Here is a 56,739-nt window from a genome sequence, read left to right on the forward strand (position 1 = left end):
GGCGGCTAACAGTACATTGCTGATAACTCCAAGGCCAAAGAAGTAGCTCATGGTGGCGATGCCTGGCAGGGTTGCTGCAATTACCCAGCGCATTAAGCTTGCCGTTGGTGGCACCGCGGTTGCCGTCATGGCATCTTTAACGCCTGAGGCGTGCATCATGCTCATGGCGACTCCTCGCTAGACTGCTGTTCGCGCGCCTGGGCAAGCTGCAACTCGGCTGCTTTCAAGTTCTCCTGGGCGGTGGCAAGCTGCATTTCTAAGTCATCCAGGGATTGTTTAGGGTCTTCCTGAGCGACGCGCGCCAGGTTTTTTTCAGCCTTTTTGACCGATGCTTTGGCGGCGGCATGGGCGATGCGCAGACCGCGTAAGTCGATCTTTTCGCTGTTGGTTGCGGCAGTGTTAGAAGGGCGCCGCTGTTGCGCCTGGCGGGCTTGCTTGCGTGCCTGTTTCTCAGCCTCCTCCCGAGCAAGCCGCGCTTGGCGAAACTCAAAACGGTGCTTGGCGTGCTCCGCTTTTGCTGTCTCAATTCGCTGCAGGCGTAACCGGCTTTTAGCTTCCCGGTAATCCACCACGAGCGGAATATGGCTGGGGCAGACGTAGCTACAGGCGCCGCACTCAATGCAGTCAAACAGATGATAGCGTTCCAGCTTGGCATCATCCTGAGCGCGGGCGTACCAGTGCAGCTGTTGCGGCAGCAGTGCTACCGGGCAAACGCTTTCGCACTCACCGCAGCGAATGCAGGGCGATTCTGCTGGGGGCGGCGGTAACTCTTCAAGCGTGGCCGCGATTAAACAGTTGGTAAGTTTGGAGACTGGCGTATCGAGCGTTAGCAGTGGTGTGCCCATCATGGGGCCACCTTGAATCACTTGGTGTAACTCTGGGGTATTTAACCCTGCCTGCTCCAGCAGCTCTCTAACCGATGTGCCCAGACGCACCCAGCGATTGCCGGGCCGGGTGATGGCCTCTCCAGTCAGCGTGACCACCCTGGAAACCAGCGGCTGACCATCGCGCACTGCGTGTAGTATCGCCAGTAGCGTGCCTGGGTTGTGGCACAGTACGCCAACATCAGCAGGCAGCCCGCCACTGGGGACGTTGAGGTCTAGCAGTTTTTTAATCAGCTGTCGTTCGCCGCCGCTGGGGTAGCGGGTGGCGATCACGGCCAGCTCGACGGGGACTGGCTGACTATTGGTTAGGGCTTGCTTCAGCGCGTCAATGGCCTCGGGTTTGTTATCCTCGATGCCAATAACGATATGCTGCGCGCCACACAGTTTGGCGATTATCTGTGCGCCTTCAAGCACCTCGTTAGCGTAGTGGCGCAGGGTAAGATCATCGGCGGTGATATAGGGCTCGCACTCGGCGGCGTTAATCACCAGGGTGTGAATCGTATGTTGTTCGACCACCCGCGCTTTAATATGGGTGGGAAACCCGGCGCCACCTAAGCCGACGATGCCGCTCTCGTTTAAACGCTCAAGCAGCGCGTGGGGTTCGACATTTTGCCACACCAATGGTGGCAGTCTAAGCCACTCATCTTGCCCGTCACCCTCAATGCTGATTTGGGTAGTGCTAACCTCGCTCACCGTACCGCTAATACTGGCGTGCAGGGCACTAGAGACCATACCTTCACGTTTGGCAATCACGCTGCCCACTTTTACCGCATTTCCTTGCGCCACACAGGACTTCGCTGGCTGACCGCTGTGCTGCTGTAGGGGGAGAGTGACCCGGCGGGGCAGTGGCGCTTCAATCAGCGCGGATTGGTTTGAACGCTGTTTGCGTTCGGGGGGGTAAATCCCTCCCGGGAAGTCAAAGGCGTTCGACATCAAGACACCCCTGAAGCGGGTTGGCGGTCGCTGGCAATCATGTTTGATGAGTGCGCCACTACCGGCCGCCACTGGGTGAGCGGGGCTGAGCGTGGCAGCATATCGATACAGTCCACGGGGCAGGGGTCAAGGCAGAGATCGCAGCCGGTGCACTCGTCTTCAATCACGGTATGCATTAATTTAGCCGCGCCGATAATCGCATCGACCGGGCAGGCCTGGATGCACTTGGTGCAGCCAATGCACTCCGCTTCGCGAATAAATGCCACCTTGGCTTCGCTTTGCGCTTCGCCATCCAGGGGCTCGGGGTCGCGCCCGAGAAGATCGGCAAGGGCGTGAATCGTCGCTTCGCCACCCGGAGGGCATTTATTCAGCGCATCACCCTGGTTAATGGCTTCAGCGTAAGGGCGGCAGCCTGGGTAGCCGCACTGGCCGCACTGGGTTTGCGGCAGTAGCGCATCAATTTGCTCAACTAGCGGGTTATCTTCGCGCTTAAAGCGCTCGCTCACCAAGCCCAGCAGGGCGCCAAAACCGATACCCAAGCCGGTTAATACCGCGACGGCGCTGAGGATTCCAATGATATCAATGGTGCTATTCATTGCGCGCTGCCTTCATCCCTGCACCAACCCTGAAAACCCTAAAAATGCTAACGACATAAGGCTGGCGGTGACCATAGCAATCGCGGCGCCTTGGAAGGGTTTGGGAATATCCGCCCCCGCTAAACGTTCGCGCATCGCGGCAAACAGCACCAAAATAAGCGAGAAGCCCAGTGCTGCGCCCAATCCATAAAGGGTGGTGTGGAAAAAGCTTAATTCACGGTTTAACGACAGCAGGGCTACACCCAATACCGCGCAGTTGGTGGTGATCAGCGGCAGGAAAATGCCCAGCACCTGGTGCAGCAGCGGACTCAGTTGGCGCACCATGATTTCGGTAAACTGCACCACGGCGGCGATCACCACAATAAAACTAATGGTACGCAGGTAGGTTACATCCAGCGGCACAAGCAGGCCGTGATAAACCACGAAGCTAGCGGCCGATGCCAGGGTCAGCACAAAGGTAGTGGCCAGGGACATGCCCATGGCCGACTCCAGTTTATTGGAGACGCCCATAAACGGGCATAGGCCCAAGAACTGAACCAGTACGAAATTGTTGACCAGGGCAGTGCTGATCAAAATGATAAATAACTCACTCATGGCAGCGTATTGTGCGAAGAAAAGGCGGCGCTGGCTAGTGGGAGGCAAGGAAGTTTGATGTGTGAAAAACCTATGCAGGAGGAAGTTTGAATAAAATTGCCGCTGTAATAAAAATGCAAAGGGCAGAGCGCTTTTGAGTCTCTGCCCTTTAACCTGCTTACCGCTTATGCGACGGGTTAGGTTACCCGCTGACCCGGCTCGGCACCTGCATCGGGAGAGAGCAGGTAGATGCCGTCTTCATTGGCAGAGGCTAACACCATGCCTTCCGATACGCCAAAGCGCATTTTGCGCGGTGCCAAATTAGCGACCATGACCGTTAAGCGGCCTTCCAGGGCTTCCGGGGCGTAGGCGGAGCGAATGCCGGAGAAGACGTTGCGGGTTTCGCCACCCAGGTCGAGGGTCAATTGCAGCAGTTTGTCGGCGCCTTCTACGTATTCGGCTTTGGCAATACGCGCAATGCGCAGGTCGACTTTAGCAAAGGCGGCAAAGTCGATTTCCTCGGCGATAGGCTCTTCCGCCAGCGGGCCTTTGGGCGCTTCTTTCAATTTTTGCTCTTCCACGAGATCTTCCTTCGACGCTTCAATCATGGCATCGATTTTATCGCGTTCAACGCGTGTCATCAGCGGTTTGAATTTATTGATTGGGTGATCAGTGAGTACGCTTTGACGAGTGTGCCAGTCCAGCGACTCAACGTTAAGAAAAACACGGGCCTCTTCAGCCATGGCGGGTACCACAGGAGCCAAATAAACCATCAACTGGCGGAACAGATTAATGCCTACCGAGCATATCTCAAGCACCTCTGTGTCACGGCCATCCTGCTTGGCCAGCGCCCAGGGTTCTTTATCAGCAATATAGGTGTTGGCTTCATCCGCCAGTTCCATAATTTTGCGCATTGCCCGGCTAAATTCCCGGGCTTCAAAGTCTTCGGCAATATCATCACCGGCGGCAATAAAGCGGGCGACCATCTGTGGCTCAGCGCAGTGGCTTGAGAGGCTGCCACTGCCGAGCTTTTTAACAAAACCGGCGCAGCGGCTGGCAATGTTGACCACCTTGCCGACTAAATCTGAATTTACCCGCGCGGCAAAATCGTCCAAATTCAGATCCAGGTCATCAACTTTGGAAGTAAGCTTGGCGGCAAAGTAGTAGCGCAGGTATTCCGGGTTGAGATGGTCGGCGTAGGTGGCGGCTTTAATAAAGGTGCCGCGGGATTTCGACATCTTGGCGCCGTCTACCGTCAGGAAACCGTGGCAGTTGACGGCGGTGGGGGTGCGCAGATCCGCGCCATGCAGCATGGCGGGCCAGAAGAGCGCGTGGAAGTAGACGATATCTTTGCCGATAAAGTGATATACCTCGGCATCAGAGCCTTTGTTCCAGTAGCTGTCGAAGTCGATACCTTCGCGGTCACACAAGTTCTTGAAGCTGGCCAAATAGCCAATTGGCGCATCCAGCCAGACATAAAAGTATTTGCCCGGGGCATCGGGAATTTCGAAGCCGAAGTAGGGCGCATCCCGGGAAATATCCCACTCGTTAAAGCCAGACTCAAACCACTCCATCAGCTTATTGCGGATTTGCGGCTGCACATGGCCGTCGTCAATCCAGCCCTGCAGGAAGTCGGCAAAGTCAGGCAGTTTAAAGAAGTAGTGGGTCGATGTACGTACTTCGGGCGTTGCGCCTGAAATGGCTGAAACGGGGTTGATCAAGTCGGCGGGAGTATAGGTAGCGCCGCACTTTTCGCAGTTATCGCCATACTGGTCTTCAGCGCCACATTTAGGGCAGGTGCCTTTAATAAAACGGTCAGCCAGAAACAGGCCTTTCTGGGGGTCAAACATCTGCTCGATATCACGGGTGGCAATATGGCCTTTATCCCGTAAGCGCTTATAAATCATTTCGCTGAAGTGGCGGTTTTCAGCGGAGTGGGTCGAGTGGTAATTGTCGAACCCAACGCCAAAACGGGCAAAGTCTGTTTGGTGATCGTTGGAAACCCGCTTAATCAGGGCTTCAGAGGTAATACCTTCCTGCTCGGCACGCAGCATAATGGCGGTGCCATGGGCGTCATCGGCACATACGTAGTAGCACTGCTGGCCACGGCTTTTCTGGAAACGTACCCAGATATCAGTCTGGATATACTCAAGTAAGTGACCGAGGTGAATGGCTCCGTTGGCGTAAGGGAGCGCGCTAGTCACCAAAATGTTGCGCGTGGCGGTAGTAGACATGGTGAAGGTTAATTCCGAGTGAATAAGGGTGCCGGTCAGGCGATAGTAAAAAAGACGGCGAAGTCGCTAAACGCTTCGCCGATACCGTTACGTCCTAGCAACGATTAATAAAGCGCTTGCTCTTCTTGAACGACTTCACGCAGCAGTTCTAAAAAGAGCTTATCAGCCTCAGAGTGTTCAGCCGGATCTTCCGGTATATGCACGCTGGTGGTATCGGAAATTTCGTTGGCAATCCGCGCCATCACCGCAGGGCTATTGCCTTCGGTCAGCTGTTCTCTGGCAATCGCCAGTGATTGCTCAAGGATCTTTGGATCTTGCAGCAGCTTACGAATAAAGCCACGTAGCTCGTTGATGATACGTGTTTTCTGAATTTCTGAACCGGACATGGGGGTCTCCTTAGGATCGCAATTGACGACAGCGCCATGCGAAACCAATCAATGCATCGACCATAGCATTTTTTCCGCCAACGGGCATGAATTGCCCGTTATTAAAATGGCAGCTTAAAACGCTGATTTAGAGCGTCAGTCGCCCTGCCTTGTGTTTAACAGGGTTCGCGTACTGGGCAAGCCAGTAGGGGCGCAGAGGCTCCGGCACTTCGGCAAGCCGGGCATTAAAGCGTTCACGGTCTTGTCGAGTGATGGCTTTGCGTGCCACCAGCTCCGGTGCTTCGCCCAGCGCCTCTAAAGCCAAATAGTGACTGGGGAACAGTCGATAGCCACCAATCACCTGGCGGTCAATCTCAGCAGCGACTTCGTCGGGCGTGGCCATATCAGAACCTACCGGTGTGCCAAAGTGCAGCCGTACACGCCCTTTGGAGCCGGTAATGCCGGCTACAATGGAGCGAATATCTTCAAACTCACTTTTAGCGTAGCTACCCAGTGTGTCGATATCGTGCAGCTCCTGGGCTTTTTGGACATCGCAGGGGTCGTATTCATAGCTAATCGATACCGGCACCAGCTTTAACTCAGCAATTGCCTCGCCAAATACCATGTCTCGTTCTGCGGCTCGCCTGGCCATGATCAACATTTTGATAATGGCGGGTTCAGTGTGATCGATGCCGTTCTTGGCCCGCCCTTCCCGCTGTGCCATCCAGATTGAGTGCTGGTCTTCGGTAATGGTATGGCGAATATAAGCGGAAAGTTGCTGGTATGCTGCCAGCATAGCCCGCTTACCTCGGGCGCTGCGTGGCACGATAAAGCTTTTATTAAGCCGCATTAGATCTGTGACATAGGGCTTTTTAAGCAGATTGTCACCGATCGCGATACGCACGGTGTCGCGGTTTGCTTGATACAGCGCATAGTTGACGAACGCGGGATCCAGCGAGATATCGCGGTGGTTACCTATGAACAGGTAAGCGCCGTTGGCGTCGAGTTTGTCGAGGCCGGTAACTTCAAAGGCATCCGTGGTGGTGCGAATCATGCGCTCCATGTAATGGGCAATACGCATTTGAAACTCATAAACCGTCGTTACGTCTTTGACTTCACGACGTACGGCACGGCTGGCAAAAACACGCGCCAGGGATGGTGCCCAGCGCGCCATGCGCGGCAGCCGAAAGCGGGTCAGTGCATCCAGCAGCTCGTTGTCCCGTGAGAGTCTGGCCAGCACATCGGCCACTTCATGATCCATAAAGGGCCGAATATCGGCCCACGGGTCTGTCTCGGTAGAGGCGTTGGTAGCGTTGTTGTGATGAGTCATGCGAACCGTTGGATGATAAATAGTAAATATCGATTAATAACATCGAGGCGAAAAGACGACTTCGGATAACAGTCTTGAATGACTATAGAGCCCTTACTGCGTCGCGGGTTCCCGCTGTGTCTCGCCGCCAAGCCACTCTATCAAGCGTGGAATATCGGTAGATAGCGCCTGCGCCATTAGAATAAAGTCTGTTTCCAGACGGGCAAGCGCGTCGTCTCCGTCGTCAGCGTGATCGGCTTCTTCAATCAAGGCATCGCCAAAGCGCAACGATTTCAGCGCCAAATCATCGTGTAACACACAACTTAGCCGTCCTTCCAGGCTAATCGCGAGTTTACTGGCTTGGCGGCCGGTCTCAAGCAGTTGCTGAATTTCATCGCTGTCTAAATCGACCTGACGAGCGCGCAGTACACCGTCATCACCTTTAGCTTTGAGTTCAACCTGGTCACCAAGCTGAAGATCGGCCGGGCGACTGGCCGCGTCACCTAGCCAAGTGGTCATGGCGCGAATAGGCAGCGTCTGTGAACTCAGTGGGGTGACTTTTAGGCTGCCCAGGGTTTCGCGAAGCAAATCCAGAATATCTTCGGCGCGGGTGCGTGAACTGGCATTGATGCCTATCATCTGGCCGCGAATGTCCCACCAAAGATCAATTTTCTGACTACGCACAAAAGCGCGGGGCAATAAATTCTCGGTTACCTGCTCTTTTAACGCGGTCTTCTCTTTGCGGGTCACTTTGCGGCCTTCGCTGGCCTCAATATCCGCCACCTGCTCATCGACTTCCTCTTTTACAACAGAGGCGGGCAGTAGGCGCTCTTGACGCAGCGCTGAAAGCAGCCGATGTGATTGAATTTCGTGAACAAGCTGCCCTGCGCCCAAACGTCCAGCAGGTGCAGTCCAGCCCAGGCGGCGTGCGTCGGCGTTGCCGAGTGGTTTGGCGGCATGCTCTTGTAAAGCGCTAGCGAGCTCATCGCTGGATAATTCGGGCGCGTCGTGCAGGCGGTATAAATGCAAGTGCTTAAACCACATGGAGCCAATCCTGTTTAAAAGGTGGCACATTATGGCGAAAGCGGGGCATTCCTACCAGCGGCTGTCACCAATCGTCTCTGTTGCACGTGTTTCAAACTTGTGTTTGATTGAATCGTTGCCAATCACTATAGAGGAGTCGATATGAGTGCATCGCTGTCGCGAGTTCATTTACGCGTTAGAGGCTATCATCTGGATGGCTATGGGCATGTCAATAACGCTCGCTATCTTGAGTTTATGGAAGAAGGGCGCTGGGACTTCTTTGATCAACACCCAGAGATGATCAAAGAGCTCCATCAGGCCGGGCGGGCATTCGTCGTCGTCAATTTGAACATTGATTATCTGGCCGCTGCCCGCCAAGGGGATGATTTGGAAGTGATGACCGGGATCATCGACGTTGGTGAGCGCAGCGGGCTTTGCCACCATCGTATTGTTCGTAAAAACGGTGGGCGTAAGGATGGCACCGTCATCGCCCGTGCGGATTTAACCTTCGTGCTACTCGATATGCGCGCCAATAAGGCCGCTGCAATCGAGGGCGAGGTGCGTGAAGCGTTGGCTGCATTAACCTTGGGGAAAGAGGCATTTAGCGTCTAAACGGCTTTGGTGAGCTCCCTGGCTGCCCTTGCTGCTTTTGCGGTGGTATGATGTCGCAGTATTTGCGCGCCGCTCTATGGTAATTTCAGAGCGGTGTTTACCAGCGCTTTCAACTCTCGCAGTGCCAATGCAGTGCAAAGGATCTGACTTTCATGGGTGACATCGCCAGAGAAATCTTGCCCGTCAATATTGAAGACGAGCTTAAACAGTCGTATCTCGACTATGCGATGAGCGTCATTATCGGCCGCGCGCTTCCAGATGTGCGGGATGGCCTTAAACCGGTTCACCGGCGTGTGCTGTTTGCCATGCATGAACTGGGTAATGATTGGAATAAACCGTACAAGAAGTCGGCGCGTGTCGTCGGCGATGTCATCGGTAAATACCATCCGCACGGTGATAGCGCGGTATACGACACTATCGTACGTATGGCGCAGCACTTCTCGATGCGCCATGTCCTGGTCGACGGTCAGGGCAACTTCGGTTCTATTGATGGGGATAACGCGGCCGCCATGCGTTATACCGAGGTGCGTATGTCGCGCCTTGCCCACGAACTGCTTGCTGACCTTGAGAAAGATACCGTCGATTGGGTGGATAACTACGACGGTACCGAGCGTATCCCCGCCGTATTACCCACCAAGGTACCCAACCTGCTAATCAACGGCTCGTCGGGTATCGCGGTAGGTATGGCAACCAATATTCCACCGCACAACATGCGTGAAGTGATTGACGGCTGTTTGGCCCTCATCGACGACTACACGCTGTCGGTGGATGACTTGATGGAGTATATCCCCGGGCCTGACTTCCCCACCGGTGCCATTATCAATGGCCGCGCGGGCATTTTGTCGGCGTATCGTACAGGCCGTGGACGTATTTATGTGCGCGCTTGCCACACCATTGAGCACCACGACAAAACCGGTCGCGATCACATCATCATCACCGAACTGCCTTATCAGGTGAATAAGGCGCGGTTGATCGAGAAGATCGCCGAGCTGGTGAAAGAGAAGAAGATTGAAGGCATCGCCGAACTGCGCGATGAGTCGGATAAAGATGGTCTGCGCGTGGTGATTGAAATCAAGCGCGGTGAGTCCGGCGAAGTAGTGGTCAATAACCTGTTTGCTCAAACGCAGCTGCAAAACGTGTTCGGGATTAACATGGTGGCGCTGGAAAATGGCCAGCCACGCACGCTCAATCTTAAAGAGATGCTGGAAGCCTTTATTCGTCACCGGCGCGAAGTGGTTACCCGGCGCACACTGTATGAGCTGAAAAAAGCCCGTGAGCGTGGGCATCTGTTGGAAGGCTTGGCCGTCGCTATCTCGAATATCGATGAAGTGATTGAGCTGATCAAAGCCTCACCCAACGCGGCTGAAGCGCGTGAAAAGCTGCTCGCCAAGACTTGGCAGCCCGGTCAGGTGACTGCCATGTTAGAGCGGGCCGGGGCTACTTCTTGCAAGCCAGAAGAGCTGGAAGAGGGTTTTGGTTTAAATACCGCGGCCACCTCTTATCGGCTTTCTCCTGCCCAGGCGCAGGCGATTCTTGAGCTACGCCTGCATCGCTTGACGGGACTTGAGACTGAGAAGCTGCTTGATGAATACCTCAGCATTCTTGAGAAAATTGCCGAGCTAACCGAGATTTTGGCCTCTGCTGACCGCTTGATGGAAGTGATTCGCGAAGAGCTGCGGGCGGTGCGTGATCAGTTTGGCGATGACCGTCGTACTGAAATTCAGGCTAGTCACCTCGATTTGTCGATGGAGGACTTAATCGCCGAAGAGGACATGGTGGTAACCGTGTCGCGTTCAGGCTATGCCAAGACGCAGCCGCTGTCGGATTATCAGGCTCAGCGCCGTGGTGGCCGCGGTAAGTCCGCAACGGCCATGAAAGACGAAGACGTGATTGAACATCTGCTGGTGGCCTCTACTCATGACACCGTGCTGCTGTTCTCAAATCGCGGCAAAGTGTACTGGCTGAAGGTGTACGAAATGCCCAACGCCAGCCGTGGATCGCGGGGTAAACCGCTGGTGAATATGCTGCCGCTTGAAGAAGGTGAAGCGGTCAACGCCATCTTGCCGGTGCGCGACTACAACCCTGATAACTACATCTTCTTTGCTACAGCCAAAGGCACCGTTAAGCGGACTAGCCTTGAGCAGTTCTCGCGCCCACGCAGCGTTGGCCTGATTGCCATTGACCTGGAAGAGGGTGACCGCTTAGTTGGTGCGGCGATTACCACGGGTAATGACCATGCCATGCTGCTGTCGTCTAACGGCAAGGCGATTCGCTTTGAAGAGGGCAAAGCCCGCGCCATGGGGCGTACTGCCCGCGGGGTGCGTGGTATGCGCCTAGCCGGCGACGCGGAAGTCATTAGCCTGATTATTCCTAAAAGCCAGCAGATCGACGCCGAGGCGGATGCCGAAGGGGAAACGCAAGACGGTGCCCAAGAGAGCACTGTAGCCGAGACCGCCGTTGGTCAGATCTACATTATGACCGCCAGTGAGAATGGTTACGGCAAGCGCACGCGCCTGGAAGAATTCCCGCTGCGTGGTCGTGGTGGCCAGGGTGTCATCGCCATGCAAACCAGCGAGCGTAACGGTTCGCTCGTGGCGGCGATGCAGGTCTATGACAGCGATGAAATGATGCTGATCACCGACCGCGGCACGCTAGTGCGTACCCGTGTGGAAGAGGTCTCGACCACATCACGGAATACCCAGGGCGTGATGCTGATTCGTCTTGGCAAAGAGGAGAAGCTGGTCAAGACGGTGCGCGTTGATGAACCGGAAGAGAGCGACGAGCTAAGCGCTCTTGAAGGAGCGGGTGATCCTGAAGAAAGCAGCCTTGAAGACGCACAGGCGAATAAAACATCCGATGATGCACAGGAAACGGGGACTGATGACACGTCACTATAATTTCTGCGCAGGGCCAGCGGCCCTGCCAGTGGCCGTGCTGGAGCGCGCCCGGGAAGAGTTGCTGGACTACCAGGGGCGCGGCCTTTCAGTAATGGAAATGAGCCACCGCAGCGATGAATTTATTGCCATTGCCGAGCGCGCCGAAGCCGACTTTCGTCATCTGTTGGGCGTGCCGGATAACTACCGCGTGCTGTTTCTACAGGGCGGGGCCAGCTTGCAGTTTGCCATGCTGCCGATGAACCTGTTGGGTCAAGGCGGTAGAGGCAATTTTATTCAGACCGGCATCTGGGGCAAGAAGGCGCTCAATGAGGCCAAGCACCTTGGTTTTGATTGCCATGTGGTTGCCAGCAGTGAGTCCAACGGTCATAAGGCGGTACCCGCACAAGACGAACTGCGGGTGAGCGCAGATGCTGCCTATTTGCACTACACCTCTAACGAGACAATTGGTGGCTTGGAATTTGATTATACGCCGCATATTCAGCGTGCCGATGGTGCTCACGTGCCGCTGGTCTGCGATATGTCGTCGAACATTCTGTCTGGGCCCATCGACGTTAGCGAATTTGGCGTTATCTACGCTGGGGCACAGAAAAATATTGGCCCCGCCGGGTTAACGCTGGTGGTGGTGCGTGACGACCTGCTAGGTAAAGCTAGGGCCAATATACCTTCGCTATTTGATTATCAAATGCTGGCGGACGCTGGTTCGATGGTCAATACGCCCCCCACTTACGCTTGGTATTTAGCCGGGCTGGTGTTTCAGTGGCTGAAGGACGATATTGGCGGATTGGCGGCGATGGACGCTATCAATCAGCGTAAGGCAGATAAACTTTACGCAGCGATTGATGCCAGTGAGCTTTATAGCAATCCAATTGCTAAAGCCAACCGTTCGCGCATGAACGTGCCCTTTGTACTGGCCGATTCGGCACTGGATAAAGCGTTTTTACAGCAGGCCGATGCGGCGGGGCTGCTTAATTTGAAAGGTCATCGCAGCGTGGGCGGTATGCGTGCCAGCCTTTACAACGCGGTGCCTGAGTCTGCGGTAGATGCCCTAATTGCATTTATGGCCGATTTTGAAAAAACAAGGGGCTAAATCACCATGTCCGACACGTCGATCAATCTGGATGAGTTGCGCCAGCGTATCGATCAGCTCGATAGCGATATTCTGAACCTGATCAGTGAACGCGCCAGCTGTGCCCAGCAGGTGGCCCATGTCAAGCTAGCTGAAGATAAAGATGCGGTGTTTTATCGCCCTGAGCGAGAGGCGCAGGTGCTTCGGCGCATTATGGCGTTGAATAAGGGGCCGCTCGATTCAGAAGAGATGGCGCGGCTGTTTCGCGAAATCATGTCGGCGTGTTTGGCGCTTGAGCAGCCGGTAAAAGTTGCTTACTTAGGCCCTGAAGGTACCTTTACGCAACAGGCGGCGCTCAAGCACTTTGGTGAAAGCGCTGTTAGCCTGCCCATGGCAGCCATCGACGAGGTATTTCGTGAAGTAGAGGCGGGGGCCGCACACTACGGCGTCGTGCCGGTGGAAAACTCCACCGAAGGGGTGGTTAATCACACCCTGGACACCTTTATGGATTCCTCGATTAAAATTTGTGGCGAAGTAGTACTGCGTATTCACCACCATTTGCTGGTCAGTGAAACGACGCGCCGCGATAAGGTCTCGCGTATTTACTCGCACCCGCAGTCGTTTGCCCAGTGCCGTAAATGGCTGGATGCTCACTATCCCCATGCGGAGCGCGTGCCGGTTTCCTCTAATGCGGAAGCGGCCAAGTTAGTCAAAACCGAGTGGCATAGTGCGGCGATTGCAGGTGATATGGCGGCCAAGCTTTATGGGCTTGAGCACATTGCCGAAAAAATTGAAGACAGCCCGGATAACTCCACGCGGTTTTTGATTATTGGCAACCAGGATGTGCCCATGGCAGGAGAGGATAAAACCTCTATTGTGGTTGCCATGCGCAACCAGCCGGGGACGCTGCATGCGCTGCTGGAGCCTTTTCATCGCCACCAAATTGATTTAACGCGCCTTGAAACGCGTCCTTCGCGTACCGGTGTGTGGAACTACGTCTTTTTTATCGACTTTAAAGGCCATCGTGATGAGCCTGAGGTCGCGGCAGTGCTTGAAGAGGTGCAGCTACGAGCGGCAGATCTACGCGTGCTGGGCTCTTACCCCATAGGCGTGCTGTGACGTTAATGGTCGAAGACGGTGTAAAAACATCAGGCTGTCATGAGTCGCGTCTATTGATTGTTGGTCTGGGATTGATTGGTGGTTCGCTAGCGGCAGCGCTGCGCGCGGTAGGGTTTCAGGGTCAAATTGTTGCCTGTGACCCTGACGAAGCTGAGATTGCACGCGGTATTGAGATGGGGCTGATCGACTCAGGCAGTACCCACCTTGATGAGCAAGTCAATGACGCCACCATGGTAGTGCTGGCAGTGCCGGTGCTCGCCATGGAGAGCGTGATGGCAAGCTTGGCCGAAGCGCTACCTAACGCGTCGGCTGACGTTGTGATTACCGATGTTGGTAGTACCAAGGCGACTATCCGCGCCTGCGCTCAGCGTGTATTTGGCCAGGTACCCACTAATATGGTGCTGGGGCACCCTATTGCCGGTTCAGAAAAAAGCGGTGTGGCAGCGGCGAATCCGCGTTTGTATGTAGACCACAAGGTTATTTTGACACCTGAACTGAACGTCGACCGTGAGGCTTTGCAGCGCGTGCGCTGCTTATGGGAAGCCTGTGGTGCCGATGTGCTGGAAATGGACGTAGAGCGCCATGACCAAGTGTTGGCGCGTACCAGCCATTTGCCGCACTTGCTGGCATTTTCGCTGGTGGATACGCTGGCCCGTCAGGATGAGCGGCTAGATATTTTTCGTTACGCAGCGGGCGGCTTTCGCGACTTTACCCGTATCGCGGGAAGCGACCCGGTGATGTGGCGAGATATTTTTATTGCCAACAAGCAGGCGGTTTTAGCATCGCTGGATGATTTTGAAGCGGGGCTTTCTCGATTGCGTCATGCGGTAGAAGCCGGTGACAGCGATGCGCTGATTGCCACCTTTGATCGGGCTAGCCACGCCCGGCACTATTTCGACTCTTTATTGAACAAAACCAGTTATCAGGCGGAATATCATATGCAACCACAAGGTAAGGTCACCTACCGTGTGCAGCCGGGCGGTCAAGCCCAGGGGCGTTTGCGCGTACCTGGCGATAAATCCATGTCGCACCGCTCTATTATGTTGGGCGCGTTGGCTGAGGGTGTCACTGAAGTAAAAGGCTTTCTGGAAGGTGAGGATAGCCTGGCGACCCTGCAGGCGTTTCGGGAAATGGGTGTGGCGATCGAAGGGCCGCACCAGGGCCGCGTGACGATTCACGGTGTGGGTATGCATGGCTTAAAAGCCCCCGCAGGCCCGCTCTATGTAGGTAACTCGGGCACCGCCATGCGGCTTTTTTCAGGACTGCTGGCAGGCCAAGCGTTTGATAGCGAGCTGACCGGCGATGAGTCACTAACCAAACGGCCTATGGGGCGCGTGGCTGACCCGCTGCGCTTGATGGGCGCAACCATTGATACCGCTGAGGGCGGGCGTCCGCCGTTGAAGATTCATGGTGGCGCCAAGCTTAAAGGCATCGATTACGATATGCCCATGGCCAGTGCCCAGGTAAAATCTTGCCTGTTGCTGGCGGGGCTGTACGCCGAAGGCGAAACTCGGGTACGCGAACCTGCACCGACCCGCGATCACACCGAGCGTATGCTCAATGGTTTTGGCTATGCGGTTTCCCGTGAAGGCGATACCTGCTGGCTCAAAGGGGGCGGTAAGCTCACCGCAGGCCCCATTGATGTGCCTTCGGATATTTCATCTGCAACCTTCTTCTTAGTGGCAGCTGCCATTACCCCAGGCTCAGATATCACCCTTGAACACGTCGGCATTAATCCCACCCGGATTGGCGTAATCAATATTCTTACCCTGATGGGGGCGAATTTGGCGTTAGAGAATGAGCGCGAAGTGGGGGGGGAGCCGGTGGCCGATATTCGTATTCGCTATGCGCCGCTGAAAGGCATTGATATTCCCGAAGAGCAAGTGCCGTTAGCCATTGATGAATTCCCCGCGCTGTTTATTGCCGCCGCTAATGCCGAGGGTGTGACCCGTCTTAGAGGTGCTGAAGAGCTACGGGTCAAAGAGTCTGATCGCATTCAGGCCATGGCCGATGGCTTGGCTGTGTTAGGTGTGCAGCACACCGTTGTAGACGACGGCATCGATATTGTCGGCAATGGCGATGGGCAAAAAGCGAGCTACGGCGGTGGGCGTGTTGATAGTCTGGGCGATCACCGTATTGCCATGGCGTTTGCGATTTCATCACTACGTGCAAGTGCAGAAATTGTGATTGAAGACTGCGCCAATGTGGCGACCTCATTCCCTGACTTTGTCGAATTAGCCACGCGTATTGGCATGGGCGTTAGCGTGGAGGGCGCGCATGAATGATCGTGTTGCTGCTGCTCCCGTTGTCACCATTGATGGGCCTGGCGGCGCAGGTAAAGGTACGATCAGTGGCTTGGTGGCAGAGCGCCTAGGCTGGCATCTTCTCGATAGTGGCGCACTTTATCGACTGACGGCTCAAGCAGCAGTTAAGCACAACGTAGCCGTTGACGACGAGTTGGGCCTGGCACGCTTGGCAGAGCAGTTAGATGTGGCGTTTCCTGTTGAAGAGGGACAGCCACGTACACTGCTTGAGGGTGAAGATGTTGGCCAGGTCATTCGCACCGAGCAGGCCGGCGAGCGAGCTTCTCAAGTGGCGGCACTGCCCGCGGTGCGCCAAGCCCTGCTACAGCGCCAGCGCGATTTTTGCCAAGCGCCGGGCTTGGTGGCGGATGGTCGTGACATGGGTACCGTGGTGTTTCCTGACGCGGCGCTGAAGATTTTTTTAACCGCCAGCGCCGATGAACGGGCGCGTCGACGCTATCTGCAGTTGCAGGAAGCCGGGGTGGATGCTAGTCTTTCGAGTCTTTTAAAGGAGATTCAGGCACGCGATGCACGCGACACGCAGCGCAGTGTGGCTCCTCTCAAGCCGGCAGATGATGCCATTACGCTTGATACCACGCGCCTGAGCATACCGGAAGTGGTTGATCGACTGACCGAACTGCTCGCCCAAAAAGGGCTGGTAAGCGGCGTCTGATTCTCCCTTGCGGCGCTTTTGGATAGGTGTCACGACGTGGCAGGGCACTAAACTCACATCGGTGAGCCCGGTCAGGTCTAACCAGCGTTAACACCCCCAAAGGCTGAGTGACATTAGGCCCGCACTTGCTGGTGGTGCGGAGAAGGCATTTATGCCTCAACAACGTAATTACGTAGGAACACCATGAGCGAAAGCTTTGCTGAGCTGTTTGAACAGTCTCTTAACGACATCAACATGGAGCCAGGCGCTATTGTCGCGGCTCAGGTTGTCGACATTGACGGTGACTGGGTTACTGTCAACGCTGGTCTGAAATCTGAAGGTCAGATCCCTGCGTCACAATTCCGCGATGAGCACGGTAATCTGAACATCGCTATCGGTGACGACGTGCACGTTGCACTTGAAGCCGTAGAAGATGGTTTCGGTGAAACGCGTCTGTCTCGTGAAAAAGCCAAGCGTGCAGAAGCTTGGAAGATTCTTGAAGCAGCCTTCGAGAAAGACGAAATCATTAAGGGCGTTATTAACGGTAAGGTTAAAGGCGGCTTCACTGTTGAAGTTGACTCTATCCGTGCCTTCTTGCCGGGCTCGTTGGTTGACGTTCGTCCAGTTCGCGACACTGCGCACCTGGAAAACAAAGAGCTGGACTTTAAAGTCATCAAGCTCGATCCGAAGCGCAACAACGTTGTGGTATCACGTCGTGCGGTTCTGGAAGCAGAGAACAGTGCCGAGCGCGAAGCGCTGCTGGCAACTCTGCAAGAAGGTCAGCAGATCAAGGGTATCGTTAAGAACCTGACAGACTACGGCGCTTTCGTAGACCTGGGTGGTGTTGACGGCCTGCTGCACATTACAGACATGGCGTGGAAGCGTATTAAGCATCCGTCCGAAATCGTTGCCGTTGGCGATGAGATCAACGTCAAAGTTCTGAAGTTTGACCGTGAGCGTAATCGCGTTTCACTGGGTCTGAAGCAGTTGGGCGAAGATCCGTGGGTCAACATTAAAGAGCGTTATCCGGAAGGCATGAAAGTACACGCGGTCGTCACTAACCTGACTGACTACGGCTGCTTTGCCGAGCTGGAAGAGGGTGTTGAAGGTCTGGTTCACGTTTCTGAAATGGACTGGACTAACAAAAACATCCATCCGTCTAAAGTCGTTCAAGTGGGCGATGATGTTGACGTTATGGTGTTGGATATCGACGAAGAGCGTCGTCGTATTTCTCTGGGTATCAAGCAGTGCACTGCTAACCCGTGGGAAACCTTCAACACTGACTACAACAAGGGTGACCGTGTTTCCGGTACCATCAAGTCAATTACTGACTTCGGTATCTTTATCGGCCTAGAAGGCGGTATTGACGGTCTGGTTCACTTGTCTGATATTTCTTGGACTGATACTGGCGAAGAAGCCGTACGCAGCTTTAAGAAAGGCGATGAAGCTGAAGCCGTTATCCTGTCTATTGATCCAGAGCGTGAGCGCATCTCGCTGGGTATCAAGCAGATGGATTCTGATCCCGTTGCTGAGTACCTGTCAGTCAACGACAAGGGCAGCATCGTAACGGGTCGCGTCATTGAAGTTGATGCTAAAGAAGCTCAAGTTGAATTGGCGACTGACGTTATTGCTGTGCTGAAAGCCTCTGAAATCAGTGCTGACCGCGTAGAAGACGCGCGCAATGTGCTGAATGAAGGCGACAGCGTAGAAGCCCGTATCGTAAGTGTTGATCGTAAGAGTCGTCAGATCAATCTGTCGGTAAAAGCGAAAGACCAAGACGATACGCGTCAGAACCTGAAGAAGATGCGTGAGCAAGAGTCGGAAACTGCAGGTGGCCCGACCACCATCGGTGATTTGATCAAGCAGCAGATGGGCCAAGACTAATTATCGATTAGTTATTGGTTTGTAAAAGCGCCGCCCTTATGGGCGGCGCTTTTGTTTGTAGTGGTTGAGTGCTTGTAATAGCTCTACGGTAGGTGTGTATAGTCGCCATGTTCTATTAGGGTTAAACTCTTTAAGCAGCAATTGAGTTTTAAAAAAACGATTAGTAATTGAGTGAAAATCAACTAGACTGTTGTCAGTTACTCTTTTTACAGGAATAATGTCCCTGCATTCTGAACTAGTGGGTGTCAAGGTTGTCAATCTGCACCTCAGTTAGATCCCATTCAGCTGAGCCCCATTCAGTTGGATAAGCTATTAAAGGAACCTCGATGTCATTACTTAACGAATATATCCAAAAAGAGCAGCAGCTAAAGCAGCTTCAGGAAGATTTGCAGCGCTTAGAAGGCGACCAGCGTCTAAAAAGCGAGTTGGAATTTAAGGCCAAACTTGAAGCGCTAATGACTGAGTTTGGCAAGCGCCCAGGCGATGTCATTGCCTTATTGGATCCGGCTGCTGACCAGCGTACGGCTAAAACCACAGCCAGTGGCAATGCACGTCGTAAGCGTCGTCTTAAAATTTACAAAAACCCCAAAACGGGGGAAGTCATTGAAACTCGTGGCGGCAACCATAAGGGCCTGCGTAGCTGGAAAGATCAGTATGGCGATGAAACCGTCGAGTCTTGGTTGGAGCGCATGGAAGACTAAGTTAGTTAACAACCGGCATTTCTGTACAGGAATGCCGGTTTTTTATTGCCCTGTGTTCAGCTATATCGCTAAGACGTGACCATCACTGCTAGGCTATTAAGGGAATACGAAGTTCTAAATGGTTCGCTTTCCATAATACCTGCGGAGGGTGGCCGCTAACGTGACAGACATTTTTCTTGTGAAGTAGATACATGATGGTATGCATCAACGCGCTATTTAGATCAGCTAAGTCGTCAAAGCACGTGCTCGCGTAGTGGTGGGTGGGAATGTCGACCCGCCGGTAGTGCACTGGTAACGCAATGTCTTGTGCATTGTCCGTATCCGATAGGTAAAGACCAAAGTCGGTACGGTATGAATGAAAAAATTCACTATTAAGTGCATTAACCTTATCTGCGAGTATGTCGGGCAGTGCAATGACGGTCGTTGATAGTCTAAGGCGCGCCTGTAAGCGCGCTAGCTGCTTATTCTGATAGCTGGCATCCCCTAGCCCCTTAATATGCGTGGGAGCTTTGTAGAGGCGCATTAGGATCATTTGGCGGTCATTGCTTTTTTCGATGCGCGTGTTAAAAACAGGATGCGGTTTTGGCTGAATGAGCGCGGTTTTCAGGGTTTGTCGAAAATGGCGCGGACTCAGCTGATAGCGACGTTGAAATGCCCGGGAAAACGACGAGTGGTTATGGTACCCGCAACGTATCGCAATTTGCGCTATATTGAGAGGAGTAAGCCCTAGCAACACCGCTGCGCGCTCCAATCGCCTTATTTCACGGTAGGCGCTAGGTGAGATGTCAAAGCTTTGGCGAAATTGGCGCCGAACTTGGGAAGATGAATACCCTATGTGATTCGCAAGGTCTTCAATACCGAGTGGCTTATCAAGTGTGTCCTGCAGCCAGATCTCAGCTCGTGTCATCGCGTTGAACATTATCTGGCCTCTAATACGTGAATCATACAGGTCGTGCTTATCTTGCCTGTAATGCACTCTCCCAGTGCGTTAGTGTTGGTAACCTGGCTGAAAGGAAAAAGTTCAGCTTACTGATGAGAGTGGAATCTCTATTCAGGCTACTTGTGGGTAATGTTGATGCGAGGCATCAATTAATGCGTTGTCGCTGACTGTGACGTGTTTGATAAATATGTGGGTTACCCTCATATACCTAATAATGATGCCTTTATGCTGGTAATTGGGTGGCAAAGGCAAGTTTGCTCGTTAGCTTTACGCGTTTGTGCACAGTTTTTACCAAAAAAAGCGACATTGGCAGTCATATCGACCATTTCAAGCAAGGTGTAAATGAAACATCGATGAAATATCAAAAGGTTCAAAAGCCGATAGATGAGCGCGAGAAGCTGCGTAAGTTTCGTGAGTTAGACGATGCTTTTGCGCAGGCTTTACGCCAATTAGATGACCCAGAGAGCGGTTTCGATATACCGACAGGCCCGCCGGTACGCTCGCTTGCGGCATTGGAGCAAGAAGATTTAGAAAGCCAGCAGGAGGAACAGCAACAAGAGCGGGAGCGTATTTTTAAACAGCGCTTTGAAGCTTTGTTGAGCGAGTATGGTGTGGATCATTACGACCTGGCCGAGCTGATCGAAGCGCTGCTTGGCTATGGGGTATGGCAGCAGGATGTAGTGCCTGCAGCTAGCACATCCAAAACACCGTAGAAGTCTTTGCAGGTGCCTTTATGCTAACGGTAGCGATAAATCCTCAAGCTCGGTAGAAATACATCCTGCTCTAGTTTCTCATCGCGTCGTCTTGCCCGTGTGCGGGCAGTGGGAGGTTCTGGCGTAGGCAGGTTAATGTGGGGCAGCCGCTGGTTATTGTCAGGCACAAAAATAGGCATAGCGGCATTCAGTGCCCGTCGTGTATGCCCATCGTCGAGTGGTTCGGTAAAAAACAGGTTTGCCCGCATCAGCGGGGCCTGAGTTTGCACCTGGGCAAGCACTTCGCCGCTTGGAATACCGGCTAGCTTGCGTAGCTGAATACGAATATGCGGTGCATCAGTATCAAGCTGCAATAGCTTATGTTCAGCTTCTTGAACTGACAGGCGTTTAATAGAGCGACCACTACTGTACCAAGCAAAGCGAATGCGTGAGACAGGCGCTTGTGCGATAGGTAGCTGCCGCCAGCTCTGTTTAAGATGTAAACGGGCAAGTCCATTGCGGCGTAACACTTCATCAACGTGAGGGTGGCGTTGCGGTAGGCGACTTTTTGCATCGCTAAGTGTTTGGGGAAATGCCTGTTTGATATGTTGTAATTGGTCACTAAAACTGACCTTGGCTTGATTTACAGCGTCTATTGTCATTAGTAGCTCGTCATTAGCGGCTACTACGGCAATATAGTTGCGCGTCTCACGGCCATCTTGATCCTGCTCATGCCACATATCGAACAGGGCTTTACGCAACCAATCGCTAGACGGCGTCGTTTGATGAAAGAGCCATGTTGCTGGTAGTTGCTGTTCGTATAGTGAAACAGCGGCTTCAATGGTTGCAAGTAGATGATCAAACTGCTGCTCCAGTTGAAGCAGCAGATGATAGGCCGAAGGCGATGATGGGTTAGCGTTTATCTCGGCCATAGTCAGTGTCAGTGCTCGTTAAGTCAGTTTTCGTAAAAACTAGGTCAGTGGTGCATCCTTGTCGGCTTGCGCCAGTAAGGTTTCTATATCGGCTTCATCCATGGCGGATTCGCCCGATATGCGGTGTGACTCATCGGCCCAGGCACCTAAATCCAATAGTTGGCAACGCTTACTGCAGAAAGGGCGGTAAGTGCTTTCTGGTAACCAGGGCACGCGCTTAGCGCACTGCGGACAATTAACTTCTAGCGGGGAATCGTTTGCAGGGCGAGCCATAAAAAAACTCCAATTGCGTTAACAAGTGCGATATCTCAGTAGTTAAGCTGTCGACGGTAGCGTTCATCAAGCCGTGCCACTTGTTCCATCATGCTGGCGTGGTCACCGCTGTTATCGATCACGTCATCTGCTTTTGCTAGCCGTTGTTCGCGGGAAAGTTGGGCGGCGAGAATAGCACGCACCTGGCTTTCACTCACCCCATCACGCTGTTGGGTTCTCGATAATTGTAGCGTTTGGGGCACATCGACAACCACCGCGCGGTTTACTAGCGTGTTTTGACCCGACTCAAACAGCAACGGTGACACGAGCAGCACGTAAGGCGCTCCCTGGGCTTTGAGCCGCTCTAAATGCTGCAATAGCCGCTCCCTTATTTTGGGATGTGTGATGGATTCTAGCCACTGGCGTTGTTTTGGATCGTTAAAAATAATCTCGCGCAGGGCGGCGCGATTAAGCGTGCCATCCTGGTGCATGACCTGATCACCGAAGCGGTTTTTAATAGCTAGCAGCGCCGGTTCTTCAGGTAAGACTATTTCCCTGGCGACATCATCGGCATCGACCCAGGCAGCGCCGAGTGCTTCAAAAGCGCGAGCGACGGTCGATTTACCTGACCCGATGCCACCCGTTAATCCGATAATCATCTGCTGCCTCATATAGCTAAAGTTTATAGGGCCACGTTTCACATGGCCAAAGTTCACATGGCTCAATTTTACATAAGCAGGTTGAGATACATCGCCATTATTTCATCACCGACTAACAACGCCACCCAGCCGGCGAGGGCGAGAAAAGGGCCGAAGGGAAGCGGTGTGCCGCGTAGGTTAGGTGAGTAGGCCTGGGCAACTAGCCCAACAATGGCCCCAAGCCCTGCGGAAAGTATCAATATTAGCGGTAAAAAACTCCAACCCAACCAGGCGCCTAGTGCTGCCAGCAGCTTAAAGTCGCCATAGCCCATACCCTCTTTGCCGGTGGCCAGTTTGAATAGCCAATAAAAGCTCCACAGTGAAAGATAGCCTACCATTGCGCCGATAACGGCACTTGGCAGCATCAGTGGCTGGAAGAGGAGCTGAAACAGTAACCCTGCCCAAAGCAAGGGGAGGGTGATGATGTCGGGGAGAAGCTGGGTGCGAAAGTCGATCACGGCGAGCACTAACAGCATCAGACAGGCCCCGTAGACGAAGGCTGATTCTGCCGTAAGCCCGTGGAGCGCTAGCACCGCCATGGCCAGTAAGCCACCGGCTACTTCTACCAGAGGATATTGAACGCTAATCGGCGTTTGGCACTCAGCGCAGCGGCCGCGGCGCTTTATCCAGCCAATCAGTGGCAGGTTGTCGTGCCATGCAATGGGGGCTTCACAGCGTGGACACATAGAGCCTGGTGTGACCAAATTAAAGCGTGGTGAGTGTTCAGCGCTAAGCTCAAGTGCTTCGCGGGCTTCATTACGCCAGCCACGCATCAGCATCACCGGCAGGCGCGTAATCACCACATTTAGAAAACTGCCCAGGCATAGCCCAATCAATAAAACGATTAACCACAGGATAAACGGAGGGTGATGCATGGAACTCCTTAGGTTTCTAGAAATTAGCGTTTTTTTAGGCTCTGTCTGAAAAGTCGGCGAGCGAAGGCCAGACAAGGCAAAAATCGGCGAAAAGACGGAGTTTACATGGTGTAAATGAGTACTTTGAGCCGATTTTTAACGCCGTATGGTCGAGCGCAGCCAGTTTTCTGACAGAGCCTAAGCATTTGGTGCTTAGAGGGCTGCGCCCAAGTCGAAAATGGGTAAGTACATAGAGACAACCACACTGCCAACGAGCACGCCCAGTACTACAATAATAACCGGCTCCATGAGCGAGGTAAGAGCATCGACCTTATTGTCGACTTCTTCTTCGTAATAATCGGCAACACGATTAAGCATGGCATCCAGCGACCCCGCTTCTTCACCGATACTGACCATTTGGATTGCCAAGGGGGGAAAGCGGTTGGTCATCCGCATGGCGAAGTGTAGCTGTTGCCCGGTGGCTACGTCCTGGCGCGTTTGTACCACCGCGCGTTCGTACACTTTATTACCGGTGGCACCGGCGGCGGTATCTAAGCCTTCTACGAGCGGTACACCGGAGGCAAAGGTCGTCGCTAACGTGCGAGAAAAGCGCGCGATCGCGGATTTATGCACGATGTCGCCAATGACCGGTAACCGAAGCAGCAGTGCGTGCATGCTGTAGGCGACATTGGGCGAGCGCTGAATGCTTATTTTGAGCAGGAACATGGCAGCAAACACTGCGCCGAGTGCCACTAGCCAATAACGCTGGGCAAGCTCGGATAAATTCACGGTCAACTGGGTCAGTGCTGGAAGTTCAGCGCCAAAGCTCTGGAACATGCTTTCAAATTCAGGCACTACTTTAATCAATAGCAGCATGGTGACTGCAATGCCAATCGTCATAACGGTGGTGGGGTACCAAAGCGCTTTTTTTACTCGCGCTTTCAGCGACTCAACCTTCTCCTTATAGGTCGCAAGACGATCAAGCATTTGATCCAGCGCACCTGACTGCTCGCCAGCGCTGACTAGGTTAACAAACAGGCGATCAAAGTGTTTGGGGTGACGGTTCAATGCATCAGAGAAGCTGGAGCCCGATGATATATCGCTTATCATCTGTTGCATTAGGGCAACCATAGCAGGTTTTTTTAGGCTCTCTGCCACCACTTGAAGCGCCTGTAGCAAGGGGATACCAGCGCGAACCATTGTGGCCATCTGGCGCGCAAAGACCATAACATCGTTGGGGTTAATTCGGCCGTTGCCGCCTAGGTTGGCTTTTTTACTAATCCGGTGGATAACGATATTTTGCTTGGTGAGTTTAGCGGCTACTTCGGCTTTACTGCGGCCAATCATCTCACCGCTTAGCGCTCTATCCTGGGGGGCTTTACCGATCCATTTCCAGCGCGCTAGCTTGATGGCGGGCGTTTGGCGTCGACGTGCCGTTTTAGCCATGCCTTACTCCTTGCTCACTCGGTTAACCTCTTCCAGGCTGGTAATACCCTGCATGACTTTCAGTAACCCACTGCGGTGAAGGCTTGGATAGCCCTCCTTGCGCACCTGTTGATCAATATCTAAGGCGTTGGCATCACGCATAATTAGTTGACGCATCGCTTCGGTGATCGGCACTACCTCATAAATGCCAATTCGACCTTTATAACCGTGAGTACAGTGCTTGCAACCTAACGGTTTGTAGATCGTTGCCTGATGGATTTCTTCGCTACTAAAGCCTTCTTTGCGCAGCGCCTCGTGGGGAATGTCAATGGGCTCTTTGCAGTGTGTGCATAGTTTGCGAGCCAGCCGTTGGGCAACAATCAAGCTAACGGCGCTGGCGATATTAAACGAAGAGACTCCCATATTAGCCAGTCGAGTCAGTGTCTCAGCTGCCGAGTTGGTATGCACCGTGGAAAGTACCAGGTGGCCTGTCTGAGCCGCTTTGACGGCAATTTCGGCTGTTTCAAGGTCACGAATCTCGCCCACCGTGACCACATCAGGGTCTTGGCGCAGAAACGCTCTTAACGCACTGGCAAAATCGAGGCCGATCTTAGGCAATACATTCACCTGATTGATACCAGCGACTTTGATTTCAACCGGATCTTCGGCGGTGCAAATATTACGTTCCACTTTATTAAGAATATTAATGCCGGTATACAGCGAAACGGTTTTACCACTACCGGTAGGGCCGGTTACTAGAATCATGCCTTGGGGTTGTTTTAAGGCGTGCTCATAATAGCGCCGTTGTTCGTCGGTAAATCCAAGTTGCTCAATACCTAGCTGCATTGCGGTAGGGTCTAATATTCGCAGCACCAACTTTTCACCATAGACAGTAGGCAGCGAATTAACCCGGAAATCGAGGGAGCGGGTGCGCGAGAGCTTGAGTTTTATCGAGCCATCCTGAGGCAGGCGGCGCTCGGAAATATCAAGGCGGGCCATGATTTTTAGCCGGGCCGCGATACGATTGCGCATGGCGAATGGTGGCCGTGCCACTTCTATGAGCATTCCATCAACCCGAAAGCGTACTCGGTAAAGCGCTTCGTAAGGTTCGAAATGGATATCGGAGGCGCCTCGGCGGATAGCATCTAGCAGAATTTTGTTCACAAATTTAACGATGGGTGCATCTTCGCTATTTTGGGAAGACTCTTCCAGCGGTACATCGTTACCGCCGTTGTTCTGCATAATGCTCAGCGAGCTGACCACATCGTCCAACTCATCCAGCATGCCGCGCTCGTTGTGAGCAAGGTAGCTATTGAGAACGACAGTGATTTGATCAACGGGCGCGAGGATGCCTTCAATGCTCAGGCCTGTTGCAAACTGCAATTCATCCAGTTGCGTCAATGTGGCGGGGTAGGGCACCGCCACCGTGAGGCGATGACCGTGGCGCGCTAATGGCAAAACGTTAAGGCTCTGCAGTACTTTGACAGGATAGTCTGCAGCGGGAGGCAGTGAGGTAGGCCGCACCGCCTCCAGGTTAATGACTGGAAGCCCATACTCCCAGCCAGCCGCTAGTGTGGCTTTATTAGGGTCGACCAGGCCGCTTTCGATCACATGCTGAAGTAACGATATTTCCAAGTCCGAGGCGGTTGTTTCCGCTGTTGCGGCCTGGGCGTTGGTCAGCAAGCCGTGCTTGACCAAGCGCTGGGCAATGCCGCGCAGGTCGCCATGTGCGGAGGCGTGGCTTAAAGTCGACTCTAAGGAGGGCTGGCTCATCAAAAAACCTGTTTTACATCGATATAAGCGTGTTACTTGTACCATAAACTAGCGTTTACAGGGATGAAATGACTAATCCTTTCACGTAGTTAAAGCGGTAGTCAGCTAAGCCGATCATATTAATAAGGTTCGTTGTAAAAGTAGACCATTTAAGTTAGTTTAATTTCAACGATTTCTAATTCTTTTTAAGGATCCACGATCCTTAAAAAGGCTTTTCCTTCACCCCACAGGAGATGCCTTCATGCAGAATGCTGCACAGCCAATTTCTCGTAACACCACCCAAGGCGGTTTCACGCTGATTGAGCTGATGATCGTCGTTGCGATTATTGGTGTATTGGCATCTATTGCCATACCGCAATATCAAAATTATGTGGGTCGCGCGCAGGCTGCAGAGGCTTTTACTGCTACAGCAGGTTTGAGAACTGACATCGGTTTATACTTTTCTGAGAATGGAAACTTTGTAGGCTATAAAACAATAAACAGCACCCCTTCTTACATCTCCAATACCGCAAATCAAATAGGTGGTCAGTACATCAGTGGTGTGACACTAAATGGACAAGCGAGCGGTGGGTTCACCGTCGCATTTGATAATGGCGTTCATAGCGGCTCTTCAATGGTGATTCAACCACTTATCAGCAATGAAACGACGAATGATGCTGTGGCAACTGCTAGCACTAGCGGTGGGCAAATTACTGGTTGGCGTTGTAGCAGCACTACTATCGACGATACCTTTCTTCCCTCAGCTTGTCGTCCCTAGCTCTTTACTTATTAATTCCAAAGGGCCCACGTGCCCTTTATTACTTCCATACTTCCTACTCATTTGTTCTTTACACTATAAACTCTGACCTTAAGCGAGGAGCTTACAGTGAAGCCCATCAAACTGATTGCCATAAGCGCGCTTGGCGCATTGCTAGTTAATAGCGCAGCCTTTGCTCAGCCTGACCATGCCCCGGCTCACGGTGCCCGCGATAAGGGCCAGCACCTGCAACATGAATCTAACCGACCTGGTCACTTCCGCGATGAGCGGGTTGATTTACCACGCATTAACGAACGTGAGTTGCGCCAGCTGCTGCGCCGGCATGACGCACCGCGAGCCGAATCGTTGCCGCCAGGTATTCAGCGCAACCTTGAGCGTGGCAAACCTTTGCCCCCAGGTATCGCCAAGCGTTTTGACGGCCAGTTAGCATCTCAATTGCCGCGCTACCCAGGCTATGAGTGGGAGCGTGTTGGTGCCGATGTGGTGCTAATTGAAGCTGCCACGCGCATCGTGGTGGATGTATTGGTAGACGTATTGCGTTAACCATTGCAAGCGCAAGTCGGTATGACTCGAAAATTACATCCCGGCGGCTTATGGTAGAAGCTCACAGTATCATCGCGTCCTAAAGGGAGATTCAATGAGCGACCACACACTAGCCGCACGTCTTGAAATTACTATCGCTATTGCCGAAGAAGCTGGGCAGATGATTATCAAGGCGCGGGAGCAGCAAGGCTTTGCCCAGCGCTTAAAAAAGGATAATGAGTTGGTCACCGACGTGGATGTGGCCGTGGATGAACTCATTAGTCAACGCCTGGAGGAGCACTTTCCGGGGGAAGCGCGGCTGAGTGAAGAGCTTGCTCCAGAAAGCGCTTTGCATGAAACAGCACCTAAGCTGTGGGTGGTGGATCCTATTGATGGCACGGTTAATTTTGCTCAAGGGCTTCGCCACGTAGCGGTTTCCATTGGCTGGATGGAAGAGGGCGTTGCCAAGGTGGGCGTTGTTCATGCACCGTTTTTAGGTGAGACCTTTAGTGCTGCAGAAGGCTCTGGGGCTTTTTGCAACGGTCAAACCATACAGCCAAGCAGTGCGGAATCACTGGCGAACACCCTGGTAGGGACAGGATTTCCCTACCGTAAAGAGGAGCGTAAGCAACTTTTGAAGCGCTTGGAAGCTGTGCTGTTTGAGTGCCAAGACGTACGTCGTAATGGCGCAGCAGCGCTCGATTTATGCGATGTAGCCTGTGGTCGTCTGGATGCATATTACGAGAGTGTCTCGCCCTGGGATTTCGTTGCAGGCTGGGTTATTGCACGGGAAGCCGGCGCGCGAGTAGGGCATCTATACCCAGTACCTTCAGCGGTGCCGGAAGATATCTACCCGGATCATTTAATCGTAACGGCCCCCGGTGTATATGACGCAATGGCTTATCTGCTGCTTGAAGCCGATCAACGTAAGCCATAAAGGGTGATGAGATTTATAGCGGTGTGTGACAAATACTTGAAAAGAAAGCGCTATAAGGGCTTTTCATTTATGCAAGAAACCGCTAGTATACGCACCGTCTTGAGGCAAAGATGTAGCGGCCAATAAAGACAGCGGAGCGTGGCGCAGCTTGGTAGCGCGTTGCAATGGGGTTGCAAAGGTCGCAGGTTCGAATCCTGTCGCTCCGACCAAGAACATATAAAACGGTCACTTAGCTAATTGCTACAGTGGCCGTTTTTGTTTGTTAGCGTTTTATAAGTGGCATATAGGTGGCACTTGTCCGGAGTTTCTGGATGTCACGCCATCATCGTATTTGGAGATGTCACAGCAACCTCATGCTTGGCGGGCGCTGGGGCGATCTTGACGCCGCACATGACGATCCGGGCGGGCACCACATGCAGCTCCTCGCTGACCGCTTCACCGAAGACCTTCAGCGCGGTGTGCTGTCATCGTCACAATGGTGGGCGTTCTCGGGCAGTTCAAGGACGCTCCCCACCGCGACAAACCGGCCGGGACTAAATGCCGCTGAGTGGCCCGCTCGAAATCATCAAGACACAAGATGTGTTGTAGGCGGCGAGGCATTATGTTTCCTCAATAGCATCAGCCCGTCGCCAGACATGCTCATTAACCGCGGTAAGCGGGCCGCTGCCGATCAGCGTGCCCAGCAGATTATCGACTGCCAACTGTGCCATGGCCTCACGTGTTTCATGGGTCGCCGAGCCAATGTGTGGAGTCGTCACTACATTGTCCATGGCCGCCAGTGGCGAATCGGGTGGAAGCGGTTCCTCTACGAACACGTCAAGCCCAGCTGCACGGATTCCGCCGGAGTGGAGTGCCTCGATCAGTGCTGGCTCGTCGACCACTTTACCTCTCGCTATATTGATTAGGGCAGCCGTCGTTTTCATCCGTGCTAGAGCATCTGCGTCAATTAAGTGATGTGTATCGCTGTTATAGGGCACGCTGAGGCAGACGATATCTGCTTCAGCTAACAGGTCATTCAGCTCACGCCTTTTCGCCCCTAACTGCTGCTCAAGCGCAGGCTTGGATGAGGCGGCGGTATAGAGAATGGGCATACCAAAACCCAACGCTCCCCGTCGTGCAATCGCCGCACCAATGCGACCAGCACCCACGATGCCTAGGGTTTTGCCGTGTACATCAATACCGAAGTATTCGTGACCGATATGTGTTCGCCAGCCGCCATCGCGGACAAGGTTGGACAGTACGACTAGCCGCCGCTGGGTCGCCATGATTAGCATAAATGCTGTGTCGGCAGTGGTTTCGGTAAGCACATCTGGCGTATTGCAGAGTAGAATGCGGCGTTGATTCAGTGCCTTAAGGGGCAGGTGGTCAGAGCCCACTGAAATGGTGGATACCACTTGAAGCGCAGGCGCCTCGGCTAGCATTGCCTCATTGAGTTCTAGCTTACCGCCGATTAGGCCATGAGCTCTGGAAAGCGCTGCCATGAAATCAGCACGGTTTGATTCGTCCACGTCCTCGAAATAGTCGACCTCGGCAACCTCGGAAAGTGCCTCAAGCTGGGCTTCACTGAGCCGTCGTACAGCTACAATACGCCAAGATTTCGTTTGTTCATCCATGGCTCGCCTCACCTACGCCTTCCATCTGGAATCCTGTCGCTTTAAGCGAAGACACGAGTTCAGACACATGCTGCTCCTCCAGCTCTACTAAAGGTGGACGCACACGCCTCCAATCGTCATTGTCCGAAAAGTAAGCTGTCGCTGCCTTCATGCCAGGAATCAGTGGGTACTTTTCAAACAAGTCGCGTATAGCATTCAGGCTCTGCTGACGCTCGTCGGCATCGTCCTCCTGCCAATGCCTTGCCAACTCAACGATGGCCGACGGATTGACATTGGCAGTGGCACTGATACAGCCAGCACCGCCTGCTCGTAGGGTATCAAGCAAAAACCGCTCGCTGCCGGCATACACAGCAAAGTCTTGCCCAGCAAAGCGCTCGGTTAACCCTTTGGTGTGTGCCCAGTCTCCGCCGCTGTCCTTAATGCCAGCAATAATGCCCGGGAAGGCGTCACGTAAACGCTCGATCAGTTCAAACGAGAGCGGGACATGAGTGACCGGCGGGATATGGTAGAGGTAGATCCGTAGGCGCGAATTTGCGACACGGTTGATCACCTCACTGTAAAAGCGAAACAAGCCTTCATCGCTAACCCCCTTATAGTAGAAGGGCGGTAGCATCAGCACTCCGGCACAGCCAGCGTCCACCGCCTCGCATGTCACCGCCACGCAATCATCAATTGTACAGCTCCCGGTACCGGGCATAATCCTGGAGGGATCGACACCGCCATGCACTAGCGCTTTTAACAGCTCCTGTTTCTCGGCCACCGTCATTGAGTTGGCTTCAGAATTTGTGCCGAACACGGCCAAGCCGACACCATTTGAGGCCAGCCATTGGCAGTGCGCCACAAAACGTTGCGTATCCGGCGCCAAGTCGGCGCCGAAGGGGGTAATCACCGGTGACCAGACGTCACCACTCAATTGGGACATGATATTCTCCTTGTTGTTGTAAGGTCTTTATTGCCAGGGCTCGATGGCGTAGCGCTCAAGTGCAGCCTGATCAAAGCCAAAACCAAGTCCGGGTGCGGTGGGCAGTAGCAGTTGTCCGTCGGCAAACTCCAACTGGGTATCCACAAGGCGCCTGAAGTTAAGCACCTGATCGTCGGCAAAGAACTCGACCATCTTCACGTTGGGTGCCGATGCTACTAGGTGGATATGCAAGTCGTGGAACCAGTGCGGATAGATATCCACCCCATAGCTGGCAGCGGTGGCGGCAATACGTCGAAACTCAGTGATGCCTCCACAAACCGCCGCATCAGTCTGCAAAATCATGGCTGCTTCTTTGTCCAGCAGCTCCTTGAAGCGCCAGCGTCCCGCTTCGATTTCACCGGTGGCTACCGGAACTGGCGTGCGCTCCGCTAAGCGGCGATGGTTGTCGATGTCATCAGGGCTAAAGGGCTCCTCGATCCAGAACGGATTATAAGGTTCTGCCATGCGCATGAAGGCTAACGCCGACGGCAGATCCCGCCAGGCGTTGTTGGCATCCATCATTACTTGTACATCTGGGCCCACCGCCTCGCGAACCGCCGTCAAGCGAGCTTCCTCTCCCGCTAGGTCTTCTCGTCCCACTTTCATCTTTACCGCGGTGAAACCTTTTGACACGTAGCCTGCCATCTCTTCGCCAAGCATCGCGGGCGTTTTGCCGTCTAGGTAGTAGCCTCCGCTGGCATAAGCCGGCACGCTGAGGGTGTCGCTGGCGCCCAGAAATTTATAGAGCGGGAGTTTCGCTGCCCGAGCGTTACGGTCCCACAGCGCGGTATCCAAAATACTGATGGCACGCATCACCGAACCGCTGCGGCCATGAAGAAGCGATTCCTGATACATCGCTTGCCACAGTGCTTCGGTCGAATGAGCGTCCGCTCCCAACAGCACCGGCTTCAGCAGTTCCCGTACCGCATTTGCCACTAGTGAGCCAGCATTATTGCCGCCATAGCAAAACCCAATGCCTATATGGCCATCATCACCCACCACTTCCACTAGCACATAATCTCGCTTAAGTACCTGTCGATTAGAAAAGCTGGTGGGGTTGTCTAGCGGTACATTGACCGTTCGAGTACGTACTTCGGTTATCGTTGTCATGATGAATCCTCGAATTGAGAGTAAGGTCACTCAGGCTGAGTACGCTGGCGCAGTGCAATCCGCAGCCAGCGAAAGAGGGGGGTCGCTTGCAGGATCGAGAAAGCGGCGATGCATAACAGCACCACGGCAATGGGGCTGGTCAAAAAGATGCTCAGGTTGCCTTGCCCGATCAGCATTGACTGTTGGTAACTGGTCTCCATGACCGGCCCCAGAATCAGCCCGATCACCATTGGCGCTGGTGAGACACCGGCTTTGTTCATCCAGTAACCAAACAGCCCAAAGCCCAGCATCAGCCCAACTTCAAACAAGCTATTGTTGATAGCAAAGGCACCAATCACACACAGCGTGATGATGGAGCAGGCCACGAAGCTGTCAGGTACCCGCGTTACGCTTACACAGAGCCGAGTGAACAGTAGCCCCACCAGCAGTAGGCCTATGTTGGCGAAAATCACCGCCCAGATGAGGGTGTAAGTGACATCTCCATAGTCAGTCAGCAGGTTAGGGCCGGGCAGGATGCCCTGAACCATTAGCGCACCTAGCAGAATGGCAGTAGAGGAACTGCCAGGAATACCCAGAGCAATGGTGGGTATCAAGGCACCACCCACCACCGCATTGTTGGCCGCTTCAGGTGCAGCGACACCCGCAATGTCTCCCTTGCCAAAGCGACTCTTATCTTTGGCAAAGCGCTTGGCTTCGTTGTAAGCGAACCAACTGGCAGTATCGCCGCCGGTACCGGGAATTAGACCAGTGATGATGCCGATGCCACTGGAACGGAAGATATTGGGTAACAAGCGGCGAATCTCAGCGAGAGGCGGAATCAACCTATCGGTGATTTTGCTTGCCACCTTCTGAGCACTATGGGCATTCTCGATCAATATCAGCGCTTGCGGGATCGAGAACAGACCGATCAGTGCGACGGTGAATTCGATACCCGAAAACAGGTTAATGACCCCGTAGGTCATTCTTGGCGTGCCGGTGATGAGATCCATACCTACTGTGCTCAACAGTAATCCCAGGGTGCCAGAAAGCAGGCCACTGACGACTGAGCCTTGTGATAGAGAGCCAATGATGGTGATACCCAATACGGCAATCGCGAACAGCTCGATTGGGCCGAACTTTAGTACCAGAACGCCAAGCAACGGCGCTGCAGTGAGTAGGGCGATGCCGCTCAGCAGACCGCCGATAAAAGAAGCGAAGAGCGACACCCCTAATGCCCTTCCAGCCTGGCCTTGTTGCGATAGCGGAAATCCATCAAGTACTGTCGCCGCGGCCGAAGGGGTGCCTGGCGTCTTCAATAGAATGGCGGCGATAGAGCCACCGTAGGAGGCCCCCACATAGAGCGAAGCCAGCATGCTGAGACCCGAGGCCGGATTCATGCCAAAGGTTAGAGGTAATAGCAGCGCCAACGCCATGGTCGCCGAGAGTCCCGGCATGGCGCCTACAAACAGCCCCAGCAGGGTGCCGCCAAGTATCAGGGAGATATTGGTGAACGTGATGACGTTGGTCAGGCCCACCAGAACAAGATTATCCATATGACTAGACTCCAGAAGCCTGCGTCAGGCACCCCCTCCCAGCGCGCTGCAATGTCTTTCTAAGCAATGCGAGCCGGAAATAAGGGGTGCTCTAATTATCGTTATGAGGAAAACAGAGGCGGCAGTAGCGGGACAGGCAGGCCTAGAAAGCCAATGAAAACCAAACACACCACCGCGACCAACACCCCAATGCCTATGGCGGCGAAGCGCCACGAAACATGTCCGATCATCGCTAACGCCACGACCATGAAACCAACAGTGGCAATCAGGTACCCTGTTATCGAAATGGTGTAGAGGTAGACGGCGGCCAATAAGAAAATCAGCATTGCCTTCCATGGCTTGCGGTGCCTAGCTTGGCCGCTGACGCTCTCCTCCTCTGGTGCGGCAGTATGGGAGGTTGCTGCTCCCTCGGCCGAGAGCTGACGCAGGATACTGAATACTTCCTGGCCCACCATCGCCGCTCCCAATAAGGCGACGGCAACCGAATAGATAAGGGGCATGTTCGCCGCCTTAGCCGGATAGCCCATCGCAGTGATATAAAAGGTCGCTGCTATGCCAATGGCAAAAAATCCTAAGACTAGACGACTTATGTTCATTTCATACCCCTTTGTCGATTCGCCATTTCCCTCTGCCGGTTAAGCGACTTACTGGTTGACCTCATCTTTGACATCTGCCCAGATTTCCTCGAATTGGCCTTCCATGTCTTGCATCATCTGGCCGTAGTCGTCACCGGTCTGGATGTCGAGATTCATGGCACGTTCCTGAGCCGTCTGCTGGAATTCCTCGTTATCTTTTAGGGCTTCAAAGGCAGCAATCAGCTCATCTCGTGCTTCATCTGGAATGCCTGCTGGTGCGCTGTAACCGCGTGAAGAGCCGGCCACGACATCAATATCTTTCTCAATCATGGTGGGCACATCAGGCAGGATATCTAGACGCTCTTTGGTGAAGACGGCGAGGGGGCGCAGGCTGCCCGACTTAATGTGGCCATAGACATTACCAAGGTTATTGAAACTGGCGTCGACCTTGCTTCCCAGGGCTGCTGTCGCGGAGGGGCCATCGCCTTGGAAAGGCACTTTTTGGAAGGACAGCCCCGTTGCCTTCTCAATCATGATGGTTGAAAAGAAGTCATCACCGCCGACGCCTGAATTTGCCACTGTAATCTGACCGGGGCGTTCCTCGGCAGCAGCGAGAAAATCTTCCACTGTTTGATAGGGGCTGTCTTCCGGCACCACGATAACGCCTGGGTCGGTTACCACGTTGGCGATGGGCGTTAGCTCGTCGATTGAGTAATTAATAGCGTCATTCATGATGTAGTTCGTCATCAGCATCGGGGTATTGGTGATGCTGATGACGCTGCCATCATTTGCCGACTGTTGGGTTAGCCGCGTCCATGCAATCGCGCCTGTGGCGCCGGGAATGTATTCATTAATAAATTCCACGCCCAGGGATTCTCGCAAAAATGGTTGGGTCAACTGGGCCAAGGTATCGCTGCCTCCACCTGCCTTAAATCCTTGAAGCACCTTAATCTCATCGGCTGCTGAATACTCCGCCTGAGCGGCGCCTGAAAGTATCAGGGCGGATAGTAGGGACGCTGTGTAAATGCTACGGATTTTCATTGTTATTACCTCAAGTGCTGTTTGTCGTTGTGATGCACATGGTTGAGCAAGGCGTGCTTGCACTATCCAACGTAGTTGCACATCAATAATATTGTCAATAATATTATTAATAATATTGCCAGCTAGATTTATACCGCCTAGCCTGAGGATCGAGAGCCGTATTTACGGACACCTCCGAGAAGCCGCGAATAAAGTAGAGGAAACCGCAATGAGCCAGAACTTTAAAAACAATAGCAACGGCAATGAGCGTCATGAATCGACATCTGAAGCCCCCACCTTGGGCATGTCCAACCGACTAACCAACTATGGCGATGCAGACTTTTCGCTCTTTCTGCGCAAGGCCTTCATTAAGGGCATGGGTTATACGGATGATGCGCTCTCGCGTCCGGTCATTGGGATTGCCAATACCTACAGTGGCTACAATGCCTGTCATGGCAATGTGCCTGGATTGGTCGAGAGCGTTAAACGTGGCGTCATGCTCGCTGGCGGCTTACCAGTAGACTTTCCCACCATTACTCTTCATGAATCTTTCGCTAACCCCACCAGCATGTACCTGCGTAACCTTATGGCATTGGATACGGAGGAGATGATTCGTGCCCAGCCGATGGATGCCGTGGTGCTGATCGGCGGTTGCGATAAGACCGTACCCGCACAGTTGATGGCCGCCGCTAGCGCTGGTGTTCCAACAGTCCAAGTCGTCACCGGCCCCATGCTCGCTGGCTCACACCGTGGTACGCGCGTCGGAGCCTGCACCGACTGTCGCCGTTACTGGGCCTCCTACCGTGGTAATGACATCGACGAAGCGGAAATTAACGAAGTCAACGACAAGTTGGTCCCTACCGTGGGTACTTGCTCGGTAATGGGCACCGCAAGCACCATGGCCTGCCTAGCCGAGACACTGGGAATAATGCTACCCAATAGCGCCACTGCGCCGGCTGTCTACGCTGATCGGCAACGCATTGCCGAACAGTCAGGTGCGCAGGCCGTTGCACTTGCACACGCAGGCGTTACGCCAGATCAAATTCTTACTCCTGAAGCTTTCGAAAATGCTTTGCGCGTACTGCTCTCCTTAGGCGGCTCCACTAATGCCTTGATTCATCTGACCGCTATCGCAGGGCGCTTGGGCATCGATATCGATCTTGAGGCATTTGACCGAATGAGCCAGGAAACCCCTGTACTGATGGATCTCAAACCATCAGGAGAAGGGTACATGGAAGATTTGCATCGGGCAGGCGGCCTGCCCACCTTGCTACGTGAGTTAAAACCGTTGTTACACTTGAGCGCCATGACCATCAATGGCCATACCTTGGGCGAGAACATCGATGCCGCCGTCCATCTCATCGATCAAAAGGTCGTGCGGTCAATGCAAAGCCCGGTCTACGCCCAGGGTGGTATAGCAGTCTTGCGTGGTAACTTGGCACCGTCTGGCGCCATTATTAAGCAGTCAGCTGCCTCGGCCGATCTTATGACTCACCGCGGTCGTGCTGTCGTGTTCACAGGTCTAGAAGACTTGGCTAACCGTATTGATGACCTGGGTCTGGATGTGCAAGCTGACGACGTGCTAGTACTACAGAACATAGGGCCCAAAGGAGCACCGGGTATGCCAGAAGCGGGTTACATTCCGATTCCCAAGAAACTCGCCGCTCAAGGCGTTAAAGATATGGTTCGCATATCTGACGGGCGCATGAGTGGCACCGCAGCAGGTACTATTGTGCTCCACGTCTCTCCAGAATCCGCTGAGGGTGGCCCGCTTGGGTTGGTACGCGATGGCGATTTCATATCGCTTGATGTTGCTAACAATCAGTTGAACCTAGAAGTGGATAACAAGGTGCTCGATGCTAGACGCCAACCCCTCAAGGGGGAGGAGGGCGGAGCGCCACTGCTGGGCTATCGGCGTCTGTTTATGGAGCAAATCCTTCAAGCCGAACAAGGGTGCGATTTCCGTGCCTGTCGGCCTGAACCTACGTGCCGGATACCAAGACAGAATGAAGCCTGAAAGCGAGTTTGATACACTTATTTTCCTTATGCACCGCAAAGAATGCTGAGAAAGCGATCATGAACCGAACTGCCCAGCCGCCCACTGTAAGTGGCGCCGAGACTCAACCCTCTACACCTGCAAACGGTGTCGATGACATCGTGGCCGCTGTAGAAGAGGACATTGTGCTCGGCCGACTGCACCCGCGTGAGCGGCTGGTCGAAGAGGCCATGATGGAGCGCTTCGACTGCAAGCGACACGTTGTTCGCCAGGCTCTCTTCCAACTCGATAACATCGGTTTAACTGAGCGCATCAAAAACAGAGGTGCTTTCGTCCGGAGTTATCCGCCGGAAGAGGTCGAGGACATCTACGCTATGCGCGAGATTCTCGAATTAGCTGCAGTGAGTAGACTGCCCCTGCCAGCTCCGCAGGAATGGCTTTCAGAGCTTGAAGATGTTCATCAGCAGCACAGCTCAGCCGTGAATGCTCACGACCTAAGGCAAGTATTCCATATGAACATCGCTTTTCACCGCACCTTATTCAGAGCCTGCGGGAATGAATATTTGTACGCTACTATTAATGAGTTCGCCCAGAAGGCTCATGGCATTCGCTTTATCGCGATTACGGATCGCGATGCTCTGGCTCAAGCCAGAAATGAACACCAATTGATGATTGACGCCATTCGCGACGAAGACCGCGAACGCTTGTCTGACCTGTGTCGCCAGCATCTACTACCTTCCAAAAACCGCTACTTGGCGCTTTATGCTGGCATTAAAGATTAAGTTTCACAGATTTTCCAAACCGTAGAAGCTTTTGTGTCACTTGAATAGGTTGTGAGTGGGTTCGGTTCTGAATTCAGCTAATAAGTGCAGCACCTGTGGTTTCTAGTGCTCCTGAGTATTCACCTAAGAACACCTGGGCTGGGGCTCGGTATCCCAGCCGCTTTCTTGGCTCATCGTTTGCGACTTAAAGAGTGTTACAGCGTAAGGGCCTTGGCAGCTGAAACAGGGATAAGCAAAAGCCAAATCAGCCTATCGCTGAAACGCTGCATCGAGGTTGGCCTCGTGCGAAAAGATCGCAAAACCGGCGTGCCGCGTGCGAATGTCAGAGCCCTATTTGATTTTATTGTGCATGGTCTGCGCTACGTATTCCCAGCTAGGCCTGGTGAAATTACGCGTGGAATTGCCACCACTTTTGCAGCACCGGTGTTAAAAGGCCAAATTTACAGTGCGGGTGAGTTGCTATTGGTTTGGCCTGACCCGCGAGGCAATAGTAAAGATCCGGCGGTAGAGCCGTTGTTCAAAACGGCAACTTACGCTGTACGGCGTGATAAAGAACTTTATGCGATGTTAGCGTTGGTAGATGCCATACGTTTGGGCCATCCCCGTGAAAGCAAAGTGGCCGCTGAACAGCTCTCGCAACATCTGATGACTGGTGCAAGGAGCCAATAATGATCCTGTTTGAGGATCAGCGCGCGATGCTTCGCCAAGTCGCCCAGGCACTCGGGGCAGGGTGGGCTACGCGCACAAGAATGACTGCCACATCTTATTCGTTTTTATCCTGCTGGCAGCACCGGTTTCCATTGAAAGCTCACGGTTACTGACTCAGTCACGGCTAGAGTGCGGCCAGAGTCAGTCCAGCGGCTTTTTCCTAAGCCTAGAACAGCTGTATATAGATAAACCAGAACATCTCAAAGCCACACAAGCGGCCTGAAAACACCGCCAACATCAAAAAATACGCCCCCAAAGCCCGCGTCTGCTCTATCGACACCCTGACGCGCCAGGCGGTCCGTGTTGGCATGAGCCCTGATAGTAAAGGTGGCGCTGTTATTGCCCCCATGATGCTAAAAGGCGATGTGTTGGTGATTACCGCTCAGGACGGCTAAACATTTGACTTCCGGGTTTGGTTTAAGGTGGACGGCGCTTCAGCGCTTGAGATTGTAGTGAGTGGGTCGGCCTTCCCATCATGAGATCAGGGGTGATGCCAGCACCGACACTAGACTATTAGTCTAGCGGGCTTCGTATTACTACGTATATCACTAGGTAGCCACAACCCCTAGCCTAAAGGAGCAATAATAACTAAAGCAGGAGAATGCTCCTTGAATGTGGCCAATTACCTAGCCGTCAATGCCGTTAGGTTTCCTCATCGTATCGCGACTTACCAGGGGGATGTGCCGGCGCTCAGTTACGCTGAGCTGGCTTGCCAAGCCCGGCGCTGGGCAACGTTTTTTGCCCGGCAAGGCTTAGCGCCGGGGGAGCGAGTCGCCCTCTTTCTGCCCAACAGCCCTGTCTATATCGAACTGCTATGCGGCGCCTGGTACGCGGGCCTGGTGGTGGTGCCGGTCAATGCCAAGCTGAGCGTGGCGGAAGTCGGTTACATTGCGGATGATAGCGGCAGCTGCATCGTGTTCTGCGAACGTGATGATGTAGCCCAGGCCCTCACCGACACACTCGTTTTGCCCCCCATGCTGCCGGAAGGTCTTGTTCATGAAGAGAGCTTCGATCGACCGGTTTTCCGTGCCCCTGACGCACCGGCATGGATATTCTATACCAGCGGTACCACGGGCAAGCCGAAGGGCGCGACGCTGACCCATCTCAATCTGGCGGCCATGTCGGCGTGCTATGCGGCCAACATCGAACCGGTGACGGCGCAAAGCAGGCTGGTGCATTTTGCCCCCATGTCCCACGGTTCAGGGCTGTATATCGTGCCTTACCTGATGGCAGGCGGCGCCAATGTCATTCCCGGTTCCTTGAAGTTCTCGGGTGAGAGTTTCGTGTCTACCCTGGCGGGCCATGACCACGTTTCCATGTTCCTGGCCCCCACGATGATCCGTCGCGTGCTGGACTACCTGGCGGCGCACCAGCCTGAGTATAGTGCCGCACATATCGCTACCATCACCTATGGCGGCGGCCCCATGTACGCCAAGGATCTCGAGGAGGCGTTAAGGGTATTCGGGCACCGGCTGGTGCAGATCTATGGACAGGGGGAAAGCCCCATGACCATTACCTTCCTGGGCAAGGGGCAGCACCATCAACTGACGCCGCAGTGCTTGAGCGGGGATGCCGAGGGCTCGCCCTTGTTGCCAGTGGGCCAGTCGCATCCTCAGCTCGAAGTCACTATCCAGGATCAGGAGGGTAGCTGCCTGCCCTGCGGCCAAGAGGGGGAAGTCTGTGTGCGTGGCGATATGGTGATGGCGGGCTACTGGAATAACCCTGCCGCGACACAAGAAACGCTGCGTGATGGGTGGCTGCGGACAGGGGATATAGGCCATCTCGACCCGCAGGGTTTTCTCTACCTGACGGATCGCCTGAAGGACGTGATTATCAGCGGTGGCACGAACATCTATCCACGTGAAGTGGAAGAGGTGTTGTTGCAATTTCCCGGGGTCAAAGAAGTGTCCGTGGTGGGGCAGCGTGATGCCGAGTGGGGCGAGGTGGTGATGGCGTTCATCGCCTGCTCGGTCTCGCTCGATACCACGGCGCTCGATCAGTTCTGCCTTAACAGGATGGCGCGTTTCAAACGCCCCAAGTCGTACCATTTCCTCACTGACTTGCCCAAGAATGCCTACGGCAAGATCCTTAAAACCGAGCTGCGCAAGCGGCTCGATGGCGTCACCAGCTAGGGAGTTCGTTCCATGCGTACTTATATCATTGGCACCGGTGGGCACACACGCTTCGGTAAACTCGAGCAGTCGCTCGAACAGCTGATAGGCGAGGCCGCGGTCGAGGCATTGGCATCGGCACAGATGGAGGCAAAGGATATCGATGCTGTCTACATCGGGAATTTTAATAGCGGCATGTGTGATCAGGAGTTTCCGGCATCGCTGGTGCTGAACGCGCTGCCGGACATGCGTTTCAAGCCGACTACCCGGGTAGAGAATGCTTGCGCCAGTGGCTCGGCGGCGTTGCATCAGGCGATCAATCTGATCGAGGGGGGCCTGGCCCGCAATGTGCTGGTGATCGGTGCCGAAAAAATGACCGATGCCGATGCTTCCCGGATCGGTAAAGGGCTATTGGGGGCGAGTTACCAGCCGGAAACCCGGCATCAACGTTCGGGGTTTGCGGGGGTGTTTGCCGATGTGGCGGCCCGCTATTTCGAGGCCTACGGCGACCAGACGGAAGCACTGGCACGTATTGCCGCGAAAAACCATGCCAACGGGGTGCATAACCCTTATGCGCAGCTACAGAAAGACGTGGGCGTGGCGTTCTGTGAGGCTGTATCGGAAAAGAACCCGGTGGTGGCGGCACCGCTGAAGCGTACCGATTGTTCTCCCGTTTCCGATGGGGCGGCGGCGGTGGTGGTCTCGTCCAAGGATGTGGCGGATGCCGCCGCACAAAAGGTGCGTTTCCTTGCGCGCACCCAGGTCACGGATTTCATGCCCATGCAGCAGCGTAATCCGTTAGTCTTCGATGGTGTGACCAGAGCGTGGCAGAACGTGCTGCGCGAGGCCGACATGACGCTCGATTCGCTCTCGTTTGCGGAGGTGCATGATTGCTTCACCATCGCGGAGCTGATGATTTATGAAAGCATGGGCTTGACGCCTTATGGCGAAGGCGCACGCGCCATCAAGGAAGGGTGGGTGATGAAAGATGGCCGATTGCCGGTCAACCCTTCCGGTGGCTTGAAGGCCAAAGGGCATCCGGTCGGTGCCACCGGGGTTTCCATGCATGTCATGGCGGCACGCCAATTGCTGGGTGAAGCGGGCGGGTGCCAGATTGCGGATGCGCATACGGGTGCTGTCTTCAATATGGGCGGTCTGGCGGTGGCCAATTACGCCAGCCTCTTGCAACGTGTCGATTAAGGCCGGGAGCGGACAATGACAATGTCGGCGATGACAAATACAGCAACAAGCTCAACGGTAACAACGCCTCACGCGTCTAGAACCCTGCTGGTCACCGGGGCATTGGGCGGTATCGGGCGTGCGATATGCCACCAATTCGCAGGCCAGGGGGACTCGGTGATCGTTCATGACATCCGCGCTGAAAGCGATACGGTTGTTACCCGGTTCGTCGAGGAACTGCGCCAAGCCGGTGCGCCTGTTGTCCATTACTTTCAAGCGGACTTGAAGCAAATTTCGGCCATTGACGCGCTATTTGCGGATCTCCGTGAAGAAGGGCTGCGGGTCGATATTCTGGTCAATAACGCCGGTATTCAGAAAACGGCTCCCATACAGGAGTTTGATGCGGCCACTTGGTTGGACATTCTAGCGATCAATCTAACGGCGGTTTACCGGTGCATTCAGCACGCGGTTGAGGACATGCGCCATTCAGGATGGGGGCGTATCATCAACCTTTCTTCGGTACATGGGTTGGTGGGTTCCGCCAATAAAGCTGCTTATGTGGCTGCCAAACATGGTGTGGTGGGGCTTACCAAGGTACTGGCACTGGAGACGGCGACCCAGAATATTACGGTCAATGCCATTTCTCCCGGCTGGACGGATACGCCTATTCTGTGGCCCCAGATCCAGCAGCGAATGGCCCTGTTGGGAAGCTCACGGGATGAGGCAGTACACAATCTGGTGACGGAGAAACAGCCTACAGGCCAGTTGGTTCCTCCCGAGCATGTGGCGGCGTTAGTCTATTACCTGGCGGGTGACCAGGCGGCGCATATGACCGGCACCACGCTGCCTATCGATGGGGGGTGGACCTGTCAATGAGCGTGGTATGCCAATAATGGCATGCCCAGATAACAGCGGCGGTGATCAGCGATGAATGCAACGGTGCTAGGCAGAGATCTTCTTCAGGTGGCGTTTGAACATGCGCCTTGTGCCATTGTCGTCACCAGGAACCGTCGTGTGCTGGAGTGCAACCATGCTTTTTGTGATCTCTTTGGTTATGAAAAACAGAAGTTGATCGGCCAGTTGATGTTGAAACTTTATCCTTCTTATGCGGATTTCAAGTCAATCGGTGATCTTCGTTATAAGGATCTTTTGCAGAACAAGAAGTGTATTGATGAACGTTTCATGCGTAATAGCCGCGGAGAAGTTTTCTGGACTAAAACGATAGGTAATACGTTAACCCCCGACGCTCCCTTTGAACTAGCTGTTTGGTCATTCATGAAAATCAATGTGGGCCGGGATAAATCTAATGACTTGACCATGCGCGAACTCGAAGTGTCCAGCTATATAGCGAATGGTCATACTTGCAAGGAAATCGGTAGGATGCTGCATATATCGCATCGGACGGTAGAAGCGCACCGAGCCAAGATAATGAAGAAGCTGGGGTGTCGCAATACCGCAGAATTAGTATCAAAAATCATACAGTTGGAAGATTGAGCATGGGGTGGCCTGGCGTGTTTCAACCCAGTTCAGAGGGGGCTGTAAAACTCCCTACTTGGATACGTAGTACTACGTATACCGTAGCGTACCTGGAGCGGCTAGGATGAGTTATATGATGCTTTGCCAATAATGAATCAATAACACTAAGTATCTATTCCTGCCGAGAAAAACTCGGGTTTTATAATAATGCTAATAAAGCAAAAAGATGTCAGGAGTTAATCATGAAAAGAAGAGACTTCTTGAAGATCAGTGCTGTTTCCATTGGTGGCACGCTGACGCTGACAACGATGCCTAGTACGTTGTTTGCTCAAACAAGCACGCGGCTTAAGTATGATTCTTATGTGACCGAACACGCTTCTCCTTCGGTGTTGGATCGGTGGTTCCTGGAGGAGCTGGAAAAGCGAACCAACGGTGCCGTTGAAATCGATTATTACTGGGCGCAATCGCTCAACAAGGCGGGTGCCCACCTTGATGCCATCAAGCATGGTATTTCGGAAATTTCGTTGATCTCCCCCGGTTATTACCAGAGCGACTTGCCGGTTACCCGTGGCCTCGAGTGGTACTACAAGATGGATCGTGCGGATGCCCTACTGAAGGTGTGCCGCGATGTGTACCAGCGCTATGAGCCGTTGCGGGAGGAGTGGGAAACACGCCATAAATCCAAGGTGCTGTATTGGACGAACTGGTATTACTGCCCGCTGATAACACGCGATCCCATCCACTCGATCGAAGACCTGAAGGGTAAGCGGATTCGAGGTTATGGGGTGGGCACGGATGTGGTGGAAAGCCTGGGAGGGCGTGCCATTCCCATGGCGGCACCGGAGGTCTATTCAGCCCTGGAGCGCGGCGTGCTGGATGGCGCCTACGGCTTTGATTTCATTACCGCAATCAGTTACGCCCTGCATGAAGCCGCGCCGTATATCACCGAAATCGGCGCCGGTCCTCACGGCCCTTCGGCCACGGTGATCGGTATCGATGTCTGGAATCAATTGCCTGATGACGTAAAGCAAGTCATGCAGGAATTGGCCGATGAAATTTACCAGGGCAAGTACCGGGAAATCTATTCGGGCATCGCGGAAGACCGTGTACGCAAGGCAATGGCTGAGGGCGCTCAATTCTCGAAGTGGGACGATGAGCAAATCGATAGGGCGCGTCACCTGGTACAACCCGAGCAGGTAAATAACTGGGTGAATAACGTGGCAAGTGGTGCCGGTATCGATGGCGAGGAAATGCAGGGAATCATCAATGAAGCCATTGAACGCCATGATGGTACCGGGGAGCTGAAGACACCCTACGAGATTTATCAGGATATATCCTGATTCCTGGCGCTACTTCACAAATAGCTGCATTCCACCAGGGCTGCTGAATAGCAGCCCACTGCTTTGTCATGCCGTTGGAGTAACGCACGATGGGTGTATTAGAAAAAACAGACCCAAAACAGGCTGAAGTGAAAAAATTAGCTGCATTACGGAAGATAGAGTCGCGCTTGGCGAGTGTAACAGGCGTCATTGCTGCGGCAGCGCTGCTGTTCATGATGTTGTCTACTGCACTCGATGCAACGTCTCGCAGCTTGTTCAATTTTCCACTACCGGGTGTTTACGAGTTTTCCGAAGTTTCAATGGCAATCATTGTTTACCTGGGCCTGTTATGGGCTCAGCACGACAAAAAACATATCCGTGTGTCGTTGATAAGTGAAAACAGATCTTTTCCGGTCAAGCAGGTGTGGGAAGGGATTGGTTGGTTGTTTGCGGCTATTTTCCTGTTAGCTATTACCGTGCCCACCATAGAGGGGGCTTATAGCTCGTTTCTAGATAAGGAGTTCCGCTGGGGAATCGTTCAGATGCCTATCTGGTGGGTAAAAATTATCGTTGCTTGTGGTCTTCTGCTGGCCTTCATACAAATGACGTTACATTTCATTCTTGCTATCTATTCTTCCTTTGGGGCTGCTGATGAATAATCCTGGCTTGCTTGGCTTGATTTCCGTGGGGCTTATTTTTGTGCTCATGGGGTTGGGTGTCCCTGTGTTCGCAGCCTTGGGTCTGGCGGGTATTGTCGGTATCGTCATGGTTCAGGATCTGAGCTATGTCTATAATGTCCTGCAGAATTTTGCCTTTGATGAAACGGCTGCGTACCTGTTAACCGTCATCCCGTTATTTATCATCATGGGTAACTTTGCCCTTCATGCGGGGGTTGGAAAGTCGCTCTTTCACGTGGCGAAGCGGTGGTGCGGGCATTTACCCGGTGGTTTGGCGATTTCTACGATTCTAACGTGCGCTGGTTTCTCCGCGACATCCGGCTCCAGCGTGGCCACTGCTGCAACGGTAGGCTCCATTTCGTTACCCGAAATGAAGGCGGCCGGCTACGATAAGCGCCTTTCGGCGGGCTGTGTCGCGGCCGGTGGTGTGCTGGGCGTGTTGATCCCCCCGAGTGTATTGTTGGTCTTCTACGCGGCATTGACGGAAGTGTCTGCTGGCAAGATGCTGGTGGCCGGTATTCTGCCAGGCATACTGTCAGTCGCCGTGTTCGTGGCCGGGGTTTTCATCATCTCTGTTCTGAAACCCGATATGTGCCCGAAGGGAGAACGGGTTGGTTGGAAAAAGCGCTTTACCTCGTTGCGCCGCTCTTGGCAGTTACTGGTATTAATCATTGTGGTGCTGGGTAGCATCTATACGGGTTGGGCGACGCCTACCGAGGCGGCCTCGCTTGGGGCGGTCGCTTCCATCCTGTTTCTGCTGGCTTCTCGGCAGGATAGATCGGCCAAGTTACAGTCGATTGGTACCTCTTCGCGTGATGCGGTCAACACGACGGTCATGATCATGATGACCATGCTGGGCGCAGGGGTCTACAGTTTCTTCTTGAGTTTGATCCAGATTCCGCAGTTGATCTCGGGCTGGGTGATCGACTTACCACTTCCCGCTATCGTGATTATCGCGCTGATTCTGCTGCTATATGTCCCCATGGGAATGTTCCTGGATGCCTTTTCCATGTTAGTCATCACCTTGCCTATTCTCTTTCCTGTTGTGACGAGCCTGGGCTTCGATCCCATCTGGTTCGGTATATTGGCGATCAAGATGTGTGAAATCGGCTTGATCACCCCGCCGATAGGGTTGAACGTGTACGTCATTGCTGGACTGGATAAGGATACTTCGCTCACGGATGTCTTTTACGGCGCTTCCTGGTTCATCCTGATGGAAGTCGTGACCATTGTATTTATTTTCTGTTTCCCGTTTATTGCCACTTATCTGCCCAATACAATGTAGGGCTTTATACGCGCGTCTTTTCAGTAATAGGTATCAAAAGCAAGCACATGCGCAAGGAAGACAGAAAGCTAATATTATTTTACATGACTTGATGCAAGAGAAAATTCCTGCCGTTGCTACCCAATGAGCCGGGTTTTGTTGACGCAGCCACCCGACACGCAATAACGGAACAGCGTTTAACCCCGGCTCGTAATGAGTTTGGGCCGATGTTTCTTAACTTGCGAAAAGGGCTGGATCCGAAGCTGCTCCAGTATCGCGTCGGTGACCTGCGTCGGTCGCCGACGCGATTGCTTAGGCCTGATCCAGGCTTGATTCAGATCATCCCCCACTAGCTCCCCAAATTGGAAATACCTCCGGCCGTCACGTGGCAATATCGATTTTGCTAGCATAATTGGCACCAACACGACCCGGGGCGTCAGTAAAGATGCAAAGGCTTTAAAGCGGCCCATTTCCGGGATGGGAAACAGCCACTGGATATAGTCGTGGGTGTGTTCCAGCCAGAAGTAGGGGAGTGCCCAGATGTCTTCTAGTCGACGACGACCCTTATGATCGTGGCCTTCCCCGCGGTAAAACGCGATTAAACACTCATCATTTCCCATTATGCTCCCCGCACTAACGATTCATTGAGCCCATGTAACACCATTTCGCGTACGTGGCGTTCGGTGTCTGGATCAATTCGGGCATCAATTTGTTCTAATGCACGGACATAAGCTGTGGGTAATCCGTGTTCTCGTGCGCCTGCTAACACATGGTGCTTGTACCATGTATAGGGCTGCATGCCAGTAGCGGTGAGCTTGCCAACATATGCCTGTACTTCAAACTGCCCGTCACCAACCAGGTCGGTTACCGTCAGCCAGGTTTCATCGTAAGCAGCGTTGAGCCCTTCATAACGATCCAGCGTCACCTTATGGTGCGAAGCCACTTCCCAGACGACGCCGTAGACAGACGACTGCTCAGATGCCGTTACAATATCGCATTTGCCAGAGCCGTCACCGCCTTGCTGATGAAAGGCTAGGCGATACGCAGGCAGAACGGCGATGGACACAAAGCGTGCTGGGATCCTTGCAGCTAAGCGCTGGGTAGACATATTCGAGCCATAAGCAAAACAGAGCACCGTTATATCCTTTTCAATATGTTGGCTTCCATGAACAAGACTTTAATAGGTTTCTTGCGCGACCAGTGTGCGTTGGTAATGCGCGAGTACCTGTTCTGCATTCGCTTTTAGCGTTTCTCGCCACGCCGCAGGAGCCCGTACGTTGATATTGGCGCCCATGGCCATCAGCCACCACAGCGTTTGTTGGTCATCGGGCACCTCGGCTTCTAATTGTTGCCAGTTGCTGTCGGACAGTGGTGTCAGCCGCTGAGTTTCAGACAGTGGGGTCTCACTGAGTAGCCACGCAACTTGTGGCGCTACATGGGCGACAAGTGTGACGGGGGCTTTGCCTTGCAAATAGCCGAACGCTCCACCTGCTATGTAATTGTCTAAGTCAAAGCCGTGCAAAGGTCGCCAGGTCGCTTTGCTTAGAGCGGCTGTTTCAATGCGGTGCATGGCGAACTGACGAATATCGTCATAGTCGTCCACTGTCGCAAGTAAATAGGTCACGCTGTGTCGGCTGACTAGCCCTTGAGGATGAAGGGTGAAGTGCTTTTTGGTTTTGGATGTGCGTGACAAGTACACGACATCCACCGGTTTCTGCTCTAGCAGGGCTTGAGAGACGATTTGCCACGTCATTTCATTAAGTGCCGCGGGGATAAGCGCTTTGCCATTGGGGATGGCACGAACTTTCCGGGCCCATTGGCTCAATCCGTTGGAGCTCATCTCATCCAGCAACCGCCTCGCATCCGTAAAGTGCGGCGATAATTGCCCAACGACCACAGGGGGCAGTAATCCTTTTAAATACTCTTCGGCAAGTACCAGCGTCAGCGCGCTCGGCACATCCAGCGCGGGCAGCTGACACTGAAAGTCGCGATCGAAATACCACTGATAGGGCTTCCGGCTATCATCACACCCGATGGGAAACTGCGTCGAGAGTTTTTGGCTCAAATCCCGCTGTAACGACCGAGTATCAATATTAAACCCGCGTTCAGCGAGTTTTTCTTTCAACATAGGAGTCGACATTTTCTTAGGATAACGGGGGATGAGTTGCAGAAGCGTCAAGTAGCGAAAAAGTGTATCGCGCGTATCAGACATAGTGACGCTAATCCTGGCTATAGGAATGAAAGCAGTAAGTTTATCGTGCCTCACAAAACTTAGCGACTCTCTCGGGTAGCGCATCGGGTTCCCGAGCAATCAAATGAGCTCGGCGTCGCCAAAGTCCAGTCATGCGCTGGTTTGGGGTGGCATGGGGGAGGTGCCCCCATAGTGCGGCAGGGTGAATGTCGAGAGGCATTTCAATTGACGTGTTTGGGTGTCCTTCAAGCCATCGATACACCTCCAAAGCGCCGCGGCCAACGCATACGGGAAATAGCAGTGCATTCAAAGGCAGGGGTAAGCCGAGAGCCAACAGCAGGGCGTTGACTTCATGGTCGCACGCTAGGTGCCAACGATGCCGGTTAGCTACTAGAGGAGCGGTTAAATGGCCTGCCACGCAATGCCAAATTAGGTGGGCATGTAAAAAGCGCCGAGATTCATCGGAGAGACTGGCGCTATAACAGGGACAAAAATAGAGATGCCGGCCATCCGTGCTTGCCGTGGCTATTTGTTCCTGCAAAACAGGGGTCAAGATTAAAAATTCGCTGAGCAACTCCATAACAGGCAGTGTTTCTGCCCAATAGGCGCGATCCGCCTGCCACTTCGCCAACTCTTGCTGTGCATCCGCCGTTGCTGAAGATGAACGTACCAACGTATCCATAGCATGCCTTTCCTCAAGGGTGAGGTGTCATAAGCTACGTTAGGGGTGCGACAACTCAAGCCGCATAAAAGCGAAGAATACCCATTGCTGTTTCGATAGCTAAGCTTGAATGGGGAACTGATCTCTCCTGGGTGGTGTACGAGAAGTAAGCTGTAGCTTGGCTCGGCTTTCGCCATGAAGCTGATGCATGATCGCAACCATTCACTAACTGGCTCACACGGTTAAAAACCTCAGGTGGCTTTTGAGCATTTTTAACCTTCAATAGCAAAAGTATTAGTCTTCTGCTCTAGCAGCTAGTTCAATGTAATGATATCCTCATTATTATTAGATTAGATAGCTTATTATTAGTCTCGCATTGCGGCACAGGCTGTCGCAGCCTTCGGTTACTTTCTTGCCATTCCTTTTGTTGCTACTTAGTAAAACAAAGATTTTTGCTTGTTAGCCCTCTAAGCGCCAGACGCCTGTGCTTTTATCCGCGACGGTAAAATGGATTGACTGCCATGTGAATGCCAATGCAACGAGGGATGTTACATCCTTGCCATCGAATAAAAAGGCCTGCTCCTCTAAAAATAGAGGAGGGAATACAGCTCAGCGAGAAAGATATTCGCGAAAAAAGAATTTGGCATCATGCCAGAGAGACGTGACTAAACCAGTCGCGCAATAGAAAAGTGGCTCAAGCCACTCATCAAAAAATGGAACATTAGGGATCATTAAAATGAAAATGCTTAAGTTGACTGCTGCTCTTGCCGCCGTATCACTGGTGACAGGCTGTGCCTCCATCGTTGGAGACAAAGAGCAAGGCATCACGATAAACAGCAGCCCGAGCAATGCCAATGTGTTGATCACCGATGAGCGCTCTATGCAGGTTCACTCGGCTACAACGCCGACGACTGTGCAATTGCGTAAATCTGACGGTAGTTACTTCGGTGGTAAGACTTACAATGTGGAAATCTCCAAAGATGGCTACGAAAGCCGCACTATGATGATTAATTCTAGCCCAAACGGCTGGTTCATTGGGGGCAATCTGATCTTTGGCGGCTTGATCGGTTGGCTGATTGTTGATCCTCTGTCTGGCGCTATGTATAACCTTTCACCTGACATCATCAATGCAACACTTGGTGAGAGTGTTGCTACCAGCGATGACGGTAATTCCGAGATTACGCTTGTTTTGGTTGAAGATGTGCCTAGCCATTTGCTTGATCAAATGGAATATCTCGGCCAAATCTAAGCCATTAACAGCACCGCCTCCGGGCGGTGTTTTTGTACTGTGATTTCAGGAACCAAATACCATGACTCATCGCATATTCGCATTTACTGCCGTTGCTCTTACCGCGGCGCTCTTAACTGGGTGTGGCTCAGTTGGCGTTCAGCCTGTCTCAATGGGGACCGCTAAACCTGCTAATTGTGAATTGAAACAGTACGTCAGTGAGCGCGATATTGAGCGGCCCTACGAAGTTGCCTGTATGATTACGTCTGAAACTGGCACTACGCTAGGGCATGATAAAACAGCCTCTGCCGCTATTAATAATGCGCGTGAGGAGGCTTGCGCGTGTGGCGCAGATGCCATTGTCGTCGAATCCTCCGAGGAAGAAGGAATCACGCTGTTTACCTGGGGGCAGGGAAAAGCACAGCTCAAAGCTGTTCGCTACCAGGATTAAAATAAGCCCGTCTGGTGCGCTAGACGGGGTATTTGCTCTATACATAGGATTTAAAACATGGCGATGAAAAAATGGCAGCCAACTATAGCCCTAGTGTCATGCTTAATATTGCCAGTGGCAGCAACAGCACAAAGCAGCACTGAAGATGAATACACCGGCCGCTTTGGTAAATGTATGGATGCCTCTGGTGGAGTGACTGCCGAAATACTGAGCTGCATTGCTGATGAGTTTGCTACTCAAGATGCGCGTTTGAATGGCGCCTATAGCGATGCCCGACGCGATCTTTCCGAAGAACGCCAGCAAGTGCTGTTAAACGCCCAACGTCACTGGATCGCCTATCGTGATGCGAATTGCGGCTTCTACTCCACTATCGGTGGCACGCTCGCACAAATAGCCAGCAATGATTGCTTGTTAAGAGAAACCGCCGAGCGCGCTGCCGAGTTGGAAAATATGGTGGGGTGGTAAAGAAAAGAATCTGGCTCGGTACCTGGTTCGAATTATTCCTCAAAAAGCACGCCTTCAAACAGCGTTACGCGCCGCCGTTATGTGTGGAGTATTCCACTGATTATACTGCTCGAAGCTATTATTAATACCTTAGTACATAGCGATTACTCTCAGCGTTAGCCCCATTAGCATTGCATTTTTGATGGCCGTATTGTGATTGAAAGCCCAGGGCTACTTATGCAAAGCATGACCGTTGAAGACATGAAGCGAGGCTTTTCAATGATCCGTAGCCCGGTGATCGCACGGCTATTCCGAAAGCTTGGATTAATCGAACAGTGGGGCAGTGGTGTAAAGTGCATTTTCGCGGAGGCACAGGCCCAAGGGTTTCCGGAGCCCAGATATTGAAGAAATTGCCAACCGCGTGCGTTTGAGTATTCGACTGGCGGAGGCTCTTTCCATTGAGAAGTCAGTGCCGTGACCCAATCTGAACCAGTGCAGCAGGAGTCACGGCTATAGCCAGTGCTGGCAGCCAAAGTCAGGATCAGCTGGGCAAATCGGCTATGGCCCGTAAGCTTGGTCACAAGTGCGTTTCGGGAGAGCTCAATAAACAAGTAGGCAATTTACGCAAGCAGCAACTTATTAAAATGACTCTGCCCGAGAAGCCTAATAGCCGCCTTCAGCAGTACCGCTTAACTCTTAAAGGTCAGCGCTTTTTGCAAGATGCCTTCTAGGGACTAACGTGAACGCCGCCAACATCAAAACATACGCCCCGAAAGCCCGTCCTCGCTACTGACACCATGAAATGTTGGCGCACCCCATAACCAAGGTAGCTGCCACACTGAATAGATACGAAAGTTTGAACCACACAAAACAAAGCATACCTATGACTGCTCTGTTAACCAAACGTTAATGAAGTAATGTGCTTCCGGTGATGGGGGCGCGTTACGTACCCCGCGTGCCTCGCTTAGCTTCCAACGCTGGCCTTGGGGCGTGATGGCAACGGTTACTGGCTCAGGTTGCTGCAGGTGATAGATAGCGACTTTTCCGTTGGCGACGGCGCTGCTGTAACTGCCCACGCAGTGCCGCATGCGTTCTCCCTCCAAGAGTAAATCCTGCCAAGAAGTAATGGCGGTGATTGACGCCGTGTTAGGCAAGGGCGGCGTAGGGTAGGGGCCATGGCGTTGCTGCAGTTCAGTGGCGCTACTTTGAAGATTGTCCGCGGTTGCGTGGGCATTAAAAACATTCACTAACTGGTCATGCAGGGTCTGAAAGGCCGCCAATGAGTATACGGGGTAAAGAGCTTCAGTCCTTGTAGCTAACATGCGTTGGGTATCCACCAGCATCGCTTTAAGCCAAGCACTACCACGGTAATGGGGAGCAGGGGTTAGCGCCTCGTTGATAAGTGTAAGCAATCCCGGCCAACGTGCGCCCTCATAATTGGCTAAAAAGATAAGGTGCCTGGCGTGAACATAAGGCTGATGACGCAAAAACTCGCAGTTGTCGGGATTATTTAACGCCCTTTTAAGCGGAAAGAGTTCGCGCCGAATCACCGGGCCAAGCTGGCAGCGACGCAGCAGCTTGGCACTTGATCGCGTTGCGGGTAAACCTGCAACTGCACATAGCGTTGATTGCTTGTGGTGAAGTAATGCCGCGAAGGTGTCCGCTGACCATCTTTCTTGTGCCCCCTTTTCTACCAGCAGTATTAGCAGTAGTGGCGATGACACTGCCATGTCGAGGGCAGCGTCTAATCGGCCAGCAACCTGCGCTAATTCAATGCCTAAAAAAGGCACCGCATTAATAACCTCAATTAGTGCGTCGGGCATACCCTGCGTTAGTACCTCACCATGGGTAGCCATAAGCACCTCCCAACTGATCCCCGGTGGCTCCAAAAACGCACCCGCCGCTAAGTGTGCGCCCTCTGCCTCACTGATCCACGAAAATGGTGCGTCCGATTGCCAGAGTAGAATCCGCACAACCATGTGATAGCCAACGACAGAGGATAAATCGAGCGAGACGCTGCTATCCGCAGGTGAAGGTTCGCTGGCCCAAATGCGTCGGGCAAAGCGGGATATCCAGGTAGCGAAGTTTGCTGTAAGTGATTTGGTTCGCAAAGGGGGCATTAGTTAGCGTCATCCAGGTGTGGGCTAGGCGACCAAATAATAGTGGGTTTGTACGACATTAAATGTCGCATGGCGCGGTTAGGCTAGTGATTGAGAACGATGCTTGGAAGTAGCCGCTGCAGTAAGGAGCCCGTATGAAACCTGCTATAAACCCAAACAAAATCGTTGTGTTTACCGGTGCCGGTATTAGTGTCAGTAGTGGCCTAGAGGCGTTTCGTGACAGCGATTTAAGGTCGGTTGGGCAGCACGAGCAATTGGCTTCACCCCATGCCTGGAATAGGCGTCGGAAAGAAGTGATAGAGTATTACAACTGGCGCCGAGAGTGTGCTGGCAACACACAACCTACCCCGGCTCATCTTGCTATCGTGCGGCTTGAGCAAAAGTACGAAGTTGTCGTAATTACCCAAAACGTTGATGACTTGCATGAGCGCGCTGGATCTCGTGATGTCATTCATTTGCACGGAGAGCTTAGAAAGGTGAGATGTTGCGGTCAGCATGCGCTGGTATCGGATATCGGCATCAGCCCACAGCATTTAGGTGACACCTGCCCTGATGGGCATGAATTACGGCCACATGTGGTCTGGTTTGGGGAGCAGATTATGCATTACTCAGAGGCTGGTCGGCATTTTAAGACGGCAGCCAAGGTGCTGGTAATCGGAACTTCGCTGCAGGTTGACCCAGCAGCGAAGCTGCCCAAAAAGGGAAGATATAGGGCGGAAAAGCTTATCGTAAACCCTCACTTCGATGTGGCGGATAGACCCTACAGCTATCGTATTATTCATAAAGAGGCGGATAGCATTGTGCCGGATATTGTAGCGGCCTGGCTTGAAGGGCAGCGCTGGGACTATGGGCTGGGTCGCGCCTGAGAGCGTGGTCATGATATTGCCACAGCAAGGATCATTGTGCATGAGTTCAACGAAAAAAGCTGAAGACCTGCTGCACTTGGCTGCACTTCTTCAACGTCACTATGTGAGCACTCCGCGTTTTAACGTATTCACCGTATTGCATAAACCAACGGATGAAGTTCGCTTACACTCGCGTTTTATTGCCGCTTTGCTAAACCCTCAAACGCATGAGTTAGGCGTAGAGCTACTTAAGTGTTTTATCGACCAAGTACGTATCCCGGATTTCTCCTTAAAAGGTGTGCGTGTCGTTACCGAGCAGCAGCGAATTGATATTCTGGTTACCAACACCAAGCGTCAAGCCATTCTGATTGAAAACAAGCTACTTGCCGCTGATCAGGAAAATCAGTTGGTCACGTATTATCAATCACTGCGTGCCCAAGGCTACCGAGAGGTGCACGTGGTATTCCTTTCATTGGACGGGCGCCCTCCAGCATCACACAGCTTAGGGCACCTGGAGCAGCTCGGTACTAGTTCCGATATGCCAGGCACTTATCAAACAGCCGCCTACGCAGAGTGCTTGCGGCCCTGGCTGGCCAAATGCGTAGAAAAATCCGTACTGCATCCTACTTTACGCGAAAGCATCGTTCAGTATCACGACCTGATCACACAGTTAACGGGACAAGACATGGACACCCACCACCTGGATACGTTGGCTGACACCTTGCTTGAGGGAGACAACCTGCTTGCAGCGCATGACATTCGTCTGGCGTTTGATGAAGCGCTGATTCGTTTACAAGCGAAAATTTGGATAGAGCTCAGGGAGACGATCAGCGGAATCAGTGCTGAGATGGATCAGCAACTGGATAGCCAGCATTCAACGTGTGGCAACGTTCAAGAGCAGTGCCGAGTATTTATGCAGTCTTATAAGCGTAGATCACCCAATCGCGAGACCGTTGGCCTGTATTATAAGCTGCCTAATCTGCAAAATGCTTTTATCGCTGCTGAAGCAGAAATAAACAGTATCTATCTAGGAATTAAATGCTCCAACGAATCAACAGAGTATAAGCCGCTGTGTCAGTTATTGGACAAAGAGGGGGAAATGGCCAGTCGGAATCACCTATGGCCTGGTTATGCCTACATTCCCCAGGATTTAAATTTGCGTAACCCATCCATTCAATCTTTGCGTACCCTAACAGACGATGCGCAACTAAAAAGCTACGTTCAAGCCATGGCCGATGAGATGCTACGCCTATGGCATTTGTCATCAGAGCTTAAGATAGAGGGTTATGGAGATTGACCACCTTGACGTTAGAAATTTCGCAGCCTTCAAGAAGACCGATTCCGACGGGGCAAAAAATAACAAACGGCAGCGTATAAAGGATTAATTTTATTAAGGAAAGGAGCTTAATATGGGAACCATGACAGCACATGTTTTAATCGGTGATAGTCATCCAAATGACGGCGGGATACGGCCTCACTGGGCAGTTCAGTTATCGGAAAATAGCCGACCCCATCTCGTCTTGCACAATAATGTTAATTATCT

The 56,739-nt window shown here is 53.0% G+C and carries 56 protein-coding genes and 1 tRNA gene (2 of these 57 cut by a window edge); 31 read left to right on the forward strand and 26 right to left on the reverse strand.

Features of this window, described 5'->3' with window-relative positions; all coding sequences use genetic code 11:
* The 8 genes from E0L35_RS11305 to E0L35_RS11340 form a co-directional block, all read right to left on the reverse strand.
* Window positions 1-165, reverse strand: the beginning of a protein-coding gene (locus tag E0L35_RS11305; protein WP_138800326.1) for an RnfABCDGE type electron transport complex subunit D. 885 nt of this gene lie to the left of the window's left edge; the window shows 165 of its 1,050 coding nt (coding positions 1-165); its start codon is at window positions 163-165; its stop codon lies off the left edge, out of view.
* On the reverse strand, window positions 162-1,817 hold the full coding sequence (gene rsxC, locus E0L35_RS11310) for an electron transport complex subunit RsxC (protein ID WP_138800327.1): 1,656 nt from the start codon (window positions 1,815-1,817) through the stop codon (window positions 162-164). The genes E0L35_RS11305 and rsxC overlap by 4 nt, the downstream gene beginning before the upstream one ends.
* On the reverse strand, window positions 1,817-2,413 hold the full coding sequence (gene rsxB / locus E0L35_RS11315) for an electron transport complex subunit RsxB (RefSeq protein ID WP_138800328.1): 597 nt from the start codon (window positions 2,411-2,413) through the stop codon (window positions 1,817-1,819). Before rsxB ends, rsxC begins: the two co-directional genes overlap by 1 nt.
* 12 nt (window positions 2,414-2,425) lie before the next feature.
* Window positions 2,426-3,007 (reverse strand): electron transport complex subunit RsxA, encoded by a 582-nt coding sequence (gene rsxA, locus E0L35_RS11320; RefSeq protein ID WP_007114112.1) that lies wholly within the window; start codon window positions 3,005-3,007, stop codon window positions 2,426-2,428.
* Between the two features lie 176 nt (window positions 3,008-3,183).
* Entirely contained in the window at window positions 3,184-5,220 is a 2,037-nt protein-coding gene (gene metG, locus E0L35_RS11325; RefSeq protein WP_138800329.1) for a methionine--tRNA ligase, read from the reverse strand.
* A gap of 104 nt (window positions 5,221-5,324) precedes the next feature.
* Window positions 5,325-5,606 carry a hypothetical protein gene (locus E0L35_RS11330; protein WP_022523639.1) on the reverse strand — a complete coding sequence of 94 codons (282 nt, stop codon included), beginning with the start codon at window positions 5,604-5,606 and terminating at the stop codon, window positions 5,325-5,327.
* A 127-nt stretch (window positions 5,607-5,733) separates the two neighbouring features.
* Window positions 5,734-6,915, reverse strand: coding sequence for a 1-acyl-sn-glycerol-3-phosphate acyltransferase (locus E0L35_RS11335; RefSeq protein ID WP_009286584.1), 1,182 nt, complete (start codon window positions 6,913-6,915; stop codon window positions 5,734-5,736).
* A 93-nt stretch (window positions 6,916-7,008) separates the two neighbouring features.
* On the reverse strand, window positions 7,009-7,938 hold the full coding sequence (locus E0L35_RS11340; protein WP_022523638.1) for a recombination-associated protein RdgC: 930 nt from the start codon (window positions 7,936-7,938) through the stop codon (window positions 7,009-7,011).
* A 141-nt stretch (window positions 7,939-8,079) separates the two neighbouring features.
* Here E0L35_RS11340 and E0L35_RS11345 point away from each other — a divergent pair, with 141 nt between their 5' ends.
* From E0L35_RS11345 to E0L35_RS11380, 8 genes are all read left to right on the forward strand, one after another.
* The gene (locus E0L35_RS11345) at window positions 8,080-8,529 is read left to right on the forward strand and encodes a thioesterase family protein (protein ID WP_022523637.1); all 450 of its coding nucleotides are present in this window, start codon (window positions 8,080-8,082) and stop codon (window positions 8,527-8,529) included.
* A gap of 152 nt (window positions 8,530-8,681) precedes the next feature.
* Window positions 8,682-11,426: a DNA gyrase subunit A gene (gene gyrA / locus E0L35_RS11350; protein WP_027959296.1), complete on the forward strand. Its 2,745-nt coding sequence runs from the start codon at window positions 8,682-8,684 to the stop codon at window positions 11,424-11,426.
* On the forward strand, window positions 11,410-12,513 hold the full coding sequence (serC, locus tag E0L35_RS11355; protein WP_138800330.1) for a 3-phosphoserine/phosphohydroxythreonine transaminase: 1,104 nt from the start codon (window positions 11,410-11,412) through the stop codon (window positions 12,511-12,513). Before gyrA ends, serC begins: the two co-directional genes overlap by 17 nt.
* Window positions 12,514-12,519: 6 nt before the next feature.
* Window positions 12,520-13,611: a prephenate dehydratase gene (gene pheA, locus E0L35_RS11360; RefSeq protein ID WP_138800331.1), complete on the forward strand. Its 1,092-nt coding sequence runs from the start codon at window positions 12,520-12,522 to the stop codon at window positions 13,609-13,611.
* 5 nt (window positions 13,612-13,616) lie between these two features.
* Complete coding sequence (locus tag E0L35_RS11365; protein ID WP_138800365.1) at window positions 13,617-15,896, forward strand: bifunctional prephenate dehydrogenase/3-phosphoshikimate 1-carboxyvinyltransferase; 2,280 nt, start codon at window positions 13,617-13,619, stop codon at window positions 15,894-15,896.
* Window positions 15,889-16,587, forward strand: a complete 699-nt coding sequence (cmk, locus tag E0L35_RS11370; protein ID WP_022523601.1) for a (d)CMP kinase — start codon at window positions 15,889-15,891, stop codon at window positions 16,585-16,587. Before E0L35_RS11365 ends, cmk begins: the two co-directional genes overlap by 8 nt.
* Window positions 16,588-16,770: 183 nt before the next feature.
* Window positions 16,771-18,450 carry a 30S ribosomal protein S1 gene (rpsA, locus tag E0L35_RS11375; RefSeq protein ID WP_138800332.1) on the forward strand — a complete coding sequence of 560 codons (1,680 nt, stop codon included), beginning with the start codon at window positions 16,771-16,773 and terminating at the stop codon, window positions 18,448-18,450.
* 326 nt (window positions 18,451-18,776) lie between these two features.
* Entirely contained in the window at window positions 18,777-19,151 is a 375-nt protein-coding gene (locus tag E0L35_RS11380; RefSeq protein ID WP_022523599.1) for a histone-like nucleoid-structuring protein, MvaT/MvaU family, read from the forward strand.
* Window positions 19,152-19,239: 88 nt separating this feature from the next.
* Here E0L35_RS11380 and E0L35_RS11385 read toward each other — a convergent pair whose 3' ends face one another.
* Window positions 19,240-20,070, reverse strand: coding sequence for a helix-turn-helix transcriptional regulator (locus tag E0L35_RS11385; RefSeq protein WP_039858359.1), 831 nt, complete (start codon window positions 20,068-20,070; stop codon window positions 19,240-19,242).
* A gap of 374 nt (window positions 20,071-20,444) precedes the next feature.
* Between E0L35_RS11385 and E0L35_RS11390 the strand changes: the two genes are divergently transcribed.
* Window positions 20,445-20,804, forward strand: coding sequence for a hypothetical protein (locus tag E0L35_RS11390; RefSeq protein WP_035537408.1), 360 nt, complete (start codon window positions 20,445-20,447; stop codon window positions 20,802-20,804).
* Between the two features lie 23 nt (window positions 20,805-20,827).
* Here the strand turns inward: E0L35_RS11390 and E0L35_RS11395 are convergent, their stop codons facing one another.
* The 6 genes from E0L35_RS11395 to pilB form a co-directional block, all read right to left on the reverse strand.
* Complete coding sequence (locus E0L35_RS11395; RefSeq protein ID WP_022523596.1) at window positions 20,828-21,715, reverse strand: hypothetical protein; 888 nt, start codon at window positions 21,713-21,715, stop codon at window positions 20,828-20,830.
* Between the two features lie 39 nt (window positions 21,716-21,754).
* Window positions 21,755-21,988: a DNA gyrase inhibitor YacG gene (gene yacG / locus E0L35_RS11400; RefSeq protein WP_022523595.1), complete on the reverse strand. Its 234-nt coding sequence runs from the start codon at window positions 21,986-21,988 to the stop codon at window positions 21,755-21,757.
* 35 nt (window positions 21,989-22,023) lie between these two features.
* Window positions 22,024-22,626 carry a dephospho-CoA kinase gene (coaE, locus tag E0L35_RS11405; RefSeq protein WP_138800334.1) on the reverse strand — a complete coding sequence of 201 codons (603 nt, stop codon included), beginning with the start codon at window positions 22,624-22,626 and terminating at the stop codon, window positions 22,024-22,026.
* A 68-nt stretch (window positions 22,627-22,694) separates the two neighbouring features.
* Window positions 22,695-23,540, reverse strand: coding sequence for an A24 family peptidase (locus E0L35_RS11410; RefSeq protein ID WP_138800335.1), 846 nt, complete (start codon window positions 23,538-23,540; stop codon window positions 22,695-22,697).
* 192 nt (window positions 23,541-23,732) lie between these two features.
* On the reverse strand, window positions 23,733-24,965 hold the full coding sequence (locus tag E0L35_RS11420; RefSeq protein ID WP_138800336.1) for a type II secretion system F family protein: 1,233 nt from the start codon (window positions 24,963-24,965) through the stop codon (window positions 23,733-23,735).
* Between the two features lie 3 nt (window positions 24,966-24,968).
* Window positions 24,969-26,717 carry a type IV-A pilus assembly ATPase PilB gene (gene pilB, locus E0L35_RS11425; protein ID WP_138800337.1) on the reverse strand — a complete coding sequence of 583 codons (1,749 nt, stop codon included), beginning with the start codon at window positions 26,715-26,717 and terminating at the stop codon, window positions 24,969-24,971.
* A 241-nt stretch (window positions 26,718-26,958) separates the two neighbouring features.
* On the opposite strand from pilB, the gene E0L35_RS11430 reads away from it, so the two are divergent.
* From E0L35_RS11430 to E0L35_RS11445, 4 genes are all read left to right on the forward strand, one after another.
* Complete coding sequence (locus E0L35_RS11430) at window positions 26,959-27,474, forward strand: pilin (RefSeq protein ID WP_171051140.1); 516 nt, start codon at window positions 26,959-26,961, stop codon at window positions 27,472-27,474.
* 108 nt (window positions 27,475-27,582) lie between these two features.
* Window positions 27,583-28,017, forward strand: a complete 435-nt coding sequence (locus E0L35_RS11435) for an anti-virulence regulator CigR family protein (RefSeq protein WP_138800338.1) — start codon at window positions 27,583-27,585, stop codon at window positions 28,015-28,017.
* A 94-nt stretch (window positions 28,018-28,111) separates the two neighbouring features.
* Window positions 28,112-28,933 (forward strand): inositol monophosphatase family protein, encoded by an 822-nt coding sequence (locus E0L35_RS11440; RefSeq protein ID WP_138800339.1) that lies wholly within the window; start codon window positions 28,112-28,114, stop codon window positions 28,931-28,933.
* A 132-nt stretch (window positions 28,934-29,065) separates the two neighbouring features.
* Window positions 29,066-29,142: transfer RNA gene (locus E0L35_RS11445), tRNA-Pro, on the forward strand.
* Window positions 29,143-29,532: 390 nt separating this feature from the next.
* Here the strand turns inward: E0L35_RS11445 and E0L35_RS11450 are convergent.
* The 6 genes from E0L35_RS11450 to E0L35_RS11475 all read right to left on the reverse strand — a co-directional run bounded on the left by E0L35_RS11450 (window position 29,533) and on the right by E0L35_RS11475 (window position 35,765).
* A complete protein-coding gene (locus E0L35_RS11450; RefSeq protein ID WP_138800340.1) occupies window positions 29,533-30,546 on the reverse strand; it encodes a D-glycerate dehydrogenase in 1,014 nt (337 codons plus the stop codon).
* Window positions 30,539-31,468: a dihydrodipicolinate synthase family protein gene (locus E0L35_RS11455; RefSeq protein WP_138800341.1), complete on the reverse strand. Its 930-nt coding sequence runs from the start codon at window positions 31,466-31,468 to the stop codon at window positions 30,539-30,541. The genes E0L35_RS11450 and E0L35_RS11455 overlap by 8 nt, the downstream gene beginning before the upstream one ends.
* 27 nt (window positions 31,469-31,495) lie before the next feature.
* Complete coding sequence (locus E0L35_RS11460) at window positions 31,496-32,617, reverse strand: mandelate racemase/muconate lactonizing enzyme family protein (protein ID WP_138800342.1); 1,122 nt, start codon at window positions 32,615-32,617, stop codon at window positions 31,496-31,498.
* Window positions 32,618-32,643: 26 nt separating this feature from the next.
* Window positions 32,644-34,149, reverse strand: a complete 1,506-nt coding sequence (locus tag E0L35_RS11465) for a tripartite tricarboxylate transporter permease (protein ID WP_138800343.1) — start codon at window positions 34,147-34,149, stop codon at window positions 32,644-32,646.
* Window positions 34,150-34,250: 101 nt separating this feature from the next.
* The gene (locus E0L35_RS11470; RefSeq protein WP_138800344.1) at window positions 34,251-34,745 is read right to left on the reverse strand and encodes a tripartite tricarboxylate transporter TctB family protein; all 495 of its coding nucleotides are present in this window, start codon (window positions 34,743-34,745) and stop codon (window positions 34,251-34,253) included.
* A 48-nt stretch (window positions 34,746-34,793) separates the two neighbouring features.
* Window positions 34,794-35,765, reverse strand: coding sequence for a tripartite tricarboxylate transporter substrate binding protein (locus E0L35_RS11475; protein ID WP_138800345.1), 972 nt, complete (start codon window positions 35,763-35,765; stop codon window positions 34,794-34,796).
* A gap of 208 nt (window positions 35,766-35,973) precedes the next feature.
* Here E0L35_RS11475 and E0L35_RS11480 point away from each other — a divergent pair, with 208 nt between their 5' ends.
* From E0L35_RS11480 to E0L35_RS11535, 10 genes are all read left to right on the forward strand, one after another.
* Window positions 35,974-37,761, forward strand: a complete 1,788-nt coding sequence (locus tag E0L35_RS11480) for an IlvD/Edd family dehydratase (protein WP_138800346.1) — start codon at window positions 35,974-35,976, stop codon at window positions 37,759-37,761.
* A gap of 59 nt (window positions 37,762-37,820) precedes the next feature.
* On the forward strand, window positions 37,821-38,522 hold the full coding sequence (locus E0L35_RS11485) for a GntR family transcriptional regulator (protein ID WP_022523580.1): 702 nt from the start codon (window positions 37,821-37,823) through the stop codon (window positions 38,520-38,522).
* Between the two features lie 210 nt (window positions 38,523-38,732).
* Window positions 38,733-39,191: a hypothetical protein gene (locus E0L35_RS11495; RefSeq protein ID WP_138800347.1), complete on the forward strand. Its 459-nt coding sequence runs from the start codon at window positions 38,733-38,735 to the stop codon at window positions 39,189-39,191.
* 653 nt (window positions 39,192-39,844) lie between these two features.
* A complete protein-coding gene (locus E0L35_RS11505; RefSeq protein WP_223828143.1) occupies window positions 39,845-41,362 on the forward strand; it encodes an AMP-binding protein in 1,518 nt (505 codons plus the stop codon).
* A 12-nt stretch (window positions 41,363-41,374) separates the two neighbouring features.
* Complete coding sequence (locus E0L35_RS11510; RefSeq protein ID WP_022523575.1) at window positions 41,375-42,541, forward strand: acetyl-CoA acetyltransferase; 1,167 nt, start codon at window positions 41,375-41,377, stop codon at window positions 42,539-42,541.
* A gap of 15 nt (window positions 42,542-42,556) precedes the next feature.
* The gene (locus tag E0L35_RS11515) at window positions 42,557-43,396 is read left to right on the forward strand and encodes a 3-hydroxybutyrate dehydrogenase (protein ID WP_022523574.1); all 840 of its coding nucleotides are present in this window, start codon (window positions 42,557-42,559) and stop codon (window positions 43,394-43,396) included.
* 51 nt (window positions 43,397-43,447) lie between these two features.
* On the forward strand, window positions 43,448-44,014 hold the full coding sequence (locus E0L35_RS11520) for a LuxR C-terminal-related transcriptional regulator (protein ID WP_022523573.1): 567 nt from the start codon (window positions 43,448-43,450) through the stop codon (window positions 44,012-44,014).
* Between the two features lie 224 nt (window positions 44,015-44,238).
* Window positions 44,239-45,336: a C4-dicarboxylate TRAP transporter substrate-binding protein gene (locus E0L35_RS11525; protein WP_022523572.1), complete on the forward strand. Its 1,098-nt coding sequence runs from the start codon at window positions 44,239-44,241 to the stop codon at window positions 45,334-45,336.
* Window positions 45,337-45,425: 89 nt separating this feature from the next.
* The gene (locus tag E0L35_RS11530; RefSeq protein WP_022523571.1) at window positions 45,426-45,974 is read left to right on the forward strand and encodes a TRAP transporter small permease; all 549 of its coding nucleotides are present in this window, start codon (window positions 45,426-45,428) and stop codon (window positions 45,972-45,974) included.
* A complete protein-coding gene (locus E0L35_RS11535) occupies window positions 45,967-47,277 on the forward strand; it encodes a TRAP transporter large permease (RefSeq protein WP_138800348.1) in 1,311 nt (436 codons plus the stop codon). The genes E0L35_RS11530 and E0L35_RS11535 overlap by 8 nt, the downstream gene beginning before the upstream one ends.
* A gap of 176 nt (window positions 47,278-47,453) precedes the next feature.
* Here the strand turns inward: E0L35_RS11535 and E0L35_RS26645 are convergent, their stop codons facing one another.
* From E0L35_RS26645 to E0L35_RS11555, 4 genes are read right to left on the reverse strand one after another with little or no spacing between them, the layout of a single operon-like run.
* Window positions 47,454-47,876 carry an opioid growth factor receptor-related protein gene (locus E0L35_RS26645; protein WP_249362132.1) on the reverse strand — a complete coding sequence of 141 codons (423 nt, stop codon included), beginning with the start codon at window positions 47,874-47,876 and terminating at the stop codon, window positions 47,454-47,456.
* Entirely contained in the window at window positions 47,876-48,391 is a 516-nt protein-coding gene (locus E0L35_RS11545) for a gamma-glutamylcyclotransferase family protein (protein WP_138800349.1), read from the reverse strand. Before E0L35_RS11545 ends, E0L35_RS26645 begins: the two co-directional genes overlap by 1 nt.
* Window positions 48,392-48,433: 42 nt before the next feature.
* The gene (locus E0L35_RS11550; protein ID WP_138800350.1) at window positions 48,434-49,468 is read right to left on the reverse strand and encodes a WYL domain-containing protein; all 1,035 of its coding nucleotides are present in this window, start codon (window positions 49,466-49,468) and stop codon (window positions 48,434-48,436) included.
* Between the two features lie 40 nt (window positions 49,469-49,508).
* On the reverse strand, window positions 49,509-50,129 hold the full coding sequence (locus E0L35_RS11555) for a hypothetical protein (RefSeq protein ID WP_133732420.1): 621 nt from the start codon (window positions 50,127-50,129) through the stop codon (window positions 49,509-49,511).
* A 715-nt stretch (window positions 50,130-50,844) separates the two neighbouring features.
* Between E0L35_RS11555 and E0L35_RS11560 the strand changes: the two genes are divergently transcribed.
* The 5 genes from E0L35_RS11560 (at window position 50,845) to E0L35_RS26945 (ending at window position 52,962) form a co-directional block, all read left to right on the forward strand.
* Window positions 50,845-51,357, forward strand: coding sequence for a hypothetical protein (locus tag E0L35_RS11560; RefSeq protein WP_138800351.1), 513 nt, complete (start codon window positions 50,845-50,847; stop codon window positions 51,355-51,357).
* Between the two features lie 61 nt (window positions 51,358-51,418).
* Window positions 51,419-51,787, forward strand: a complete 369-nt coding sequence (locus E0L35_RS11565; protein ID WP_138800352.1) for a hypothetical protein — start codon at window positions 51,419-51,421, stop codon at window positions 51,785-51,787.
* A 57-nt stretch (window positions 51,788-51,844) separates the two neighbouring features.
* Window positions 51,845-52,252, forward strand: coding sequence for a lysozyme inhibitor LprI family protein (locus tag E0L35_RS11570; protein ID WP_212751682.1), 408 nt, complete (start codon window positions 51,845-51,847; stop codon window positions 52,250-52,252).
* 225 nt (window positions 52,253-52,477) lie between these two features.
* Window positions 52,478-52,636 carry an ATP-binding protein gene (locus E0L35_RS26650; RefSeq protein ID WP_249362134.1) on the forward strand — a complete coding sequence of 53 codons (159 nt, stop codon included), beginning with the start codon at window positions 52,478-52,480 and terminating at the stop codon, window positions 52,634-52,636.
* Between the two features lie 155 nt (window positions 52,637-52,791).
* On the forward strand, window positions 52,792-52,962 hold the full coding sequence (locus E0L35_RS26945) for a Fic family protein (RefSeq protein WP_349304640.1): 171 nt from the start codon (window positions 52,792-52,794) through the stop codon (window positions 52,960-52,962).
* A 150-nt stretch (window positions 52,963-53,112) separates the two neighbouring features.
* On the opposite strand, the gene E0L35_RS11580 is transcribed toward E0L35_RS26945, so the two are convergent.
* The gene (locus E0L35_RS11580) at window positions 53,113-54,351 is read right to left on the reverse strand and encodes a PcfJ domain-containing protein (protein WP_138800353.1); all 1,239 of its coding nucleotides are present in this window, start codon (window positions 54,349-54,351) and stop codon (window positions 53,113-53,115) included.
* 134 nt (window positions 54,352-54,485) lie between these two features.
* Between E0L35_RS11580 and E0L35_RS11585 the strand changes: the two genes are divergently transcribed.
* The 3 genes from E0L35_RS11585 to E0L35_RS11595 all read left to right on the forward strand — a co-directional run.
* Entirely contained in the window at window positions 54,486-55,217 is a 732-nt protein-coding gene (locus E0L35_RS11585; RefSeq protein WP_138800354.1) for a Sir2 family NAD-dependent protein deacetylase, read from the forward strand.
* Between the two features lie 40 nt (window positions 55,218-55,257).
* The gene (locus tag E0L35_RS11590) at window positions 55,258-56,493 is read left to right on the forward strand and encodes a PD-(D/E)XK nuclease family protein (protein WP_171051141.1); all 1,236 of its coding nucleotides are present in this window, start codon (window positions 55,258-55,260) and stop codon (window positions 56,491-56,493) included.
* A gap of 112 nt (window positions 56,494-56,605) precedes the next feature.
* Window positions 56,606-56,739, forward strand: partial view of a hypothetical protein gene (locus E0L35_RS11595; protein WP_138800356.1) — the 5' end (the start) only. It continues 400 nt past the right edge of the window; 134 of the gene's 534 nt are visible here — the first part of the coding sequence; the start codon lies at window positions 56,606-56,608; its stop codon lies off the right edge, out of view.

Origin of the sequence: Halomonas sp. ATBC28, from assembly GCF_005937175.1 — a bacterium.
GTDB lineage: Bacteria > Pseudomonadota > Gammaproteobacteria > Pseudomonadales > Halomonadaceae > Vreelandella > Vreelandella titanicae.

Coding starts and splice junctions, on each gene's coding strand:
- rsxC (WP_138800327.1), bottom strand. CDS start 1,817: ATGTCGAACGCCTTTGACTTCCCGGGAGGGATTTACCCCCCCGAACGC.
- rsxB (WP_138800328.1), bottom strand. CDS start 2,413: ATGAATAGCACCATTGATATCATTGGAATCCTCAGCGCCGTCGCGGTA.
- rsxA (WP_007114112.1), bottom strand. CDS start 3,007: ATGAGTGAGTTATTTATCATTTTGATCAGCACTGCCCTGGTCAACAAT.
- metG (WP_138800329.1), bottom strand. CDS start 5,220: ATGTCTACTACCGCCACGCGCAACATTTTGGTGACTAGCGCGCTCCCT.
- E0L35_RS11330 (WP_022523639.1), bottom strand. CDS start 5,606: ATGTCCGGTTCAGAAATTCAGAAAACACGTATCATCAACGAGCTACGT.
- E0L35_RS11335 (WP_009286584.1), bottom strand. CDS start 6,915: ATGACTCATCACAACAACGCTACCAACGCCTCTACCGAGACAGACCCG.
- E0L35_RS11340 (WP_022523638.1), bottom strand. CDS start 7,938: ATGTGGTTTAAGCACTTGCATTTATACCGCCTGCACGACGCGCCCGAA.
- E0L35_RS11345 (WP_022523637.1), top strand. CDS start 8,080: ATGAGTGCATCGCTGTCGCGAGTTCATTTACGCGTTAGAGGCTATCAT.
- gyrA (WP_027959296.1), top strand. CDS start 8,682: ATGGGTGACATCGCCAGAGAAATCTTGCCCGTCAATATTGAAGACGAG.
- serC (WP_138800330.1), top strand. CDS start 11,410: ATGACACGTCACTATAATTTCTGCGCAGGGCCAGCGGCCCTGCCAGTG.
- pheA (WP_138800331.1), top strand. CDS start 12,520: ATGTCCGACACGTCGATCAATCTGGATGAGTTGCGCCAGCGTATCGAT.
- E0L35_RS11365 (WP_138800365.1), top strand. CDS start 13,617: ATGGTCGAAGACGGTGTAAAAACATCAGGCTGTCATGAGTCGCGTCTA.
- cmk (WP_022523601.1), top strand. CDS start 15,889: ATGAATGATCGTGTTGCTGCTGCTCCCGTTGTCACCATTGATGGGCCT.
- rpsA (WP_138800332.1), top strand. CDS start 16,771: ATGAGCGAAAGCTTTGCTGAGCTGTTTGAACAGTCTCTTAACGACATC.
- E0L35_RS11380 (WP_022523599.1), top strand. CDS start 18,777: ATGTCATTACTTAACGAATATATCCAAAAAGAGCAGCAGCTAAAGCAG.
- E0L35_RS11385 (WP_039858359.1), bottom strand. CDS start 20,070: ATGTTCAACGCGATGACACGAGCTGAGATCTGGCTGCAGGACACACTT.
- E0L35_RS11390 (WP_035537408.1), top strand. CDS start 20,445: ATGAAATATCAAAAGGTTCAAAAGCCGATAGATGAGCGCGAGAAGCTG.
- E0L35_RS11395 (WP_022523596.1), bottom strand. CDS start 21,715: ATGGCCGAGATAAACGCTAACCCATCATCGCCTTCGGCCTATCATCTG.
- yacG (WP_022523595.1), bottom strand. CDS start 21,988: ATGGCTCGCCCTGCAAACGATTCCCCGCTAGAAGTTAATTGTCCGCAG.
- coaE (WP_138800334.1), bottom strand. CDS start 22,626: ATGATTATCGGATTAACGGGTGGCATCGGGTCAGGTAAATCGACCGTC.
- E0L35_RS11410 (WP_138800335.1), bottom strand. CDS start 23,540: ATGCATCACCCTCCGTTTATCCTGTGGTTAATCGTTTTATTGATTGGG.
- E0L35_RS11420 (WP_138800336.1), bottom strand. CDS start 24,965: ATGGCTAAAACGGCACGTCGACGCCAAACGCCCGCCATCAAGCTAGCG.
- pilB (WP_138800337.1), bottom strand. CDS start 26,717: ATGAGCCAGCCCTCCTTAGAGTCGACTTTAAGCCACGCCTCCGCACAT.
- E0L35_RS11430 (WP_171051140.1), top strand. CDS start 26,959: ATGCAGAATGCTGCACAGCCAATTTCTCGTAACACCACCCAAGGCGGT.
- E0L35_RS11440 (WP_138800339.1), top strand. CDS start 28,112: ATGAGCGACCACACACTAGCCGCACGTCTTGAAATTACTATCGCTATT.
- E0L35_RS11450 (WP_138800340.1), bottom strand. CDS start 30,546: ATGGATGAACAAACGAAATCTTGGCGTATTGTAGCTGTACGACGGCTC.
- E0L35_RS11455 (WP_138800341.1), bottom strand. CDS start 31,468: ATGTCCCAATTGAGTGGTGACGTCTGGTCACCGGTGATTACCCCCTTC.
- E0L35_RS11460 (WP_138800342.1), bottom strand. CDS start 32,617: ATGACAACGATAACCGAAGTACGTACTCGAACGGTCAATGTACCGCTA.
- E0L35_RS11465 (WP_138800343.1), bottom strand. CDS start 34,149: ATGGATAATCTTGTTCTGGTGGGCCTGACCAACGTCATCACGTTCACC.
- E0L35_RS11470 (WP_138800344.1), bottom strand. CDS start 34,745: ATGAACATAAGTCGTCTAGTCTTAGGATTTTTTGCCATTGGCATAGCA.
- E0L35_RS11475 (WP_138800345.1), bottom strand. CDS start 35,765: ATGAAAATCCGTAGCATTTACACAGCGTCCCTACTATCCGCCCTGATA.
- E0L35_RS11480 (WP_138800346.1), top strand. CDS start 35,974: ATGAGCCAGAACTTTAAAAACAATAGCAACGGCAATGAGCGTCATGAA.
- E0L35_RS11485 (WP_022523580.1), top strand. CDS start 37,821: ATGAACCGAACTGCCCAGCCGCCCACTGTAAGTGGCGCCGAGACTCAA.
- E0L35_RS11510 (WP_022523575.1), top strand. CDS start 41,375: ATGCGTACTTATATCATTGGCACCGGTGGGCACACACGCTTCGGTAAA.
- E0L35_RS11515 (WP_022523574.1), top strand. CDS start 42,557: ATGACAATGTCGGCGATGACAAATACAGCAACAAGCTCAACGGTAACA.
- E0L35_RS11520 (WP_022523573.1), top strand. CDS start 43,448: ATGAATGCAACGGTGCTAGGCAGAGATCTTCTTCAGGTGGCGTTTGAA.
- E0L35_RS11525 (WP_022523572.1), top strand. CDS start 44,239: ATGAAAAGAAGAGACTTCTTGAAGATCAGTGCTGTTTCCATTGGTGGC.
- E0L35_RS11530 (WP_022523571.1), top strand. CDS start 45,426: ATGGGTGTATTAGAAAAAACAGACCCAAAACAGGCTGAAGTGAAAAAA.
- E0L35_RS11535 (WP_138800348.1), top strand. CDS start 45,967: ATGAATAATCCTGGCTTGCTTGGCTTGATTTCCGTGGGGCTTATTTTT.
- E0L35_RS26645 (WP_249362132.1), bottom strand. CDS start 47,876: ATGGGAAATGATGAGTGTTTAATCGCGTTTTACCGCGGGGAAGGCCAC.
- E0L35_RS11550 (WP_138800350.1), bottom strand. CDS start 49,468: ATGTCTGATACGCGCGATACACTTTTTCGCTACTTGACGCTTCTGCAA.
- E0L35_RS11555 (WP_133732420.1), bottom strand. CDS start 50,129: ATGGATACGTTGGTACGTTCATCTTCAGCAACGGCGGATGCACAGCAA.
- E0L35_RS11560 (WP_138800351.1), top strand. CDS start 50,845: ATGAAAATGCTTAAGTTGACTGCTGCTCTTGCCGCCGTATCACTGGTG.
- E0L35_RS11565 (WP_138800352.1), top strand. CDS start 51,419: ATGACTCATCGCATATTCGCATTTACTGCCGTTGCTCTTACCGCGGCG.
- E0L35_RS11570 (WP_212751682.1), top strand. CDS start 51,845: ATGGCGATGAAAAAATGGCAGCCAACTATAGCCCTAGTGTCATGCTTA.
- E0L35_RS26650 (WP_249362134.1), top strand. CDS start 52,478: ATGACCGTTGAAGACATGAAGCGAGGCTTTTCAATGATCCGTAGCCCG.
- E0L35_RS26945 (WP_349304640.1), top strand. CDS start 52,792: ATGGCCCGTAAGCTTGGTCACAAGTGCGTTTCGGGAGAGCTCAATAAA.
- E0L35_RS11580 (WP_138800353.1), bottom strand. CDS start 54,351: ATGCCCCCTTTGCGAACCAAATCACTTACAGCAAACTTCGCTACCTGG.
- E0L35_RS11585 (WP_138800354.1), top strand. CDS start 54,486: ATGAAACCTGCTATAAACCCAAACAAAATCGTTGTGTTTACCGGTGCC.
- E0L35_RS11590 (WP_171051141.1), top strand. CDS start 55,258: ATGAGTTCAACGAAAAAAGCTGAAGACCTGCTGCACTTGGCTGCACTT.